Raw genomic sequence first — 57,671 nt, forward strand, 5'->3', positions numbered from 1 at the left:
TATTCGATCCGAAATTCACTGCTCTTCAAATCAGTCTTCCGGGATCAAACCCCATCTCTGGCAGCAACTCAATCAATGGTAAACTGACCCGGCCCCTTTCAGCCCCGAACTCCCACCGCGCCACACCGTGCGCTCGCCTTGCTTCGTTTCTTTGCGGAGCGGGCCCAAATCGTAGAGCAATGAGCAACAGCAAATTAAGTTTCTCCAGTAGTTAACTCCTCGGTCATGCCATACCCTGCAAGCGAGAACGTCCAGCCATTGTCGGCCCAAAAGAGATCCGAAGGCCCACGGCGCTGGCGAAGATCTCTCCCGTGGCTTGCGGTGCTGATATCCTGCGCGGTCTATGCTGCACACTTCCTCTTCGGAGGCGGAGAGAGCCGCCGAATACAAGACAGTTGGGCCTACTTGCAGCTGGCGAATGGTGCACAAGCAGCTGTTCCTTTTAACACGCGCATCACAACGCCGTTCCTTGCGTCGGGCATTGCGGCTGCTACCGGCTTACCAACGTCCGCCGCCTTCAAGCTACTTACCCCGGCTGCACTCCTGGCGTCGCTACTAATCTTGCGAGGAATCATTCGCAGACGCGGCGGCTTCGGAGAGTGGCAAGCCGCGGCGCTCCTCGCTTTCGGCTGTTCGCTTGCGGTGACCTTCGGCTATATACCGATCCTCGTCGATCCAACCTTACTCCTGCTCACTTGCCTCACGATTGCGGCGCTGGATGCCGGCCACCTGCGAGCCGCCCTCGCGCTAGCATGTATCGCTGCGCTGACAAAAGAGTTCGGTCTTTTTCTTGGTCCCATCTGGGCTTTTTCCGCTTATCGCCAAGGCTTTCGGAAGATGGCATATGCTGGATTGATTGTCCCGATTGCAGCTCTTCTCATTGTGCTATTCGCCCGTCAGTCTAGCGCAGGCATCGGATTCCCCGGTTGGCCGTCGTTTGCTTCACACCTAATGTTCGATTGGCAGTTGTCTGTTTTTCGTGTGAGAGGACCCGGCGATTACGCGAAACTGGTATATATGTGGGCTTGGTGTGGGCTTTGGCCAGTGTTCTTGATTTCAATGTTTAGCCTTCCTTCTAGCCTTATTAAGCGAACCAGGCTTAGCGCTGACCAACTGGGATTTGCGCTTTTGCTTGCGAGTTTGCCTGTTCTGTTGTTAGGTGACTGGAGTCGCAATCTTATTATCCTGGTTCCGTTTGCGTGCATCGTCGCCACGGCACATCCGTTAGCCAGGGATCGTTACTTCGGCTTGCTTCTGGCACTAGGCGGACTATCCACGGCGCTGGCGCGTCCGCTTCACGGTGAACCACTGCCGCGTGCGCTCTCGCTGACGATGGCGGTTATCAGCGTAGTCTCATCCTTACTGATCGGGATAAAGATCCTGCAATTTGCGCTGTCGAGTTCCGGCCCGCAGCTCGACCGAGGATTGGAACATCCCGCACCCGCAGTAGCAGATCGATAGTCGAAAGTTATTCCCCTTGCGGCGGGGGCAATTGTTCCCTCTCGTCAGCCCCCGAACAATGTCGCGATTAGTGCTCGCCCTTTACGTAACTTCACTCGCCCTGCTGCCTTGGACGTGGTTTCCTCCATTTCCCTGGCTTCACGAACACGCCCAGTGGAGTGATGCGGTCTTCGGCGGGACGGCAGTTTTGTGGGCCATCGAGCGATGCCAACTCGGCAAGTGGCCTCGTTTGCGCCCCGCTCACGCCGCCCTCGCGCTTTATTTCTTATTGGCTTGCCTTTCTCTGCTGATCGCCTCACCGAATCCTCGGTCCGGCGCGCCCAAGCTGTTGGGCGTCGCCGAACTCTGTACGCTCGCCTTCATTACGTCTGATCTTGCATCGCGGCCTGCTGGCTCGCGCGCCATCGCCCGAGTCATCGCGATAACTTCCCTCCTCACCGCCGCAGCGGCCATTGCCGGCCTTCTCCTCTTCTACGCAGGCATCGGCTCGCGGCTGATTGGCATTTACGGCGAGCTTGAACCCGCGCCGTGGTACGCCCGCATACAAGCCGGGACACACAACCCAAACCTGCTCGCCAGCTTTTGTATCTTTGCGTCGGCGGTAGTTGCGCGGCGCGACGGAGAATTGCCCGTTTGGTTGCGGCGTCTCACGTTCGTTGCCCTGTCGATCACGGTATGTCTTACTTTCTCTCGCGGAATACTGGGCTTCATGCTGGCAGCGGTTATCCGAGGAGCGCATACCAGGCGCCGCAGGATTTTCGCCGTGGTCTGCGCTGCGAGCCTCAGTGTGCTGATCCTGACATTGACTCTTTGGAAGCCGTCGATTAATCCGATTCACCCTCTCAAAATCCATTTTGAAACCACTTCCTCGAGCCGCTATCAAGCGGCGGCGTCATCTCTGATCACCCTGGTAACCCACCCTCTGTTTGGAAGCGGGCTGGACACTAGTCCGGGACTCTTCCGTGGTGTCCCTTTCGACGCTCATTTCACGGCTCTCAACATAGCCGCTACTTTGGGGCTGCCTGCTCTCAGCGTTATTTCATTCCTGATCACGGTGCTCTGGCGAAAGCGGCGACGTCCCACCGATCTCGCAATCTGGGGAGGGCTTGCCGGACTTGCTCTCGACAGCCTCGCGCAGGATGTCGAAGACTTTCGCCACATCTGGGTGATGATCGGCCTCGCAGACGCATGCTCACGCGCCCCCAACACGTCAGCGGTGAGCGACAGCCAGCATGCTAATCGTTAGAAGATCGGAACGGAGGGTAAACCTAAAGGGAATTCTTTTCATACCTGACTTATATACTTCGGCCGCGAGGACCACCGAAGTGACCCTACTCATTCTGCTTTCTGCTCGCAACTGCCAACCCCGCCCGACTGAGTAGTTCCGGTGACTTCATGCGATGGCATTGTTCTTCAAAGCTTGGATGGGGTCCCGTCCAACGAAGATCTGCCACCGTGTCAAAGACAGGCACATCCAATCGCAGGGTAGCGAGTGTGCGAAATAAAAGAGCATCGTTCCAGCAACTAAACAGCGACGTGGACAGTCGCAGAGCGCTACGAATCGAGGGATGCCAATCTCGCCAATCCTTCGGAATGCCTTCAAGGTGGACATACCGAGATAAGCTCAGCGACGCGGCTTTTTGGCCCCACCCTGGCACACCTGGAAACCCGTCAGCGCTGTCGCCGACGACGGCGAGGTAGTCCGGTATTGAATGCGGCTTAACGCCGAATTTGGCCACGACGCCGGGTTCGTCGCGTAAGATTTCGCGCCTGCGATCCAGTTGAACGACCCGTGTGCCCACAACGCACTGACTGAGGTCTTTGTCTGGCGTGCAGATAATCACCTGCCTCACCCGCTCGTCCAACGCCGCCTTAGCCGCGGCTGCCGCCAGAGCATCATCCGCTTCATAGTAGACCATCGGCCATACCACGACGCCCATCGCTTCCAGCGCTTCCTCGAGGACAGGGAACTGCGAGAGCAATTCCGGCGGAACGCCCGCGCTCGTCTTGTATCCGGGGTACAGGTCATTACGAAAAGACTCGACCACATGATCGGTTGCAACGCCGATGTGCGTGGCGCCGCGTTCGAGCATGGACAATACGGAATGGAGGACGCCGCGCACTGCGCCGATTTCCCGTCCGTTCGAATCCGCGGCGGACGGTACGGCGAAAAAGTGGCGAAAGAGCTCATATGTCCCGTCAACCAAGTGTACGTCCATACGCCTCCGTCCTCGATCTGGCCCTTCTGATGTGTGTCCTCAAGCTTAACAGAATTCTCTCCTCCTAATTCTGTTTGATCAACATCGGTTGCAGACCCCCGTTGCTCGGGCCGCATAGTTATCCGAACGCAATGATTTCTTAATACTCTCCTTTACAACGAATGATTGCCGCGAGCATCATAATCAAGAATCCACACCACAACTGAATAGGTTTTCCGAAGTCTAGTTCGAGCAAGGAGGTCTGGGATGCGCGTGAACCGAAATTTCTCTCGTACTTTTGCGGTGGCTACATTGAGCGCAGCAGCATTGGCTCTTCTAACCATGGCACAAGCCGCGCAACGCAACTCTTCATCAAAAACGAGGATTTCAAACTTCGGCTGCATCAATGAGAATCTCTTTCGCGGCGCCCAGCCGAATGGAAGCGACTACAGAGACCTTGCCGCGATGGGCGTGAAGACAGTCATCGATCTCCAAAACGATGGCGATCGCAATGAGCCGCAGATGGTCGAAGCGGCCGGAATGAAGTACTACAAGATCGGGCTGAGCGACAGTTCGTGGCCGTCACCCGAGAAGACTGAACAGTTCTTGAGGATAGTCAACGACCCTGCAAATCAGCCGGTGTTCATTCACTGTCACGGCGGAAGGCATCGCGCCGGCATCATGACCGCAGTCTATCGTATGTACCACGACGGCTGGAATGCTGACCGCGCATACGCGGAGATGAAGCAGTACGACTTCGAGAGCGGGTTCGGTCACGGCGGGCTGAAAGACTACGTTTACGATTACTACAATCATATGGATCAGAAGAATGTTGTGGTAACCGTGAACAAATAGTCTCAGGACAGGGCATTGAGCTTGTGGGAGACCTTAGAAGCAGTCCATTGCAGAGTCTCTCTGCTTCGCCGCCAACGTCGATCGAACTGCTGAAGGGCGGCGCATCAATACCGCAGGCTGAGCAACCTGCGGTTCGTTTTGGAATTATGCCTTTGCTGATGGTTTGGTGGAGCTGAGGGGATTCGAACCCCTGGCCTCGTGAATGCGAGCCACGCGCTCTGCCAACTGAGCTACAGCCCCTCGTCGATTTGCTTTGAAATGGTACGAGATCAACTTTCGCCCTGTCAAGGAATCCGACCAATCTAGGACTGCATTCCGTCTGCGAATTCCCTCCTATCGACTAGAAGCGCGCCCGGCGCATCATACCAACCGAGAGCAATGCCCGCCTCGTTTTTGATTCCATCGTAACCGGCAGTTGTTCTCGAATTCCTTTTTTGCTATGTTGAAAAGTTGCTGTCACAGTAAAAAAGCTGACAATGGGCGCGTTGGCTAACTTTCGCTGCGTGCGAAGACTAGCGGGGGGACTTTGAATAGGTGCGCCGATAATTAAGCGGGCAGGAGAAGAACCAGCGAGAGGAACAGAGAGCATGAGTGCAGAACACGTGGGCGAGATTGCTTACAAGCCTCTGGCGGATGCGCCGGGGGCGGTCGAGATCGAGAAACAACTCGAGTGGTACAGACTGATTCATCTCGGTCGATTGCTTGACGACAAGGCTCGGAACTATCTGAGGCAGGCGAAGGGCTGGTCATATCATGCCTCGCACGCGGGTCACGACGGGATCCAGGTAGCCGTCGGGGCCGCGTTCAGGCCTAATAAGGATTATCTGTTTCCTTACTACCGGGACATGCTCATGTGCCTGGCGGCGGGAATCACACCTCATGAGATCATCTTGAACGGCCTATCGAAAGCTGCGGATGTCGCTTCTGGCGGGCGCCACATGAGCAATCACTTTGCGAAAATTTCGATCGGCATATGGAACGTCTCATCGGCTACCGGCAATCACGCCCAGCATGCAGCCGGGTTGGGACGCGCGGTGAAGTATTACGATGCGGACTCGATTGTGTTTTCCAGCCAGGGCGAATCGTCTTGCTCAGAGGGCTACGTCTTCGAGGCCCTGAACGGCGCCAGCCGCGAGCGGCTGCCGGTGATCTTCGTCGTGCAAAACAACGGTTACGGCATCTCGGTCCCTGTAGCCGAGCAGACGGCGAACCCGATTGTGTCCGAGAATTTCCGCGGCCTTCGCAACCTGACAATCATCAACTGCGACGGGACCAATCCATTTGACTCGGTGAAGGCGATACGCCGCGCAACCGATACCGTGCACAATGGCGACGGGCCGGTGCTCGTACATGCGTTCTGCGAGCGCATAAACGCTCACTCGAATTCCGATCGCCACGAGTTATATCGAAGCGAGGAAGAACTCGCCGAGATGCGCACATACGATCCATACGAGCGGCTGCGGCTGCATCTGCTCAACGTCGAGGACGTGGAAGAGGTGACGCTTCTCGCGATCGAGGAGGAGAACAAAGCTCAGGTCTCTGAGGCCGCCGAAAAAGCCGAAGCCTCTCCCGACGCCGATCCGAAAACGGCCACTCTGTTTGTGCTGCCCGAGGAGCCGAAGGTCGGGCCCGAAGGAGCAATTCCTGCCGAGGGAGGCGCGCCCATTACATTGCGCGAAGCGATCAACGAGACACTGAAGCACGAGTTTCGCGGCAATCCAAACACCTTCTTCTGGGGTCAGGATGTGGCGTCGAAGAAAAAGGGTGGCGTGTTCAACGTAACCAAAGGTATGCAGCAGGAGTTCGGGCCCAGCCGCGTCTTCAACGCGCCCATCGCGGAGGATCACATAGTCGGAACCGCGAACGGCTTCTCTCGTTTTCGCGAGGATATTTGGGTTGTGATTGAAGCAGCGCAGTTCGCGGATTACCTCTGGCCGGCGATGGAGCAGGTCGTCGAGAATTCGCACGACTACTACCGTTCGAACGGGCAGTTCGCACCCAACATCGTTGCGCGATTGGCTTCGGGCGGCTACATCAACGGCGGACTCTATCATTCTCAGAACCTCGAATCCGTCTTCGCCACACTCCCCGGTTTGCGCGTCGTGATCCCGGCGTTTGCCGATGACGCTGTTGGTCTGCTGCGTCATGCTATGCGAACCCGGGGCATGACCTTTTTCCTCGAGCCCAAGTATCTCTACAATCAGGTGTTCGCCAAGGCGCCAAACCCCGGCGATAAATACGAGATTGAGTTCGGGAAAGCACGAGTGCGCCGCGAAGGCAGCGACCTGACAATCGTCACCTACGGGACGACAGTGCATTGGTGCTTGCGTGCGGCGACTCAGTTGATGGATGAGCACGGCATCGAAGCTGAGGTCATCGATTTGCGATCATTAGTCCCGCTCGACATGGACAGCGTTGTCATCTCTGTGCGCAAGACAGCAAAAGCGCTTGTCGTGCACGAAGACAAAGTGTTCGGCGGTTTCGGCGGCGAGATTGCCGCGCAGATAACCGAGAAGTGTTTTGATTGTCTCGATGGCCCGGTGTTGCGCGTGGGATCTGAGTACACACCGGTGCCTTTCGCGAAGGTACTCGAGCGCGAAGTGCTGCCTCAGGTGGAAGACGTCGTCAGGAAGGCTCTTGAACTCGCGCGCTATTAGCAACCTGTTCATATCGAAGACGATTCGTTAGTGGATTATTCCCCGTGATCCGCTATAATCGAATCGTTGCTTGTGGGCGCAGGAGATACCGCACAAACGAACACGAGGATTTCCTGGGCTGTGAAAAAATTCATAATTCTTCCCCTTCTCATTTTCCTGCTTCCGATACAAGTCCGAGAGCGGGGAGCTTCAGCAGACATCACCCGCTCTAACGGCGCCCGCGTTCTGGAACCAGTATCGCTTCAAGCGCTTTCGGACTACCTCGAGGTTATCAAGGGTCGAGGCCAGAGTCCGGATGACCAGGGAGTGCTGATAGAAACGCTCGACCGCGGTCAGCTACTCGCCTCACACAATGCTGACGTAACATTCAATCCAGCCTCGGTCATGAAGCTCGCCACTTCGCTAGTGGCGCTGGTGAAGCTCGGTCCCGACTATCGCTATCGAACGAATATTCTTGCCGACGGGAAGATCAACCCCGCGTCGCGTACGCTCGAGGGCGATCTGGTGGTCGATGGGGGGGCCGATCCGATGTTCTCGTTGTACGATGCTCAGGAAGTAGCCGTTCAACTATCGCGGCTTGGCATTTCGCACATTGACGGGGCGCTGAGAATCGCGGGGCCATTCTATTATTTCGCGACAGGCTATCACTCGAATCTCTCGCCTGAGAGTTCGGCGGCCAGGCTGCGAACGGCGCTACAGCGGGCAGGGATCAAGATAGACGGCGAAACCATTTTTGGCGAAAAGTCAGGGACCCTTCTGCTCTCGCACTATTCGGACCCCCTGGTATCGATCCTTCTTTATCAAAACGCCCACAGCAGCAATGCCGTCGCCGAAGTGCTGGGAGTATCACTTGGCGGGCCGCGGGCGATTCAGGATTATCTGGTCAAGCAGTGTGGTCTATCCGAAAGCGAGATCTTCGTTGGCCGCGCATCCGGTTTGGACTTCAATCGCATCACCCCCAGGGCGACGCTACAGATACTTCGCGCGCTGATCAAAGTTCTAGCCGGTCACTCGCTCAAACCTGAAGACGTAATGGCAGTCGCCGGAATCGATTCAGGGACTTTGCGAAGCAGGCTCGGTGGCGAAGAGGTTCGAGGGGCGGTTGTGGCCAAGACGGGCACGCTGGTTTCAATCGACAACGGAGTCAGCACGCTGGTAGGCATCGCTTACACCAGGGCGCACGGGCCATTGTTGTTTGCCGTGTTTAACTCCGGCGGCAGCGTTAACGCTTACCGCCGGCTCCAGGATCAGTTCATCCAAAAAATGATCGCGGAGGAAGGCGGTGCGGTTGCGGCTACGCGAAATGAGGACGGGTTGGCCGACGCCACGCGGCACTCGATTGTTCAGGTGTTCTACAGAGCAGGGATCGATTCAGGAGAAACATCTGCCGAGTAAGTCTACGTCAGATCGGGTTTGAAGTTTGAAGGAGGCGTTTTCTCCCACCGGCCTGGAATAAGCGTCTCACACTCAGGACAGGCGCCCGCCTTGATCCGATTGCTCAACACGCGGAAGCCGTACCTCTCAATCAATGTAGCTTTGCAGTTAGGGCAAAACGTGTTCTCATACTTTCCTACCCGCCCCGGCAGGTTCCCCGCGTAAACGTAGTTGAGTCCCGCGCCGTAGCCTTTTTCAGCCGCGCGAATCAGCGTCTCGATAGGAGTGTTGTCTGGACCGGTCATCTTGTAGTCCCGATGGAACGCCGTAACGTGCCAGGGAATGTCCGGCGAGACGCTCGCGATGAAATCGGCCGCTGCTTTTATCTCGTCGTCTGAATCATTGAAGCCGGGAATCAGAAGCGTGACGATCTCGAGCCAGAATCCGCGTTCGTGAACCATCTTGATGGTGTCGAGCACGTTCGATAACAATCCTCCAAGCTTTCGATAGCTTCGATCGTCGAAGCCCTTAAGGTCAATCTTGTAGAGATCGACCCACGGCCTTATGTAATCCAACACCTCGGGAGTCGCGTTGCCGTTTGAAACGTAGCCACACACAAAGCCCGCCGGTTTTGCCTGCTTGAAGATCTCTACTGCCCACTCGCTGGTTATGAGCGGCTCGTTGTAGCTTGATACGACCAGTCGCGCGCCCGCCCGGCGCGCCAACTCGACCATCTCGCCCGGTGTCACTTCAAGCGGAGGTGAGACCGCGTTCGGATCGCGCAACGCCTGCGACGTAACCCAGTTCTGACAGTAGCTGCAATGATAATCGCAGCCGAGCATTCCAAACGTCAGAGCGAGCGATCCGGGATAAGCGTGGAAGAAGGGTTTCTTCTCGGTCGGGTCACACTGAATCGCGCCGGCGTAGCCCCTGGGGACCATCAGCTTCCCGTCCTGGTTGTAGCGCACACGGCAAATGCCGTCCAGCCCGGGCAGTATCACGCACCGATGCCCGCAGGCGTAGCAGCGCACCCGCCCGCCTTCGAGCTTCTCTCCCAGCTCGCCTTCAGTCGTGTACGTTTTGAGAATCTGTTTTAGAGTTTGTGCTGCCATTGCGTGAACCACCGTCAATTGCGATGAACGATTGCAATACTACCATGAGTAACCCCCGGTCATAGAAACGCCCTTCACGATTCGGCGTCTCAGATGCTAAATTGATTGGCTAAATAGAGCCGCCAACAGGAAAGACCAGTCCTTAAGAATGAAACTTAGAATCCTGCATCACGATCATTGTTTCGATGGCTTCGCATCCGCCGCGGTTTTTTCGCGCTTCTTCGCGGAGAAAATTAGGGCCGACGCCGAGATCTCATACACGGGACTCGCACACAAGCCGAACCAGAAGCTCATCGAGGAAGAGTTATTTGACGGCGACGACAACGCCATCGTCGATTTCAAGTACAGCCCGTCGCCGAGGCTCACCTGGTGGTTTGATCATCATCAGAGCGCGTTTCTATCGCCTGAAGACGAACAACACTTTCGTACCGGGACATGGCCGGCAAAGTTTTACGACCCGAACTACAAATCATGCACGAAGTTCATCGCGGACACGATCGCCGCTAAGTACGGCTTTGACCAACCCGGCTTGAGCGACTTGATTCGCTGGGCCGACATCATCGACGGCGCTCAATACGAAGACGCGAAAACGGCAGTGGAGCTGAACGCTCCGGCGTTGAAGTTGATGCTGGTCATCGAAGCGAGCCACGACCGCGCGGTGATGCAAAGAATTATTCAGGGCATGCAATCGGAGACGCTGGACAATATCATCTCCGACCCGGTGATCAGCCGGGAGTTTCTCCCGCTGTACGAGCGTCACCTCAAGACGATCGATATGATTCGCGAGGCGGCGCGATGCGAAGGAGGCGTGATCTACTTTGATCTCAGCGATCACGATGCCGAAGGCTACAGCAAGTTCATCCCGTATTACTTGTTCCCGGAGTGCGTCTATTCTGTAAGTGTGAGCTTGTCTTCAAGCAGGTCGAAGATATCGGTGGGATTCAATCCGTGGAGCCCTCGGCCGCGCCGGCACAACCTGGCTTCGATCTGCGAGCGATACAATGGTGGCGGTCACGCCGTGGTCGGAGCGATCTCATTGCGCCCGGATCAGATCGAGCTGGCGCGCGAGACTGCCAAAGCAATCGCTGCCGAGCTTCGCGCGTAGAGCAGTCAGTCAAACACCCACCGAGTCGCAGTGCCGGTGAACTCGCCGCCAGCAGAGGTAAACCCGAACACCACTCTGGGATGAACCTCGTAGAACGGTTCGTCGAAGCCTTCCATGCCCCACTCGTATTTCGGGCCGTATGCATCCCCGAATCGTTGGCGCAGCTCAGAGTTGTCCATTAACTCAGCGACACCTTCCAGGATGATCTGGTCCTCGCCGAGTTCGCAGCAAATGACGCAGCGTGGATTCTCGACGAGGTTACGAGCCTTGCGCGATTGATTCCCGGTGCTGAAGTAGAAGGCATCTTCGAGCCACACGCCCCACACCGGCATCGCGTGCGGGTTTCCATCCGGCCGCGTCGTCGCTACCCAGTAGTTCCGCGCTTTCGCTAAGCGCTCGGTGGCCCAGCTCCAGGGTAGCAAGCCTTTGCCTTTATGAGCTTCGAGAATTCCATAGCCCGGCATGTGCGGGCGGCTCGCTTTCGGTTGTGGCATTGTCTACTCCCCGTTCGGCAGCAGTACCTTGCTTAAATGCGTTATTAATACCATTTCCTTCCGGACTATCACCGATGATTTTCATTTCTTATGACAAATCGCCAACCAGTCCCAGGGATACGGGTCTTTCATCCATCTAGGTGGGTTGTCGAATATCGCGATCCAGGGATACTCGACCCTATCCACGTGGCTGACTTCGAAGCCCACATCTTCCAACGAAACGAACAGTTCCTCCCTCAAATAGTGCTTTGCCAGAACGCCGTCAAGATTCAGTATCCCGTTGATGACGTCAGCGCCGCGCGATTTCTTTCGAGGCAACTTGATCGCAGATCTTTCGTCTTGGCGATGGCCTGATCTATCGTTCCATTGAGACAATCTCAGATTTGAGTAAAGAGCTGACTCCAACGAAGGTACAACTACCAGGATATGTCCTTTGTTCGCGATATGCCGAAACATGTTATCCAATACACGCCGCCGTTTTTGGGGAGCGGGCTCCAGAAGCACGTTTACGCTTATCCCGAAATCGAACTTCCCGAGCTTTAATCGGGAACTATAGAGATCAGCCCTCACATAGACGACGTTGTCGAAACCACGGCAAGTATCTCGCGCCAGTGTCAGGCAGTTTCTTGAGACGTCAGTAGCACAGACGGTCTTAAACCTCTCTGCTAGTAGTGGGACGTATCTTCCAACCCCACAGCCAAAATCGCAGGCCGTTGACTCTGCGGAGCTGAACCGATCAATGTGACTTAGCAGAGTACGATTCCGGTCATTTGCCAGAGTATCAAAAACTTCGTTGTCGAAATTGCTCGCGATCCGGTCCCAGAATCTTGTATTCATCACTCTACTTATCTTAAATCGCAACGATGAATCCCAGGCGATTCGCTACTCGTCTTCGCGTGTTCCGCCCAGTCGTGCCTCGGTATCGAGTTAGTCGCGCGCGTTCCCGAAGAAGCCCGCTGCACGCTATTACAGAAGATGTGGCGATGTCAATATCAACGTGACGTGTCTCACGACGCTCCCAGCCACTGAGTGGCGAAAGCCGATGGCCACATCGTGAGCTGTGGGAGTTAGTGGACGCGATCATCATCCAACCGCAAGCCACGGGAGTGGCGAAAGACCTTGCGCCAACTGCAAAGTGGAACAATGTACGGGACCACTTCAGGATATGTGCCTTCTCTGCGATGCTCGGCGTTGTATTCGCTTCGTTTTCCGCCACTCCGGGGCCCGGACAAGCGGTGCCACCACACTCCAAATCGGGAGGCCGTGCGAATCAATGGCTGAAGTCCGACGCTACAAGAGGCTCATCGGTTTCGGATTGTTCGGATCGCTGTAGTCGTAAAACCCGCGGCCGCTCTTTCGTCCGTACAACCCCGCCATCACCATCCGCTTCAACAACGGCGGCGGAGCGAACCGCTTCTCTTTGAACTCGTCGAACATGATGTTCGCTATATAAAACGTCGTGTCGAGTCCGACAAAATCACCAAGCGTGAGCGGTCCCATCGGATACCCGCAGCCTAGCTTCATCGCGTTGTCTATGTCCACGATCGATGCTACGCCTTCCTCGAGCGCGCGAATTGAATCGAGCATGTAAGGCACAAGCAGACGGTTCACGATGAAGCCGGTTCGGTCCGAGGTCTGCACGGGAACCTTGCCGATCTCGCGAGCGAACGCAGTTGCGGCGCTGAAAGCTTCCGGGTCAGTGAGAATCGTGCGGACTACTTCGACCAGCTTCATCACCGGCACCGGGTTGAAGAAGTGCATTCCGAGGAAGCGTCGCTGCCGTTCCGGGCCGGTCGCCGTCATCATCTGCGTTATCGACAGGCTCGAGGTGTTCGAGGCGAAGATCGTTTCGGGAGGGCAGATCCTATCGAGCCGTGAGTAGGTCTTATTCTTCTCCTCCATGTTCTCTATGATTGCTTCTATGACGATCTGGGCGCCTGCCGCGTCCTCAAGCCGAGTAGCCCCGTGCAGTCGAGCGAGCGTCGCGTCGCGGCCCTCAGCAGTCAGCTTGCCTTTCTCGACCATCTTTCCGAGTTGCTTCGTTATGCTGCCGAGACCTTTGTTCAAGTATTCTTCCGAAACTTCGATGACGGTTACCTCGCGCCCCGCTTGAGCGCACACCTGGGCGATGCCCGAGCCCATCAACCCGCATCCGAGCACTGCGACCTTATCTATTGCCATTAGTATTGCCTCCATTCATTCGCCGAAGACTGGGGTGGAAATTCCACCTTTCATTCCGTCAGTTCAGGAGAGGTAGGTTATTACGTCGAGCGGGATTGTTCAACCAAGCCTAAGGAGACTGTGTCAAAACCCCCAACTTCAGTTGGGGGGTGACACAGTCTCTAAGCGGCTGGGGTAGTCCCCTGTTCTTTGCGGCCTTTGCCGCCGGTGATTGCCTGTAGCGAATCCTGCCGCCTGGGACAAGCGGCAAGGTGCGGAACAAAATCCTGTTGCCGGACCTGGACAAAGACGTGCTGACGGTAGGACATTAATCTCCTACTGTAATACAGCGACGGGGGCTGGGGAGATCCATTGCCTTGCGTTTCATGCTGGACTAAGAAGTCCTACCTCAATAGTTCCGCGGCGCGTGGGTTCAACGATTAAGTACCGCGCACGGGAATTGCAATTGTGGCTACCTGGGAGCGAAGGAGTGGCTGTGAACTCTGGCGGGCAAACGACGGATGAACCTGATACGGATTATCAAATACTCGCTTACTTGCATGCCAACCCAGAGGCGCAGGACACACTTGAAGGGATCGTTGAATGGTGGCTGCTGGACCAGAAGATCAGCCGGCAGACCGAGCGCGTAAAACAAGCGCTCGCCCAGTTGATTGAGCGAGGGCTGATAGTCACGCGAATTGGAACTGATTCGCGAGTTCATTACGGAATCGATCGCAACAGACGAGATGAAATCGAGTCATGTCTCAAAAATTGGCCGGGAACTATTTGATTGCCCCGGGGTTGTAATCCTGAAACTCGGCTAACCGCGAACGGTTCGAGTATCCTCACCGAATGAACTGGTTACATAGGCAGCGAGCCCGACTATTTGATCAAGGAGAAGTTAAACTATGCCAATTGCACCGACCTATCCTGGCGTTTACATCGAGGAGATACCGAGCGGCGTCCGCACGATCACTGGAGTGGCGACCTCAATTACTGCATTCATCGGTCGAGCCATGCGCGGGCCGACCGGTGATCCGGTGACAATCAACAGTCTTGCTGACTTCGAGCGCACGTTCGGCGGCTTGCAGGTGAGTTACCCTATGAGTTATGCCGTCAAGGATTTCTATATCAACGGCGGAAGCCAGGCGATTATCGTGCGTTTGCAGAAAGGCGCGGCCACTTCCAAGAACGCCGATCTGAAACTGGATGCGGCCAATCCAGGCAACTGGGGTGACAAATTGGTGGTGACGGTTGATGAAAAGGGCATCACCGACGATGTCGCTAATCGCTATGGCATCGCCAAAGCCGATCTCTTCAACCTGACGATCTTCGAGGACCCGCCCAACGGCAGAGTCGAGAAATTCCTGAACGTCGCGGTGGCAGCGGGTTCCGGTTCGCGGCGGCTTGATCGGGTTTTGAACGAAGAATCCAATCTCGTGCGCGTCAGCCTGAAAGTCGATAAGACGCCGGATTTACCGGCGACCCGTCCGGCCAACAGCAAAGACGAGGAAGACCCGGCCAATGCCAAAGCTGACAAAACCAAGTTTGTTAGACTGTCCGACGGCAAGGACAGCGCTCCGTTGACGACGGCGGCTGATTTCGAGGGCGTGAGAGCTGATAAGACTGGCCTCTACATGCTCGAGAAGGTCGATCTGTTCAACCTGCTCTGCATTCCACCGGATACGCGCGATGGCGACGCGCCAAGCGATGTCTATGGAGCGGCCATGATCTATTGTGCCGAACGCCGTGCCATGCTCATCGTTGATCCTCCGAAAGCCTGGTCGAGCAACAAAGATACCGCCGCCGCGACGGCGCTCGCCGGCTTGGGCGCTCTCAATTTGTCAGGTCCCGCCGCGCGCAACGCTGCGCTTTATTTCCCGCGCGTGCTGGAAGCCGACCCAAAACGCGATGGACAGATTGATACGTTCGTTCCCTGCGGCCTCGTCGCCGGCGTGATGGCGCGCACGGACGCGCAGCGTGGCGTCTGGAAGGCGCCTGCGGGATTAGACGCAGCTATGACCGGTATTCAAGGTCTGGAAGTCAACCTCAACGATCCCGAAAACGGTATGCTCAATCCGCTCGGCATCAACTGCCTGCGCTCGTTTGCGGTCTTTGGCCGCGTTGTCTGGGGTGCGCGCACCTTGCGGGGTGCTGACCAGCTAGGCGACGAATACAAATACGTCCCTGTGCGCCGTACGGCTTTGTATATCGAAGAGAGCCTGTATCGTGCCTTGAAGTGGGTGGTCTTCGAGCCCAACGACGAACCGCTGTGGGCTCAGATTCGGCTCAACGTGGGCGCGTTCATGCACGACCTGTTTCGCCAGGGGGCGTTCCAGGGCCGCACGCCCCGCGACGCCTACTTCGTGAAGTGCGACAAAGAGACCACGACGCAAAGCGACATCAATCGCGGCATCGTCAACATCATCGTGGGATTCGCGCCGCTCAAGCCCGCCGAGTTTGTGATCATCAAGCTGCAACAGATGGCCGGTCAAATCGAGGTGTAACGCCCGGGAGGAAAACGTATGGCTCAGTTTACCGTTAATGCTCAGCGTTTCGATCCGTACAAGAACTTCAAATTCCGCGTGAAGTGGGATGGCAGGTACGTGGCCGGCATCAGCAAGGTCAGCGCGTTGAAGCGCACCACGGAAGTTGTCAAGCATCGCGACGGCGGCGACCCCTCCAGTAGCCGCAAATCGCCCGGCCGCACCGAGTACGAGGCCATAACGCTCGATCGTGGCGTTACGCACGACAAAGAGTTCGAGCAATGGGCCAACAAGGTTTGGAATTTCGGCTCGGGTCTGGGCGCCGAAGTGTCCCTCAAAGACTTCCGCAAAGACGTCATCATCGAGGTCTACAACGAAGCGGGCCAGCTTTCCCTCGCCTACAAGGTCTTCCGCTGCTGGGTCTCGGAATTTCAGGCGCAGGCCGATCTCGACGCCAACGCCAACGCGGTCCTGATACAACACATCAAGCTTGAAAACGAAGGCTGGGAGCGCGACGTCGAGGTGCCTGAGCCCAAGGAACCTACTTTCACTGAGCCTCAGTGATGCGAACTCCTTCTGCTTCAGAGTTGCTGGCAGTCTGGGAGCATGCGCGAGCACAACCGATCGCAAGACAGGCTTTGATATTGCTCGCAACCGCTTCGCTGGACTCCTCCGGGGAAGACCTGGCCAAACTGAGCATCGGCCGGCGCGATGCCCGTTTGCTCGCTTTGCGCGAAGGTCTTTTTGGCTCGCGGCTGACCGGGCTGGTCGCCTGCCCGCAATGCGGCCAGCAGCTCGAACTGAGCGTTGAGGCGGCAGATCTTCGAACGGCCGTCGATCAGCCGGTCCCCGAAACGCTCACCGCGACCAGCGAAGGCTACCGCGCGCAGTTCAGGCTGCCCAATAGCGAAGACCTGGCTGCACTCGACGCTGATGATGGCCAGGAGCGCGATGAGACTACAACCATTCGGAGGCTGCTCTGGCGTTGTCTGGTTGAGGTTCGACGCAACGGCCGCAGGCAAAGGCTCGATTCATCGCGCAGCCTGCCGGCGGCATTGATAGAAGTCATCGCGTCCGAGATGGAGAAAGCGGACCCACAAGCGAATGTTCAACTCGACTTCCAATGCGCCGACTGTGGTCATCGGTGGCTGTCCGCCTTTGACATCGTCTCGTTCCTTTGGAAGGAAATCGACAATTGGGCCAACCGCGTTTTGCGCGAAGTTTGTGTGTTGGCGTCTGCTTTCGGTTGGCGCGAGGCCGACATTCTGGCGATGAGTGCTCAACGGCGACAACTTTACCTGCAGATGATCGGCGATGCGACCTGATGCAGGTGGTGCAACTCGATTGTGAATAACTATCTGGCAAGTATCGCAGCGCGGACCCTGAATCCTGACCCCCCGGTGCGCCCACGGCTCGGCGGCCGGTTCGAGCCCGCGTCCCCGACACGCGAACTCTCAATCGATAATTCTGAGTACAATCGTCCGGCTGCGGCAAAACCTTCGCAACCCGATTCCCAAACAGATCGAGCCGCTATCCAGCACGCTCCGCGGCAACGCGCAACCGGGGGCGAGACAAGGGAATCACCCAATGTCGCGCCTGAGCCGGACCGAGCGCCGTCGCAACAAATGAACCTGCCGCCGGTCTCGCGGGGTGCAGCCGACGGGGCCGGGCTCTCGCCGTCCTTACTTGGTCGAGAGCCGAACCAACAGACACCTCCGAAAGCGGAGTCCGCGCAACAGAGTGTGCACATTGAAGTGCGGCCGGTTGAAAGGCTCACGGATGATCCCGAGCAGGTCAGAGGCGGAAGCTCAACCTCGCGCAAGCCGCGCGATGAAGATTCGGCCAGGTCGCGTTCTACTGATGAGCCCGCTCTGAAAACCTTTCCTTACCGCCGCGAAGCTGTTGGAGAAGAACGACCGCCAACCGGTACAGGACGATCGTCCGAGACCATTCAACCTTCGTTGAGCAGACACGACGAGGAAGATAGTGCGCGGCCCTCGTTCAAGCGTACGCAGCCTGGCATAGAACGCGAGATCCACACGGTTGTCATCCGCGAGAAATCGATGCTCGAAGAATCGCGTCTAACCCAGCCGGCCGCGAATCTGCTGCCTGTTTCGGTTACTGCGGCTCCATCAGACGCTCGCGAACAGAGCAGCTCAAAAGGGTTTCCGATCGTCGTTCAATCCCGCATTGCGCCGCTGGCTGAGGTTGGACCCGAACGCCTGACGCTCAATCGGCTCGGCGCTTACTCTCAACCGACGGTTCACGTAACCATCGGGCGCATCGAGGTACGAGCGGTGCAGTCAACGCAATCACCCGCGAAGCCGCGAGCAACAACGCCGGTCATGAACCTGGACGACTATCTGCGGCGGCGCAATCAAGGAAGTGCGCGATGAGCAACCGCCTGGCAATCGCCGCCGTCACCGCCACGTTGCGCAGCTTACTGGCCACTGGCGTAGGCATTTCCGAAGTCACCGCGCGTCCGCTGGATCTCGCGCGTGGCAACAATGGCAATGGTGATCAGCTCAACCTGTTTCTGTACCAGGCACTCCCCGATGCTGCGTGGCGAAACCGCGATATGCCGCGCCAGACCAAACCCAATGAAACCGGTCTGCCGCCGCTGCCGCTGACGCTCTACTACTTGCTGACCGCCTACAGCGGCGACGACAACGACACCAGCGCGCACAAGCTGCTGGGTAACGCGATGGGAGTACTTCACGATCATCCGCTGTTGAGCGCGGCCGAAATCAAAAACGCGACATCCGCCGGCTCGGGGCTGGAAGACAGCGATCTGCACGAGCAGTTGGAGCGCGTGCGAATAACCCTCCAGCCTCTGACCTTCGAGGAAATCTCGAAGCTGTGGACGACGTTTCAGACGCACTATCGCACGTCGGCTGCCTATCAAGTTTCGCTGGTGCTGATCGAGAGCAAACGTCCGTCGAAGACGCCGCTTCCGGTCTTGAAGCGCGGCGAGGACGATCGTGGCGTAACCTCGCAGCCCGATATGATTCCCCCGTTCCCGGTGCTGACTTCGCTCAAACTGCCGCCGCGCCGGTTGAGCGCGCAACCCGGGGACACCATCAGTGTAATCGGTAGCCGGCTGGCAGGCGGGACTGTCCGGCTGCGGTCATTGCGTCTGGCGAGCCCTCCGCCATCAGTGACCTTGGGTGTGAGTGACGCGCAACTCGACGTGACGCTTCACAACGACCTCGCGCCCGGGTTCTACACGATCGCCGTTGAACTTCCGTCGCCACACGGAACGATTACCAGCAACGAGCTGGCGCTCGCGGTCGCGCCGGTCATTGACCCGCCGCTTCCGCTCACCCGTCCGCGCGAGCCTGACGGCACTGCGATGATAGATCTCTCATGCAGCGTTGCGGTCCTGGCCGAGCAACGTGTTGCGTTGCTGGTTGGGGACTTCGAGGTGCGCCGTGAGCCCCCTCCCGTGGCTCCGACAAAACTTTTCAAGTTCATCATCCTTAAGTCACCCGACGGAGACCTCCCAGTGCCGATAGGCGTGCCGCTGCTGGCCCGACTGCGTGTTGATGGAGTGGACAGCGAGATACTGGCGCCTCTCCAACCAGGCGAGCCCGAGAGCACACCGCCCGAGTTCGACGCCAGCAAGAGGATAACGATTACCTAAGGAAGTTATGAGCACCGATTCGAACAACTGGCAGGAGAACAACCAGCGCTATCTCACAGCCGCGCTCAACTGGCTGCGACTGAAGCTGAACAGATTGTCGCCGCATTTCCCGGGTCCCTCTACGGGAGTCAGCGCGGAGTTACCTCCGCAGCGGAACGTTTCAGGCGGCAAATGGCGCTTCCGGGGCAAGCCTGAGCCCAACGCCAGCCAGCCGCGAGCCTTGCTTCCGCCCGCGCCGGATTACTCGGTGGTCACCGAAGAGATGCTGGCGCAGGCTGCCGACGAACTGGCAGCAGCCGAAGCCGCGATGCCGCCGCCGGCTATGGTTATGCTCAGCCGTAGTTTCGGTTTCTCTCGTTTCGAAAAGGAGATACTGCTGCTGTGCGCGGCGATGGAGCTGGACACTGGCGTTGCCTCACTATGCGCGGAAGCGCAAGGCAACGCGCTGCGGCCTTACCCCACGTTCGCGTTGGCGATGACGTTGTTTGATGAACCCGAATGGAGCGCGCTGTCGCCGGAGGGGCCGCTGCGTCACTGGCGGTTGCTCGAGATAAATCAACCGGGGGCGCAGCCTCTCACCACCAGCGCCCTTCGCGCCGACGAGCGAATCGTAAATTTTCTAAAAGGCCTGAACTATCTTGACGACCGGCTGTCGCCGCTGCTGCTGCCGATGACAACGGTGTTGACGATGGCGGCTTCTGGGGATGACGCCGCCGACGGGTTGCCGCCGTCGCATCGGCGCGCGGTCGAAACGATTATGCAGCGCCTGCGGCAGACCATCGCGCCGCAGCAGTTACCGGTGATCCAGCTTGTGGGTCCCGACTCCGCGAGCAAACAAATGATCGCCCAGCGGGTTGTCGAGGAGCTTGGCCTTCGGCTCTATCGTCTGCCGGCTGAGCTAATCCCGGCTCAGGCCGTGGATCTCGAAACGCTGGCCAGACTGGCTGAACGCGAGACCGCGCTCTGGCCGCTGGCGATCTACCTGGATGCGCGCGAGGCTGGCCGCGAGGCGGCCGCGGAGTCGCAATCGCCACCGATCAGCCGTTTCCTGACGCGTGGCAACGGTGTCATCTTCCTGGACGTGAGAGAGGCGCGGCGCGAGTTGAGCCGCCCGGTGATCACCGTCGACGTAGCCAAGCCTTCATCCGCCGAGCAGAGGTCTTCGTGGATCGCCGCGCTCGGGCCCGAGTCGGATCAGACGGCCGCGACGCTGGCGGGGCAGTTCAATCTCAACCTTACGACGATTCAGCAAATCTCCCAGGCCGCGCTGCAGCAACCTGACGAGGAGGCAAAAGCCCGATCTGATCGGTTGTGGAATGCGTGTCTTGCAGCGACGCGCCCCGGGCTCGATGGGTTGGCCGAACGCATCGAGCCGAAATCGACATGGCGAGACATCGTGCTCCCCGAATCGGATATGAAGCTGCTTGCGCAGATCGCATCCCAGGTCAGGCATCGCGGCGCGGTCTACGAGACTGGGGGCTTTGCAGCGAGCCGGTCGCGCGGGCTGAGCATCAACGCGTTGTTCGCCGGAGAGAGCGGCACCGGTAAAACGATGGCGGCTGAAGTCCTGGCCAACGAGTTGCGCCTGAGCCTTTACCGCATCGACCTGTCGGCGGTGGTCAACAAGTACATCGGCGAGACGGAGAAGAATCTGCGGCGGCTTTTTGACGCGGCCGAGGACGGCGGAGTGATTTTATTCTTCGACGAAGCCGACGCGCTGTTCGGCAAACGCAGCGAAGTCAAAGACAGTCATGACCGCTACGCCAACATCGAGATCAACTACTTGCTGCAACGCCTCGAGTCGTTCAGCGGGCTTGCGATCATGGCAACGAATATGAAAGCCGCGTTGGACACGGCGTTTCTGAGGCGCATTCGGTTTATCCTGGAGTTTCGGGCGCACGACGCAGCAGAGCGCGCGGCAATCTGGCGAAGGATTTTTCCGCGAGAAACCGAAACGCGCGGTCTGGACTTCGAGCGGCTGGCCAAGCTCACCCTCAACGGCGGCAGCATCAATAACGTTGCGATCAACGCTGCGTTCCTGGCTGCGCAAGCCGGAACCCCGGTCACGATGCCGCTGGTGCTGGAAGCCGCGCGAACGGATTTCTTAAAGCTGAAGCGGCCGATGAACGAAGCCGATTTTCAATGGCAAGAACCTGCGGGGTTGGCGGAAGGAACGGCTGCGTGAACATAGAGCTTCACATTGAGCGTTTGATTTTGGACGGCCTTGCGATTGAGCCGCGCCAGCACGCACACGTACAAGCCGCCGTCGAAGCGGAGCTGACTCGATTGCTGGCGGTCGATGGATTGTCGTCACGTCTGTTGAGCGGCGGCACTATGCCACACCTGCCTGCAACCTCGATCCAGTTGAGCGGTCAAGCCAACCCGATCGACCTGGGGCAGCAGATCGCAGGAGCGGTACATGGGCGGATCGGCAACCCCGAGTGAAGATCGAACACTGAAGAAAGGAGCGTAACCATTATGCCAAGCAAGCCTACATCGGCTTCAACCTCACAGCCCTCGACGCGCGTCGTCAGCCCTGAAGTCTTCAGACAGGTCTATGATTCGCCGCAATCTTTGCCGGGAAAAGAACGGTGGGTGACAAGCGACGAAGACGTACGAAAGATTGAGCAGCTCCTCGGGATGGAGCCGAAAACGATTGGCGCTCCCCTGTGGGTGAGCGGGGACACGCGCCGCTGCCCGAAGTGTGATCGCGAAACCAATTGGCTCGACATCGTCGCTTCGGGTTTGTCCAAGACGCATAACAAAGAACTGCTTGTTAAGGTGATTCTTGGCGATAAGAAGTATGTCAACACTGAGACGCCGCGGGCCATTGCCGATCTGATCTGTTTCAAGTGTCAGAGCCCAATTCGAGACCTGCGCAGCTTCAAGTGTCACAACTGGGCCTATGCCAGAGGCGCCTTGTTAAAGGTCTTAGACCGCGTGGCTAGCACCAGCACTCGTTGATCGGAAGATTGAGGACTATATGAGCACGCTAGCGGTCAAGGATTTAGGGAGGTGCGATGAAGCGACCGAAACGAACGGAGTGCCCGAACAAGACTCCGACTTTTTTCCTGGTGAAGCATGGTCGCAGCCCGCACAGGATGGGTAGAGTGCTGAGAAACTAATCCCATGCGGAATCGAGGAGAATCTTAATGCCGATGCCTTTGCGCTTGTGTCCTAACGCGGTCCAAGCCCAGAGGAATATGTGGAGGGAACAGCATGCCTGAATCGCAAGAGACTTACACTTATCGCGCGGGCCGCAAGGTCCTTTTGACGAAGGCTACCGATCAGTTCGTCGTGCGGGCATTGCCCGACGCGGTGGAAGATCGCCTCGGGATCGCCGACGCCGAACGAGTTTCGTCGGCCTCCTCGCGGGTGACCACGCGCGCCCCGGACCTCGAGCCGCTCATGAGCGTCAGCAAGAACTCGGCGCCGGGGCTCAACGTCCCCGACAACAATCCGGCCGGCGTTCGCGACGCGATCAACCTCACCGACGTCGCAAGCGTGTCGTCAGTGAAGGTGAAGGTTGACATCACCCACACCTTCATAGGCGATTTGAGAGTCACGTTGATCGCGCCCTCCGGCAGCGCCGTCGTGCTCCACGATCGCAACGGCGGAAATGCACACAACCTCCAGCGCACGTTCGATCTGAGTTCGACGCCGGCGTTGAGCGCGCTGGCCGGCCAGCCGGTTCAGGGGAATTGGACTTTGCTCGTGCAAGACCTGGCAGCGGTCGACACAGGGCGTTTGAACAGTTGGGAGATCGAGATTCAAGCGGGCGCCCTCTCGACGATCGAGCTCCAGGAGAGTCCGGGCACATCGATTCCGGACAACAACCCGGCTGGCATCGAACGCGCCTTGACGACTGCCGAATCCGGCACGGTGAAAGGAGTCACGGTATCTGTAGACATCACTCACACATTCATCGGCGACCTGTTGGTGAGACTGGTCTCGCCGGCCGGCGCCGAGGTTACGCTGCACAACCGGAGCGGCGCCGGCGCGGATAACCTGATCCAGACCTACACGCCGCCCTCGCTGCCGGCACTCGCATCACTCACCGGGCAGCAGATTCAAGGCGCTTGGAAGCTGAAAGTGGCGGACCTGGAGGCGCAGGACATCGGCAAGCTGAATCGGTGGGGATTGAAGATTGCTCGGGAAGGTTGAAATGAATGTAGAGCTTTCACATCTTGCAGAGATGAGTTGAACGCGATTGCTGGTCCCTAACGGATTGAGAGCCAAAACCACTCGCAGCCAAGCAGAATATGAACAAGCGAGCACAACAAAGCCCCGGGGGAAGCGACACCGCAGCCGCTCACGTTTCAGTCGGTGCGCTACGACGTAACTGTGGCTGCGGTAATCGCACAATGGGCGGAACCGGGTGTCAAGCATGCCAAGGAAAGGGTGGCATCCTTCGGCGCAGTACGTCACTCAACGGTCATGTGCCCGGACTGCCAGATGCGCACGACGGATGGCCCTCGCAAGGCCGAGGGCCGAGCCTCGCTGGGGAAGCCTCGTCGTCGCCTTCCTTAAGTTTGGACTTCAGTCAGGTAAGCGCATCGGGCCGCAGGCGACCAGGCGAGCCGAAGCCAATCAGCCAATTCAGAGAGAGCCGGACCAGCGCCGGACTGCTGAGTAGAGGCTTCATCCAACCGAAGCTGGCCGTTGCTGCCGAGCACGATGTACACGAAGAAATGGCCGACAAGGCTGCGGAGTGGGCAGTGCGCCGATCGAGCGAATCACCCACGGCTGCGCCGTTGAGGCCGGGTCGACTAGGGCTGTCGACATTGCCGACAGCACGGGCGGCAAGGTCCGTGCCTGAATTACCTGTGGACGACGGCCGACCGTTGACCGCTTCGACGCGAGAATTTGCGGAGCCGGCATTTGGGCAAGACTTCAGCCGGGTCAGACTGCATACGAGTTCAACTGCTCGACTGGTCGCTGAGGGATTGGGAGCCCGCGCGTTCACCCATGGACATGACATCTGGATGGGCCCCGGTGAGTCCGAGTCGGACAGACTATTGATTGCTCATGAACTTGCCCACGTTGTCCAGCAGAAACCGGGTGTCATATATCGAAGAGCGGCAACGTGGCTGGAAAGGCGCGCCTGGTTGAGCTTCTTCTCGGATCCCGTCCCGAGAATGCTTCTCAACAACTACATGAATGACACCGGCACAGCAGTCACACTGTCCCAAGCAGAAATGGTGGGCTGCAATCCAATCGTAGACTTGAAGCGCAGTGCAGTTTTCTTGCAGCACGTGGCGAACCTGCGCTCAGGCGGAGGCGGGACACAACTCATCACGTTCTCTGGCTGGGGTGGCGCCCTCACCAATGGCACGCTGGGTAACTTCACAATTAACTACAGGGGACGACTCACCGTCAGCCCGGCAGGCGGTTGGAATTTCGTTGGCACAATGGACTTCTACGATTACTGGGACTTTGACACGAAGCCATTTTCCTCAGGATCAGGTCGCCCAGTATCGGCTGAGATTAAGGTCAGGACTGCGGCCGCTTTTCTTCCCGGTCGCCCTTTTCCGGTAACAAGCGTGCAGGTGCCGGTGTGGCAAACCAACGCAAACACGCGAGCCACTTGGTCGGGCGCTACTCCCTCCGCGGCGAGCGGCCCTGCGACGAGGACGGCCGTCGATATCGAAGCCGGCGCGGCCGGAGGGGAAGCGGTGGGGGGGCCACCCGGGGAAGTTGGGGGCGGCGAAATTGGGGCACAATCTTCCGAGGATCTCAATCGCTGAACCGCGTGAGGCGCGGCGTGCGAGTTGATTACCTAGCGTGCCTAGTCTGCCCGCGGAGTTGACGTCGATCGGGAAAGAGGATTGAAGGTAATGACCGGTTTCAACACACGTTGCAGTATCGAGACGTCATTGGGGGTTGATCTGCCAGAGGGGGCAGCGAACCTGCACTACTATAAGCTGGAGCCGGGATCCGAGATCGCTTATTACACGAAGTATTTGAAGTTTAGTACTTCACTTAGCGAATTCCTCGAACTTATGGGTCGGATGCAAATGACCCTATTCGGTAGAGGCGGAGCTGCCTATATGTATCTACCCGGGGCTTGGGAGGCCGAGCCTGGCGTGCAACTTGGTTGGTGGGATCCGACTCCTGAGACGCCGGACAACTCGGCGGCGCGGGGCCTTGGCGCGAACGGCTGGATCATAGCGAAGTATGAACGCGGCTGCGCGTACATCATAGCGACCGACACCGGCCGCTATGACGGCACCGGTCATCAGAGAGACTCGGAAGCAGACCAGTGAGATGAGAGAACCAAGGCGCGTGGAAGCTGGAGTGGCGGACCTGGGACGCGCAGGGCATCGGCAAGCTGAATCGGTGGGGATTGAAGTCAGCCGTCAGAGTTGAAAGAAAGTCGAACAGGAGTTGATATGAAGCGAACAGCCAGCGCCACGCGTCAAATGGGCGGCGACTTTGGACCATCGCATTCTCTTCTATTGCAGCGCAAGTGCGCCTGCGGCAGTCATACCGTCGCGGGTGGAGAGTGCGAAGGGTGTGGCAAGAACCGCGACGGCGCCTTGCAGCGTGCCGCGGCGAGTGCGGGGCCTGTGAGCAGTGTGCCGCCGATTGTGCATGAGGTGCTGCGCTCGCCTGGTCAACCCCTCGATGCGAGCACACGAGCATTCATGGAGCCGCGGTTCGGGCACGACTTCAGTCAGGTGAGAGTACATACCAATGCGAAGGCTGCAGAGTCGGCGCGGGCGGTGAACGCGCTCGCGTACACGGTGGGATCGGATGTGGTGCTGGGGGCGGGACAGTACGCTCCGGCGACGAGCGCCGGGCAACGATTGCTCGCGCACGAGTTGACACACGTTATACAGCAGGGTGGAAACGCGCGGGCCTTACAGCAAGATAGCAAGCTTGGTGAAGAAAATGATCGTTATGAGCAAGAGGCTGACAGAAGCGCGGCTCAGTGTATGAGCGGCGCTCAAGTTCAGGTTCCCTCCATGGTTTCGTCTAGTCTCATTCAGCGTACAAAGGTTTGTTCCAAGCGGTTAGATAATCCACTTGGCTGGTTCGGGATTAATCATTCGTACATTGATGATACCGGGCGCGATGACTGCTTAGGCAAAAACATGGCGGGCAATTATGCTATTCAGACCTTAGTTAGCGGAAACTTCCTGAAAGGTTGCGCGGCCAAGACAAGCACGTCAACTGATCCGCAGAGTTACTCGCCTAACGTTAAGCAGTGCGACCCCAAGCCTGGAGTTACAAATCTCTCAAAGTGTATGTCCGATGCCTATAGCAGTTATGCTGATCCGAGCGTCTACAAGAACCCCCGAGGGCCAAACAGCAACACGTTTGCTGCGACTCTAGCCAAAACTTGTTGCGCTGATGGCAGTAAAAAGGGGCTTGGCTGGGTTCCGGGATGGGATCATGCCCCCGCGCCACCCTGCCCGCCACAAATCTATGTTGCTGGTGGTGAGGAGTCACCCAAGGAGGAGACTGCAACTTGAGCTGGTTGGATGGGGGCTCTAATACTTAGCAATCCGTATTGACAGAGAAGAGATGGAAATGAACGCGGATATACAATTTTTGGGTTGGGGCGGGCTGGACATTCGATTAGGAAAGATTCTTTCGTCCGGTCAACAGGTCACGCCAATCACACTAGACTGGCAGCCAGGTGATATTCGCAATTGTTCATATGCGCCGAAGCAGGGGTGGATCGGGATTACGGCTGAAGATCGTACGCACGGGAAGCAAGTGCTCGCAGTTTATGAGCCACAAACAAAGACCACACAATTCCTGTTACGGACGGACTATATTTTGCACCATTCGTTCAACCGGGCTGGCACTGAAATTTGCTACGCACAGCCCTCAAATCAAACAGGCGCCGCCGACCTGTACATCTATGACCTAGAGAGCGGCCAGTCGCGCAGAATTGCCGAAGGGGCAGTGGCTCACGGCGCCACGCCGGTATGGTTTCCTGATGATGCGCGGATCGCTTACCATTCGCCGCACGGTCAGATAGAAGCGCTGAATGTCTTGCAGGAGCAACGCGAGATCTTGGTCGAAGGCTCTGCGCCAGCCGTCCATCCCGATGGAAACCGCATCGCCATTCAACGAGATGGTGGGCTTTTCATTTTTGACCGGGTCAATCGAACCACTGGCCCTCTTCGAATCCAAGCCGGATGGTTAGAGCACAGTCTAACAAATGGTCTTAGTTGGTCTCCTGATGGCCGCTATTTAAGCTTTGGGCTAACAACTGGGCTGACAGGTAAAGAGACGGTTTTCTATTTACTAGACCACGTCACTGAGCAACGGCAAAGAATTGAGGTCGAGTACTTGCGTGGCTTGATCATGATTGAGAGAGCCACAGCGGCATGAGAGGCATAGAGTTCCTGAGGTGGTGCGCTGAATTGGCGGATCGCTCTGAGAGAGTGCGAACCGGAGAGCCAGCCGTGAACATACAGCGGCGACGCCCGGCCCTCACTACCGTGAAGTGTAACGCTCCCAGAGTCAACCTGATCGTTGTCAAAGCTCCATCGCCGGCAGTGAGTACGAAGAATGTAGCAAACTGATGCTCCAACGAAGCAGCGCCTGATTCAATGAAATACTGAGGAGGAATCGCGATACAACATTTTGAGGCAGAAGGGATAACAGCGAGCAAGGAGAACATCCGCAATGAGCACATTTCCAGGTTCACCACGCCTGCTCAAGGGCGCATTAATCGGAGTCGATCCGTTGAATCCGCTCGGCAGGGTCGTCGTGTTCCAATACAACCCGGACACCATGACTCGAAAGCTCGACCCGCGCTCAGTCTCCGCCGAAGGCGATCGCGGCGAAGCTTTCCGCCTGACCGGAGCGCCCAAAGAGACGATCACGCTCAGCATCGAGATCGACGCGACCGATCAGCTCGAACAGGCCAATCCGATCGCTCTGGCTACCGGCATCTATCCCACGCTTTCCGCGCTGGAGCTGATGCTTTACCCGCCGAGCGCGACGGTGATCGGCAACCTGGTGGCTGAGCTGTTCGGGACGATTGAAATCATCCCTGTCGAAGCGCCGATGACACTCTTCGTGTGGGGGCCGCAACGCGTAATTCCGGTGCGTCTCACCAGCCTTAGCATTACCGAGGAAGCTCACGATCAGCTCTTGAATCCGATCCGTGCCAAGGTCGATTTGTCGCTTGCAGTGCTCAGCTATCAGGACCTGTCCAGAGTGGGGCGGGTTTTCTTCCTGACCCATCAGATTCTGAAAGAGGTTATGGCGACAACCAACCTCTTTAACAGCGTCCAGAACGCCGGCGCAGGCTTGAGGTTCTAGCGACGTCCAGAGGGGCGAACAATGACGTTTCCACCGACCAGCCGCTACTTCGGCATCGAGACTACGACGATCGAGGCTCGCGACGGCAAGCCCTACGCTTATCTCAGACGCCGGTTCGTGCCGCAGCCCGAACGCTTTTCGACCTTGCTCGAACACGTTGTGGTGCAGGGCGATCGACTGGACAACGTAACCGCGCGCTACCTGGGCGACCCACTGCAGTTCTGGCGCGTGTGCGACGCGAACCGCGCGATGCGGCCCGAGGAGTTGACTGAAGAAATTGGCCGGCGGCTTCGAATAACGCTGCCGGAAGGAATCCCGGGGACACCGAATGCTTAAGGGGGTTTATCTCACTCTGATGATCGGACCAACCGTGCCCGTACTCGCGCCGCAGCCGGTGATGGAAGCGCTCAAGAGCGTTCAGGTGAACAGCTCGAAAGGCCGCAGCGGATTTCAGCTCACGTTTACAGTGGGCAAGTTGTCGCCTCTGCAGACGGCGATGCTGCCGGCTGGGTACTTTGACCCGATCATCACGAGGGTGGTGATAATCGCGACGATGAACGGGCTGCCACGCGTGCTCATGGACGGGATCATAACGCGACACGAGGTCACGCCGAGTAATGAACCCGGCCAGTCCACGCTTACTGTGACCGGCGAGGATTTGAGCGTGCTGATGGATGTAGTCGAGATCAAGATTCCTTATCCGGGGATGCCGGTGGCTGCCCGGGTCGCGTTGATCTTAGCCAAGTATGCGGTCTTCGGAATTGTGCCGGTGATCGTGCCTCCGCCGGGGGACGCGCCTCCGAATCTTACCGAGAAGATACCGGTTCAAACCGAAAGCGATCGGGAGTACGTCAGGGGCCTCGCTTCGGAATGCGGGTACGTGTTCTATGTCGAGCCGGGCCCGGCGCCGCTGACCAGCACCGCTTACTTCGGGCCGGATGTGCCGGTTCCGCTGCCTCAGCCCGCGCTCAGCGTCAACATGGATTGGCAGACCAACGTCGAGTCGCTCACTTTCTCGTTGGACGGTCTCGCCAAGAAGGTCGTGGTGATCACGATACTGGATCCGATAACCGGCAAGATCCCGATCCCGATTCCCGTTCCTAACGTCAGCTTCCTTCACCCGCCGCTGGGTGCGCGGCTGACTCCTCCGGCGAAGATACAGTTTTCAAAAAAAATGGCCAACCTCTCGGTGGCTGAGGCGCTGAAGAAGGCATTCGGACTGATGCTGGACAACGCCGATGCGATCACCGGGAACGGTTCGCTGAATACGACGAAGTACGGTGCAATTCTGAAAACACGAACGGTGGTGGGTGTGCGCGGCGCCGGCCTCGCTTACGATGGCTTTTATTACGTCAACAGTGTAACGCACAACATAAAGCAGGGAGAGTACAAGCAGTCATTCACGCTCTCAAGAGACGGACTGATTTCACAGACGCCAGTGGTTGGACCATGAGCTTATCGAGCCCAAACAAAGAGTACGTAGGCAAGTATCGCGGCACGGTCATCCAGAACGTGGATCCGCAGCAGCGCGGCCGATTGCAGTTGATGATCCCGGACGTTCTCGGGCCGATCCCCTCGAGCTGGGCGGAACCGTGTGTCCCGCTCGCGGGGCCGACCGGTCCGCCGATGGGGGTGTATATGGTTCCTCCGATCGGCACCGGCGTATGGGTAGAGTTTGAACATGGCGATCCGGATTATCCCATCTGGGTCGGGTGCCGCTGGGGCGCACAGTCCGACATCCCACTCGCGGTTCGCTCGGGCAATCCAGCTGACCCGAACATTGTCATTCAGTCGTTGCTGCAGAACGCGATCATCATCAGCGACTTGCCTCCGGCGCCGCCGCCTCCCGTAATGCCGCCGGCTGTCCCTACAGGAGGAGTCATCCTTAAAAGCACCACCGGCGCTTCGATTGTGGTCAATGACGCCGGGATTTTCATTTCAAACGGCAAGGGCGCAACGATAATGATGGTCGGCCCCACGGTCACGATAAACAACGGAGCGCTGGTTGTAATCTGAAATCAGGAGACGAGTATGCCAGGATTTCTAGTTCACGTTGGCGCACAGGTCCTTTGCTCACACGGGGGACAGGCGCAGCCCACCGTGCCCAATCCTCGTGTGACTGTTAGCGGCCAGCCGACGGTATTGATGACCGCGCCTTACGTAGTGGCCGGCTGCGCGTTGCCGCCTCCACCCGGCGCCAACGGGCCTTGCGTTACCGCGCAGTGGTTGAGTGGGACGACACGGGTGTTGTCCAACGGGCAACCGCTGCTGGTTCAGAGCAGTCAGGCCATCTGCGTGCCGACCGGCACGCCGCTTCTGATCGTAGTGACGCAAGTCCGAGCGAGCGCGCTCTAGCGAGAGGATGCGATGAACATCGATTACCCATTCCATTTCGACCAGCGCGGACGAACGTCAGCCACCGATGACGATGAGCACATCCGCGATATGATCGAGCAGTTTCTACTCACCAGCCCCGGCGAGCGCGTGAACCGGCCGGACTTCGGAAGCGGTCTCTTGCAGATGGTCTTCGCGCCTAATAGCCCCGAGCTAGCCGCGGCGCTCCAGTTTACGATTCAAGCCGGCTTGCAACAGTGGCTCGGCGATCTGATCGAAGTGAAGAAGCTGGAGGTCGAAAGCGAGGACGCGCAACTTCGCGTCGAAGTGCAATACGTTGTGCGGCGCACCCAACAGACAGTCACGAATACTTTCATCCGGAGCACCCAATGACCAGCCTGATATGCGATAGCGAACGCCGGCGCGAAACGGTGCGCCAACACGAGAAGCTGTGCGGACTCGACTATCTGGAAGTCGGCGCGAACCAGCGCAAGCTAACGGTCCATTTTCTGGGCAAGGCTCCGCACGGATCGCACAAGCTAAGCCAGAAAAATGTGCTGATCGAAGGCGGCCGCCGCATCCGCGATATCAAAGTCTTGAGCGCGGTAACGCACTCCTCGGGCGACCCGGAGTTTGATGATACGCTCGAAGTGGTCGTGGATCGCGCCGGCGATTTCTCGACCTACACTCTTCGTATCGTCGCTCGCGACGCGCAAGGCCACCCGCAACCGCATCCGTCATTCGACCCTCGATACGACTCGGTCGAGTTCAACTTCAAGGCCGATTGCCCGAGCGATCTGGATTGCCCGTCTGGTCCGCAATGCCCTCCCGAAGAGCGCAATCAGCCCGAGATCAATTATCTGGCGAAGGACTACACCAGCTTTCGGCAACTGATCCTTGACCGGCTTGCGCTGGTGATGCCGGGTTGGCAGGAGCGCCACGTGCCCGACATCGGAATCGCGCTCGTCGAATTGCTGGCCTACGCCGGCGATTATCTCAGTTACTACCAGGATGCAGTCGCGACAGAGGCTTATCTGGAGACCGCCCGGCAGCGCATTTCGGTGAGGCGCCACGCGAGACTGGTCGACTACCAGTTGCACGAGGGCTCGAACGCGCGCGCCTGGGTCACGCTTAAGTGGTCTGGCGACCTGAACCAACTCGACCCGCGCGACTTGTATTTCATCACTCGACCCAAGGACGCACCGTCCCTGGCTGGCCCCACTCTGAAGGAGAACGACCTCGCAAAGCTCGGCGGGGGTTATGAAGTCTTCGAGCCGATGACCGACGAGACGATCAATCTCTATGAGTCGCACTACGAGATACAGTTCTATACCTGGGGAGATGAGGAGTGTTGTCTGGATCGCGGCGCTACGTCTGCTACGTTGATCGGAGAATTGATCAGTGACCGCGAAGACACGCAGACGCCGAACGGCAATCAATACGATCGCGCAGACCAGCATCAAGAGTCGTCGCAATCCAACACCGGTCAGACGGAAATCCATAAGCTGCGCTTGAAACCCGGTGATGTCTTGATCTTCGAGGAAGTCATAGGCCCGAAAACCGGAAATCGTTTCGATGCCGACCCCGCGCATCGACACGCGGTGCGATTGACTCGCGTTGAAGCGGGAGTGGATCAACTCAACCGACAGCCGGTGGTCGAGATCGGCTGGGCGCTGGAAGACGCGCTTCCGTTTACGCTTTGCATCTCGGTGCTGGGACCGCCGCCCAAATGCAAGATCATTCATGACGTAAGCGTCGCGCGCGGCAACGTGATTCTGGTCGATCATGGAAAAACGATTGATGAAGACGCGGGAGCCGCGCCCGTAAAGGAGACGCTTGAGCTTTGTGATTGCGAAGGCCTTCCAGCTGACAGGGCGGTAATCGCTGGACGATATCGGCCGGCGTTGAAGCAGGCGCCGCTGACGTTCCGACAGCCGCTGGCAGCAAAGACGCCCGCGACCCACACGCTCGATCAAGACGTCAGAAAAGCCGTGCCGCAGGTTCGCTTGATGAGCGATCCCGCGCCGAGTGGTGATCGGCGGTGGCTTCCGCAGCCCGATCTGCTGGGCAGTTCTTACGGCGATCAGCATTTCGTCGCTGAGATCGATAATGACGGACGCGCCCACTTGCGATTTGGCGACGGTGAACTGGGTCGCGGCCCCGAGCCCGGGGTGAAGTTTCACGCAGTCTATCGCGTCGGAACCGGCACGGCAGGCAATGTCGGCGCTGATGCGATCGCTTACATAGTCTTCCGTCGAAACCCAGTCAGCGGTGGAATCACAGAAGTGCGCAACCCGTTGCCGGCCTCGGGCGGGAGAGACCCCGAGCCGATCGCCGAAGCCAAGTTATTTGCGCCTCATGCGTTTCGTCAGGAGTTGCAGCGCGCGATCATCGCCGACGATTACCGCGCTCTGGTCGAGCGCGACTTCAAATCGCAAGTGCAGCGCGCGGCGGCAACGCTTCGTTGGAACGGGGGGCGTTACGAGGCGCTGGTGGCAGTGGATGAGTTTGGAAAAGAGGAGGCAGACGCTTCGCTGCTCGCAGCGATCCACCGGCGGCTGCATCGCTATCGTAGGATCGGCCATGATGTCCATGTGAAATCAGCGCGCCTTGTGCCGCTGCTCATCGAAATGCATGTTTGTGTCGATTCGCATTACCTGCGCGGCCACGTCAAGGGAGAGCTGTTGGACTTGTTCAGCAATCGAGTGCTCGCTGACGGGCGAAAGGGATTCTTTCATCCCGACAATTTGAGTTTTGGCGAAGGGATCTATCTTAGCCGTCTGGTCGCCGCGGCGCAGGCGGTAGAAGGCGTCGAGAACGTCGAAGTCACGCATCTCGAGCGTCTGGGAGAAGGGCCAAATCACGAGATCGAGTTCGGCGTGCTCCCGCTCGGGCCGCTCGAGATCGCGCAGGCGGATAACGATCCGAGCTTACCCGAGAACGGCGCCATCACATTGAAGATGGGAGGCGGCAGATGAGCCAACATTCGCAGTGTGGGTGTGGATCCAGTAAAGCGCCTTGCGGCTGCTGCGAGGGCGTCGAGGCATTGACCCCGGTGTCGGTCGCGAATCGTCCGGGCCTCGGCTCGCTAGCCTATCGAGCGGGTACGCACGCGACGTTTCTGGAAACGATGCTGGCGCGGCTGTCGACAATCGAAGTTGAGCACGAAGGCCAGAAGTTCCGCCCCCTGCTCAAGCTTACCACCCGTGAGCGGGATGACCCGTCAATTGCGTTGCTCGACGCGTGGGCGATGGTCGGCGACGTGCTGACGTTTTACCAGGAACGGATCGCGAACGAAGGCTACCTTCGCACGGCGACCGAGCGCCGAACGATAATCGAGTTGGCGCGGCTGGTCGGGTACCGGCTGCGGCCCGGTGTCGCCGCAAGCGTTTATCTCGCGCTTACGATTGAAGACTCGCAGAAAGTGGTCATCGAGCCGTTTGAAGTGCGCGCGCAAAGCATGCCGGGTCCGGGTGAGCTGCCGCAGGCCTTCGAGAACATCGAGAAGATCGAAGCGCGCGGGCGATGGAACAAGCTTGGCCCGCGCATGACTCAGCCGCAGAATGCTTTGACGCTGTCGACGAGCAAGGTCGAAGGCGCCAGCGTTTATGTGAAAGGTATCTCGACCGGGTTGAACACCAACGACCCGCTGCTTGTCAGGGAGGGGCCGCAGCGACCGGTTTTGTTCCGAGTGGTCGAAGTGAATGCGGACCCGGCTGCCGATCGGACTGAGGTGGTTGTCAAACCCTGGATCCTTCCCGGCCGCACTGTTTCAACGGGACCAACGCCCAGCGTGGTGCTTGCCGCTTTCGGGGAGAAGGGCGCAGCCAAATCCCACTTGAATGCACTCTCGACCGAAATCGCCGCCGGAAGAACCGATGCGGAACTTGCGGACTTCATCGAGCGCGAAACACTCCCCGGCCTCGAGCGCGTGGCCGCGAGGAGAAACATAAGCAATGAGTTCAGACAGCGAGTGCGTGATCTGTCCCAAGAGTTAGGTGAATCGGCCGAGGCACTACGCGAGCGCGCAGCAGAGCTCGCCGCGGGAAACGGGGCGGGGAACGGACAGTCCCTAACGACGATGGCGGCCTTACCAGCCGGGGCGGCAATGGAACGCGAGAATATCGTGATGAGAGCAGTGGTCGATGGTCTTGTCAAGAAGGGTTCGGCGCCGCCTCCGAACGCGCTGCGCTTCACCCGCGATGCCCAGTCTGCCTTCAGTCTGCATTCGGATCTTGGCGTTCAGGCGCTTGGCGTATTTCAACCCGCGCTGGTCTCTTCGCTAACGGTGGCGCTTGCGAATACTCCGGTGACGACCCCAGTTCCGATCGAGGTCTACGCCTTTCGAGTCAAAGCCGCGCCTTTCGGCAGCAACGCCCCCCTTCATTCCGAGATCCTCGAGACCCAGGACAACGCAGGCAAACATACGAATGTGCGATCCAGCGAATGGACGGAAACGGACGTGGCGAATGCCGAGGATTTTTTTCCGGACGGAGACGACAAACTCGCCAACGTGATTTATCTAGACGGCAGCTACGACAAAATCGCACCGGACAGTTGGGTTGTTGTGGACACAGCCGCGGTCGAGCCAACCGTCAGGTCGGACGTCAAGGCGGGCCATCCGACGTTGCTGATCGCGCAGGCAGCGCAAGTACAGGCCAGCATTTGCAGAGGGTTCTATGGCATCACCGGCAAATCAACTCTAGTTAAGCTTGTAGTTCCGGGCGGCGGGCCGAAAGAGGCTGCGTGGATAAAGATAGTCGGAACTCCTCCCCCTCCCGTCGTGGCGGCAGCCGCGATTGGCGGTATCACAAGAAGCGATGACTTCCAGGTAATCAGGCGCACGGTCGTGTACGCCCAGGCCGAGTTGCTGCCGCTCACCGAAGAGCCTATCGAAGAAGACATATGCAGGTCGAAGGAAAACGGCGGATGGATCGTGCTCGACGGCGTCTACAGCGAGCTGAAGTCGGGCCGGTGGGTGATCGTTGCGGGCGAACGATCGGATGTGCTCGACGGCTTTGACAACTCGGTCAGCGGAGTCACCGGAAGCGAACTGGCGATGCTGGCCGAGGTTGCTCATGACTTCAGCGACATCCCCGGCGACCCCGCGCACACGCGCATCAAGTTCGCGGCGGATCTCGAATACTGCTATGCGCGCGACAGAGTAACGATCTATGCGAACGTTGTAAAGGCGACGCACGGAGAGACTCGAAAGGAAGTCCTCGGCAGCGGCGACGGCAGCCAATCGCTCCAGCAATTCGCGCTCAAGCAACCGCCGCTGACGTATGTATCCGCTCCGACTCCGGCGGGCGTCGAGAGCACGCTCAAGATCTTCGTCAACGATGTCGAGTGGCACGAGGCGGAATCGATCTTCGGACTGGAGCCGACCGCCCGGCGATTCGTCACCACGCGGAACGATGCAGAAGTCACTACGGGCATCTTTGGCAACGGAAAACAAGGCGCGCGGCTGCCGACGGGCGTCGAAAACGTTCGCGCTCAGTATCGTCAGGGCATCGGCAAGGCGGCTAACGTGGCCGAAGGAAAAATCACGCTTCTTGCTTCGCGGCCGCTCAGCGTAAAGGAAGTGATCAACCCGCGTCGAGCCAGCGGCGGCGGCGATCCGGAAACCCGCGACCAGGCGCGCAAGAACACGCCGCTGGCAGTGCTGGCACTGGACCGTCTCGTTTCCACCCGGGACTATGGCGACTTCGCGCGGACCTTTGGAGGAGTGGGTAAGGCGTTTTCGATGCGGCTTTCGGACGGACAGCGGGAACTTGTGCACGTCACGATCGCCGGCGCCGGCGACGCCCCGATTGACGAGAGCTCCGACCTGTTGCGCAATCTGCGGCAGGCGCTCACTCAATTCGGTGATCCTGCAATGCCTGTCAGCGTGGCAGTACGCGAGTTGATGCTGCTGGTCATTAGCGCAGGCGTGCAGCTGCTCCCGGATTACGTCTGGGAAAAAGTCGCCCCCAAGATTCGAGTGAAGATGCTCGAGGCGTTCAGCTTCGAAAATCGCGAGCTGGGCCAGGACGCATTCCTCAGCGAAGTGATCAGCGCAATGCAATCGGTCCCGGGCGTGGCCTACGTTGACGTGGATGCGTTTGGCGGCGTGGCTGAAAAGAATGCCGACGGCAGCGTGCGAACGCCCAACGGACTGATCGCAGCGGCACAGGAAATAGTCACAAAAGGCAAACCTGACCAGCGTGTGAAGGTGAATCAGCCTGAGCTGCCGAAAATCAGCTCTGGGGAGATTCGGCCGGCGCAGTTGGCTTATCTCGTACCGGAAGTCCCGGACACTCTGATCCTGAACGTGATTGAAACACCATGAACACTGATCATCTATACAACCTGCTGCCCTCGATCTACCGGCTGCGTGACGCCGAGCGAGGGTATCCGCTGCAAGCGCTGCTGCGTGTCGTCGAAGAGCAAGTCAACGTTGTCGAAGACGACATCAGCCAGCTCTATGAGAACTGGTTCATTGAAACTTGCGACGACTGGGTCGTGCCCTACATCGGCGATCTGATCGGATGGCAACAGGTGCACGAGGCGGGCGAGCCCGGCGACGCCGCCAACCGGCGCGGCCGGGAGCGCAATAAGATTCTCATCCCTCGTCGCGAGCTTGCCAATACGATTCGTTACCGGCGACGCAAAGGCACGCTGGCGCTGCTTGAATTGCTGGCAAACGATGTAGCCGGTTGGCCCGCCCGCGCGGTTGAGTTCTTCGGGCTGCTCGGCTGTACACAGAATATCAATTTCCCCCACTCGCGAAGAGGCGGAACGACGGATGTGCGCGAGCTAACGAAGCTCAGCCTGATTGATGGGCCTTTTGATGACCTGGGCCATACCGTCGACGTTCGCCGCATAACCTCAAATCGGACGGCTGGCCGCTACAATGTCACGAGCGCCGGGGTGTTCGTTTGCAGGCTGAAATCATATCCGGTAGCGCTCAGCCGCGCGCACTGCGCGGAAGACGTCGGGCCGGATTGTTTCACTTTCAGTGTGCTCGGAAATGACGCTCCCCTGTTTACCGAGGCTGTGCGTGAGACCGAGCCGACCAGTATCGCCCGCGAGATCAATTTGCCGGTTGCAATTCAGCGGCGGGCGTTCGAGTCACGCAAGGTTGCGAATCATGTCGCCAAGACTCGTGCTTCAGAGGTGTACTACGGCGACGGGAAGAGCCTGAGCATCTGGGTTCGGAGGCGAAAGAAAGATCGTAACGACGCACCAGACCGCGAGCTCATCCCGGCCAATAGGATAATCCCCGCTGACCTGAGCGGCTGGCGCTATCGGCCGCGCCACGACCGCGTCGCCGTAGATCCGGTGCTCGGGCGCATAGTCTTTCCCGCGGGACACTGCCCGAAGGACGGCGTTTGGGTCTCGTATCACTACGGCTTCAGCGCGGACATCGGCGGTGGCCAGTATGATCGCGTTCTCTCCCAGCCGGACCCGTATAAGCTCTATCGAGTCGGCCCGGACGAGAAGTTTCATACAGTCAACGCCGCGCTTCGACAATGGCGCAAACACGACGCGGCGAGTAATCCGAACGCCGTCATCGAGATTGCCGACAGCGGAGTCTACGTCGAGCAGATCAGTATCACCTTGAGAGAGCATCAGAGCCTGCAATTGAGAGCGGCCAATGGCAAGCGTCCGGTCATTCGGTTGCTGGACTGGCACACAGACCGACCGGATGCGCTGAGCGTCTCGGGTGAACACGGCAGCCGCTTCACACTCGACGGGCTGATGGTAACCGGGCGGAGCATGATGATCGAAGGGGAGATCTCGCAGGTCAAGATTCGGCATTGCACGCTTGTGCCGGGCTGGACGATTGACAGCCACTGCGAGCCGAATCGACCGGCCGAACCGAGCCTTGAATTGCACTGCCTCCACGCCCGAGTCGAAATCGAAAAGAGCATAATCGGTTCGATTCAAGTTCATCCGCTGATGAACACTGCCAGTGCGGAGTACTCGCATGGACCGAAAGCGAAGACGAAGTCGCCCGCGGCCGAGTCGGGATGCCACGGGATCGGTTACGGCTTCCGAGTTGATCCGATCTGCCTTTACTTGAGCGACAGCATACTGGACGGGACCAATGCCGCGAGCGAGGCGATCGGGGCGCCGGGCTGCGCGGTGGCTCATGCGCGTTTGACGATCGAGCGTTGCACGGTCTTCGGCCAGGTCCAGGTTCACTCGATCGATCTCGCCGAAAACTCGATCTTCGATGGAAGGATCACCGTCGCCCGTAGCCAGGAAGGGTGCATGCGGTTCTGCTACGTGACGCCGGAATCGAGAACGCCTCGCCGCTACCAGTGCCAGCCCGATCTGGCGATAAAAGGAAAAGACGGCGCGGCGAAGGCGCAGGAGCAAACGCGGGTCATGCCGCGGTTCAACACCAAGCGCTACGGGCTTTCGGACTATTGCCAACTTGCTGATGATTGTGCGGAAGAGATCACGCGCGGCGCCGACGACGAGTCGGAGATGGGCGTCTTCCACGATCTGTATCAGCCGCAGCGGCTTGCCAATCTGCGCGCGCGGCTCGATGAATACACCCCGGCGGGCATGGATGCCGCCATTATCTTCATGAACTGAGACAGGAGGCAGCGATGAAGGGCGATTTCACACGAATGACTTTCGATCCGACCAAACACTACAGCCGCGTGCTGGAACAGCAGGGGCGCGTGCAGGTGGATTCCGACTTCAACGAGATGAACGCGATTCACCGCCATTTTTTGCGCAGGCTGGCGGCGGATTTGATCGGGCCGCACGGCGGTCCGGGCGACAGCTTCAATATCGATGCTGTGAAGGACAAGGACAATAAGGACGTGTTGCGGGATTTCGGAGTCGCACTCGGGCGTTACTACGTCGATGGGGCGCTTTGTGAGAACGAAGGTCAAATGCTCTATACGAAGCAACCCAGTTTCCCGCTCGGCTCCGGCAATCTGGAGAACGGAAAGACGTACCTTGCTTACCTGGATGTATGGGAGCGCCACGTCACTGCTTACGAGGACGAGGATGAAAACAGGATCGGCATTCGCGAGGTTGCGCTGCGGGGCCCGGATACGGCTACGCGCGCGCAGGTCGTCTGGCAGGTGAAGTGCAGGTTGATCAATGAGGCCGGCGCCAACAACGTGAGTGTTGCCGACCAGGAAAAAGCGTACGCAAATTTTCTCGACCTACTCGGTGAAACGACGCTAGGCATCGGCAAACTGCGCGCGAGAGCGATCAAACCCGAGGCCGACGACGAACCCTGCCTCATCTCGCCGGACGCACGCTATCGCGGAGCCGAAAACCAGCTCTATCGCGTAGAGATCCACCGTGGCGGAACGGCCATGCCGGGAGGCGATCTCTCGAATGTCAGGATTGATGCGACCAAGATCGCGACCTTCAAATGGTCGCGTGAAAATGGCTCGGTGATCTTCCCGATCACGAAGCGCCAGGACAAGGTTGTGACGCTGCGGCACCTTGGCCGAGAAAGCCGTTTTGGTCTCCGCCCGGACGACTGGGTCGAGATCATCGATGATGATTATGCGCTTCAAAATCGCGCGGAGCCGTTGCTTCAAGTCAAGGAGATTGACCGCGACGGTATGCGGGTGACGCTCAAGACAGCGCCCGCTTCGGCCGTTGGGACCGACCCGGCGAAGCACCCACTCCTGCGGCGCTGGGACCTGCACTCAGACAACCTGCAACTGGGCGCGCTTCCGGTTGTTGAGGGTGCCGGCGATGATGACGCGAGTTGGATCACGCTTGAAGACGGAGTACAAATTCAGTTCCCACCCGCGAGCAGCGCTGACGCCTCGGCCGAAGCCAGACGACCCGGGGGCGGGGGTGGCGGAACCGCTTTGACCAGTGCGCCAGCTACCTACCGCACCGGCGATTACTGGCTGATACCCGCGCGTGTCGCAACCGGAGACGTGGAATGGCCTGGTACACCGGGTGATCCCCTGCCGAGACCACCGCACGGCGTTGAGCACGCCTTTGCGCCACTTGGGATAATCTCGATAGGCGCGGCGGGAAAGGTCACCGCGGAGAAGAATCTGCGCAGAACCATCAAACAGCTTTGGCTCCCGTAGCCGCGCCATCCACATGAACCGTTGATTGCTCTCAGTGAGGCGTACAACTGAGATCGAACAAGAGCTCGATGCGGAGCGAACCTTCCGGGAGAACCTCGCTGCGTGAGCAGCTCTCAAGCATGCACCTGATTTGAACGCGGCTTTCAGCGCGCCGTACCCTTGAACACGCTCACGTCGATTCTGTGCTTGCGAATGAGTTCCCAGAAAGCCCGGCGGTTCTTGTTGGCGGCCTTCGCTGCTCTCGTGATGTTGCCGTGGTGGGCGATCAACAGACCCTTAAGGTAATTGAGTTCGAACTGGGAGACTGCTCTTGCCTTCCCTTCTTGAAACGAGCAGTGCGAGGCTGTTTGCTGGAAGCCGGGCAACGTAATGTCGTCCTCCGTCAGCACCGCACCTTCGCAAAAAACCACCGCTCTCTCGATAACATGCTCGAGTTCGCGGATGTTTCCCGGCCAGTCGTAAAGCATCAGCTTTGACATGGCGCCAGTCGAAATATCGGTCACGCGCTTCTTGAGGACGCCCGCGTACTGGCTGAGAAAATGACTGGCCAGCAGCGGAATGTCGTCAGCCCGCTCGCGCAGTGGAAGCAGCGCAAGTGGTAGCACGTGCAGACGGTAGTAGAGATCTTGCCGCACGCGGCCCTGCCTGACCGACTCTTCGACATCCGTGTTGGTCGCCGCAATTACCCGAACGTCGGCGCGGCGAGTCCTTGAAGCACCCAAAGGCCTGTACTCCTTGTCTTGCAGGAACCGCAGCAGCTTTACTTGAGTGAGCAGCGACAAACAATCTATTTCATCCAGAAAGAGCGTTCCGCAATTCGCTTCTTCGATCAGTCCCGGTTGAGAGGAACCCGCGCCGGTGTATGCTCCGCGCTCGTGGCCGAACAGCTCATTCTCGGCAAGATCGGCGGGGATCGCACCGCAGTTTATCGGAATAAAAGGGCGCTTTGCCCTAGGACTAAGGTAGTGTATCGCTCTCGCGCAGAGCTCTTTTCCCGTGCCGGTCTCGCCGGTGATCAGAACTGTTGCATCGCATCGCGCAATCACCGGTATCTTGCTTATCGCTGCGATAAATGACTGATTCCGTCCAACCATATTTCGGAGCCCAAGCGCCGCCTTTATGTTATTGGCCGGGGCTTCAGGTTCGATTTCCAGGAGCCTTCTGATGCGCGGGATCATATCGACTGCCCTGATTGGAGGAGTGATGAAGTCTGCTGCGCCTTCTTTGAGGAGCGCAAGGATGTCGTCGGGATGGTCAGCGTCGCCCACGATGATGATGGGCAGCCCAGGTGAATGCGTGTGAATTGCGGAAACGACGCCGCTGGCGGTTTCACTTGCGCCTAGTCCGAGTGATATGAATACAAGGTCGGCCTTGAAGTCTTCCAGGAATCCAACGCAGTTTTTGGTGGCTTCCGCGCCGGCATCCGGGGCCGCCACCGTTCGCATTTCGCATGCGTTCCCTGGCAAGGACTGCTCAAGTATGCTCTGAAGGTTCTTCCCCGCGCCGTCGGATGGTTCGATTTCGAGGACCAAAATCTTCGGTTCAGTCATGTCGCCTCCTGAGGGCGCCCGTAGAGCCTGGTGACAAGACAGCAAGACGTGGGGAGTGTGAGGCAAATCAGAACCAAAACAGCGGTGGCCTTTCGGTTCGCCATAGGAGTGTGAAGAGCCCCACTCTCTCCGCCACCGCTCGGCCTCCCCATATGTACTCATCTTTCCATGACGCGATTAGGACAGGGTTTTATTCAGAAATCTATTTTACGGGCGTGGGCCTCGGATTTCGTCAGCCTTTGAGCAAGTAGCCCAGAAAGAGCGCCTTTTTGGAACGCAAGTTAAGGCAGAGGATTGTAGAAGTGGACGTCGACCAGCCCGGTGATTTCAGCAACTACACGCTGGTCATCAACAGCGCAAGCCTCGACCCGTTCTACGCGCAGGTGGAGTTCAACTTCAAGGCGAGCTGCCCAAACCGCTTCGACTGCAAACCGAGGAAAGAGTGCCCGCCCGATCCAGTTGAAGAACCGCTCATCGACTACATGGCGAAAGACTACGCGAGCTTTCGCCAGGCGCTCATCGACTTGATCTCGGCCAAGGTTGCAGGCTGGACGGAGCGGCACGAAGGCGACCTCGGCATGACGCTTCTGGAGATGCTGGCCTACGTGGGCGATCACCTGAGCTATTGCCAGGACTCGGTCGAAAATGAGGCCTATTTGGAGACCGCGCGCCAACGCATCAGTGTGCGCCGCCACGCACGGCTGGTGGATTACAGGATTCACGATGGAGCGAGCGCGCGGACTTTCGTCCACTTCCAGGTGAGCAACGCCCTGGCGCAGCCGGTGCCGGCGGCTACAACGATTCTTGCGCGGATCGACAAACGGTTGGGGGCCTCGATACTGCCGCTCGTCGTGAGCGGACAAACTTACGCCTTCGCTTTTCTGATCGTCGCGGCCGCGGTTGTTCTCTCCGGTTCGCTGATTCTAAGACGGCTCTACAGCCTCGATCTGGTTGAAGTCTTGAAGACCAGGGAGTGAACCTCCGGCACAGGGCCCCGGCTCTAGTTCCTCTGGATCGACTCTATGTACCTCATCAAGGACTGTGAGTTCCGTTTCGCCCACCTCTCCAGCGATCACAAGTCTGATTCGGACACCCGGAAACTTCCCGTCCTTCTTGCGAATGGTATAGTAACCTTTCTCTTTGTGCTGGTCATCGTCGCGCTGCTGGCGCTTGTGCTGATTCCTTCGCCAATCAAAGTGGAAACGGCCCGCGTCACGAGAGGGCCGCCTGGCGTCACGGTCGACGAAGAAGGCGAAGCGCGCGCCCACGATCAATAATATGATCAACGAATTCGATCTGACTACGTTCAGAGGGCTCTCAGAGAGCGAGGCCGACGAGAGGCTAAGAGCCGAAGGGTTCAACGAACTCCCATCCGCAAAACGCCGCAACGTTCTGGCGATCGCGCTTGAAGTCGTTCGTGAGCCGATGTTCTTGCTCCTGGCCGCATGCGGAACGATCTACTTGATACTCGGCGACGCGCAAGAAGCGTTCATGCTTTTGGGGTTTGTGTTCTTCATTATGGGCATCAGCCTCTATCAAGAGCGAAAAACAGAACGCACTCTTGAAGCGCTGAGGGATCTTTCCAGTCCTCGCGCGCTCGTAGTCCGAGACGGACGCCAAAGAAGAGTGGCCGGACGCGATGTGGTGCGAGGCGACATACTGCTCCTTGCCGAAGGCGATCGCATACCAGCCGACGCCGTCGTTCTATATTGCAGCCACCTGCTGGCAGACGAATCCATCCTCACCGGCGAGTCGGTTCCTGTTCGAAAGGTCACCTCCGATGGCGTCAGTGAGATGAGGCGGCCGGGCGGGGACAATCTTCCGTTCGTTTACTCGGGAACGTTGGTGATTCAAGGCCAGGGCATCGCGCAGGCGCTTGCTACGGGCCAGCAGACTGAGATCGGCAGGATCGGCAAAGCACTTGGGGAGCTCGAGACCGAGCAAACGCCGTTGCAGAGAGAGGTCGGCAGCCTTGTCGCCAGGCTCGCGGTACTGGGCGTTACGCTGTGTGCGATTGTCGTGGTCGTGTATGGACTCACGCGAGCGAATTGGTACGAGGGCTTTCTAGCCGGAATAACGCTGGCGATGGCCATTCTGCCGAATGAGTTTCCGGTTGTGCTGACGATCTTCCTCGCGCTTGGAGCGTGGCGAATCTCGCAAAAGAATGTGCTCACCAGGCGTATGCCGGCAGTTGAGACTCTCGGTTCGGCGACAGTGTTATGCGTAGACAAGACGGGCACGCTCACGCTCAATCACATGTCGGTCGCGATGCTGTTTGCCAATGATGAGTATTACGATATCCGCACTTCACCCGGCGAGGAGTTGCCAGAGATGTTTCACGAACTCTCGGAATTCGCGATACTCGCAAGTCATCGCGATCCATTCGACCCGATGGAAAAAGCGCTCAGGGAACTTGGCAACTACTACCTGAGCGGCACCGAACACCTTCACGATGACTGGACCTTGGTGCGCGAATATCCGTTGTCCAATAGTCTGCTTGCGTTGTCGCGAGTATGGAGATCGCGCGATGGCGAAGATTACGTCATCGCCGCGAAGGGAGCTCCTGAAGCCATGTTCGACCTTTGCCACTTCAACGAAGCGCAGCTCTCGGAACTCTCCAAGAGAGTAATCACTCTGGCGAACGAAGGGCTTCGCGTCCTGGGGGTTGCAAGGTCGCGCTTCAAACAGACGGATTTGCCTGTTGAACAACACGACTTCGATTTTGAGTTTCTCGGGCTTGTGGGGCTGGCTGATCCAGTCCGTCCAGCGGTTCCGGCAGCGATCAAGGAATGCTACGGGGCGGGCGTGAGAGTCGTAATGATAACCGGCGACTATCCGGGCACTGCTGAGAACGTCGCGCGTCAGATTGGGCTGACGCCTATGGATCAAATCATTACGGGCCCGGAGCTGGACAAGATGGACGATGCCCAACTTCGCGAGCGGATTGACTCGGTGAACATCTTTGCGCGAGTCGTGCCAGAGCAGAAGCTGAGACTGGTCAGCGCGCTCAAGGCTAGCGGCGAAATCGTTGCGATGACCGGCGATGGAGTGAACGACGCGCCTGCTTTGAAAGCCGCGCACATCGGCATCGCGATGGGTGAGCGTGGAACGGATGTCGCTCGCGAAGCGTCTTCGCTCGTCCTGCTCGACGATGACTTTTCATCAATTGTACAAGCAGTCAAACAGGGCCGGAGGATCTTCGACAATCTCAAGAAAGGCATGGCGTACATCCTGGCGATTCATGTGCCGATTGCCGGAATGACTCTCGTACCCGTGCTGCTGAGGTGGCCACTCGTGCTTCTCCCGGTGCACATCGCGTTTCTTCATTTGATCATCGATCCGGCGTGCTCAATAGTCTTCGAAGCCGAGCCTGAAGAGGCGGACCTCATGCAGCGCCCTCCACGCAAGCCAACCGAGCCGTTGTTTGGAAAGCGCACATGGTTGGTAAGCTCGCTTCAAGGACTGGGGGTCCTGCTGATACTGGCCGCGCTCTACGGTCTTGCGCTTCATCGAGGGCAAGCTGAACCGAAAGCGCGAGCTCTCGCGTTCACGACATTGATCATCGCGAACCTCGGTTTGATTCTGACCAACCGATCCTGGAAGCATTCGATCATCTCGACAATTCGTTCACCGAACGCCGCGCTGTGGTGGGTAACCGGCGGGGCGGTGTTGTTTCTGGGATTGGTTTTGTATGTTCCAATGCTGCGCGAGGTGTTCCGCTTTGCCGAGTTGGATCCTAGAGACGTTGGTGTGTGCCTGCTGGCTGGGGTTGGAAGCATTGCGTGGTTTGAACTGTTCAAATTTGTGAGCAAGCGGATTTAGCCTGCCTTGCGTTCGCTTGGGCGAGAAGCGGTCGTCGGTGTTTCCGAAAGCGAGCGCGCCCAAAACTGGCATCAGGACTGCCGTGGCGATTGAAGCGGGCCAACCCGATGTGATGAGTAAAATGAGGACACTCGCGCACTTCTCAACGCTATGATCTTGCCGTCGGGCTGCGTCAGCAGGGCATAAGCCAGATCAGCGCGGGAATAGAAATCGGCTGTTACCTTGCCATTCGCGCCAAAGCTTGTGTCGAGACTGCCATCCGTGTTGTAGCGTATCAGCGCAAATCAGCGTCCCGGTGAGTCAGAAAACGGTTGCGCAGCCAGGGCGCGAGGATGACTATCACTGAAGGAATCCACACCCACACAAGTTCATTCAGAATCGTTGTCGCCCCGGCAGAGCTGAAGAAAGCCAGGCCGATCGGCGACGAGACAATTGGCCGCCACGGCAGAAAAAACCGTGCTGGACTAAACGGCGCAAAAAAAGCCACTCCCAAGGTGCCATCTACCATGGCATCGAGAACTGAATGGGAAGCAGTCGCCGCGAAGAAGAATGCGAACAGCCCCAGTCTACTTATCATCCCCTTAGCCGGTTTCCTGAAGGCCAGCAGCACCACTAGTCCGCTCAGCGCCATCGCGAAGAAAAGCGAGTGCGTGAGCCCGCGATGGCCGAGCATCGTCGTGTAGTCGAAGCCGAACCGGTTGGCCAAGACATCGATATCTGGCGCCACCGCACAAACGGAAGATAGTACCCAGAACCGGAGAGGGAGTGGACGCGTCGTGTACGCCCTCCCTAAAGCTATTGATGCGACGGCATGAGAAAACGCAGATGGCATTGCAAATACTCACTTCATAAAAATCTCTTGGTCACCTTCCGGCACGAGCCTGAAGACTACTGATTGATTCATTGTAATCTGTGGGAGCGGGCCACCGCCATTGGTTCTCCGGCCCACGTCGAGACATCTAAGACCAAAGGTCAGGTCCGTACGTGGCAAGGCGGACAGTAGACGGATTAGTTAGGGTGATTGAATTTCGAGTCATCCAGTCGCCATCGCGTTCTGATCGCAAAACTGTAGCAAAGCGCGGCGATGACAATGCCACCAAGATCTGCCGCGAGGTCCTGAACAGTATCGCGCGGCGTCCATATGCGTTGGCCGCCGAACAATCGCTCGTCGATCAATTCCGTGATTTCATAGTAGGCGGCCAGGCTAAAAGCAGTCGTGACTGAAAAGAAGGCTACAAAACCCAGGGGCAGCCGGTAGGCGAAGCGCCGGATCAGCGCCATCAGAAGCCACATAACAGGGACTAACGATAGTCCGCTCGCAGTGAAATGGGTGATGATGTCATAGGGGACTAAAGCAATCCTTCGGCTGAACAAGCCATATCGATTGCCGACGACGTCCAGCGCGATGGAGAGCACTAAACAAAGGAGCATTCCGGCGGGCATCCGGATGTTCAACCTGAATCTTAGATAGAAATAGAACGACGATAAGGCGAGCGTAGAAAGCAGAGTGTTGGTTACTGGCGATCGATAGGGCAGCCTGAGCAGCAGGACTGTGTATACTGCCAGGGCTAACATCCCGGCCACTACCACTTCTGATTTGCCAATCCTTTGAGACTCTGATCTTTCAGCCAGCACGGCGGGCTTGACCCTGTTCGAGAACTCGGCAGTGGCAACGGGCTTGTAGAACATACTCCTGTGCTCTTGAGCTCGAACAGCGTGAGCGTATAGCCAGGCGAGTTCAGCTCTACCGTTCACGACGAGCTCAACAGCTACCGTTGCTGCAACGCCTGTTCCGACAATTGGAAGCGCGTCGTAGTGCAGCACAGAGAGTGACTCCTCGAGTCGCCTGCGGAAATTCTCGCATCAACTTGCGTGAAAGCGCGCAAAGCCGGGGAGGGGCGCGCCGTGCGCACTACAATGAACTTGAAAGAGGATTGGTGTTGATGCTGTTTCTCGCTCTGTTTGAGCCGGGACTTCGCTTCAAGATCGCCAGCACGCCTTCCGCGCCCCTGGAATCCCAGGACTTCCTGCGAATGCTTGCGGCCCTCACCAACGCCACGATCCATACAAACAATCGGGTAGATGTGCTGACCAACGTTGAGGTCTTTTATGAAGCCGCGTTGGAGGCCATTCGCAACGCCAAACACAACATCAACATTGAGGTTTACATTTTTCAGAAGGGAAGAGTCGCCGGGCGGTTCATTGAAGCTCTGATCGAGCGCGCGGAGGCTGGCGTGAACGTGAATCTGGTCATTGACGCGATCGGCAGCTTCGCGACCTGGGACAGCTATCTCAAACTGCTGCCCGACGCCGGCGCCCGCGTCGAGCGGTATAATCCGATTCGCTGGTACACGCTGCCGCGAATCAACAATCGCACTCACCGCACGCTGATCATCGTCGATGGGCGGGTTGGCTTCGTCGGAGGCGACGGCGTCGCCGATCACTGGCTCTACGGAAGAGGAAAATCGAGCCGCTGGCGCGACACCATGTTTCGCGTCGAAGGCGGCGCGGTAACCGATCTTGCAGTCTACCTTTGTCGAAAACTGGCTGGAAGCGTCAGGCGAGATTCTGGCGGCGACCGAGTACTTCCCGGCTTGCACTGCAGCGGGCGCCACCAGGGTGATGGTCATCGACAGCTCGCCTTCGATTGGCCAGTCGACTCGCGCACGCGTTCTCTTTCAGACGCTGTTGGCGTCGGCGCGCAAGACCATCTTCATAAACACGCCGTACTTCGGTTGCTGGCCTCTCATCTCACGAGTGCGGATATCCGAGCCCACCTTCAGCGCTCGAGAACTTACCCGGGGGTGTTGCCCTTCCTGCATTTGGATCACATCTACTTCGATGATTTGCTCGATCTTGAACGAATCACGCTGCATAAGAGCCGCGCCGCGCTGGTGGCTTCGGATCATCTGCCGTTGGTCGCGGACTTTCGAATTCAGAGGGAGTAAAGCAATCTCATCGAAGGAATAACCTGGTTCAGAAGTCGTCCAAATAAAAACGAAAGGGCCGGAACTTTTTCCGGCCCAACTTCCGACCCGATTTAGTGAGTGGTTGCGGGGGCGGGATTTGAACCCGCGACCTTTGGGTTATGAGCCCAACGAGCTACCAGACTGCTCCACCCCGCGCCAGAATATTACATTAATTCGAAGCGTCCGTATAGCCGCTGTTGGAGCGGGGACTCAAATTCGCCATCCGAACCGGGCGGACCTCCGTAGTGCTTTCGGCAGCCGAGCTCGGATCTTGCTGAAGTTTGATCACCACGTCCCCAGAGCGGACGAATCCGAACTTCTGTCGGGCGAATAGCTCGATTGCTCTCGAGTCGGTGCGTAGTTGTTGAACGTCGCGCTCGAGTTTCTGAACCCTTATCGTTAGATCCGTGACTCTCTCCCCGGCTGCTTCGTGCTTGAGCAGCGCCGCGTCAAGCTCCCCTCGAGCCCTGGAGTAAACCGAAAGGCAAGTGGCCGCTGCCGCCAGTATTATCGTTATTACTATGGCGTCTATCAGACGGCGGGCGCGAACCCTTCGTCTGACTACCGGGTTCACCTTTACCGCCGTTGCGGACCTCTCGACTCTTTCATCCCAAAATGTACTTGTGGCCTGACTCAAGTAGCACCTCCAATTCTTGCTCGTTTGAAGCTTCAGCGTAAATGCGCACCAGCGGCTCGGTCCCGGACGGACGTAGCAAAATCCAAGATCCGTCATCGAGAATAAACTTGGCTCCGTCGACTCGATTTACAGACACGACACGGTGGCCGGCGAACTGATTCGCGCCGGCGGACAGCTTACTCGGCAATGCTTGCTGCAGCTCAGGCGTCAACGGGACGCCTATTCTTCCGCTTGTTACGTGACCCACTTCTGAATAGACCTTTGCGAGCATCTCTCCGAGAGAAGCCCTTCGCGCGGCGACCATCTCAGCAACCAGCAAGCAGGCAAGTATCCCGTCCTTCTCCGGGAAGTGTCCTCTGATTGACAGTCCCGCGCTCTCTTCGCCGCCGAGCGAAATTTTGTCTTCGTCAATAAGCTGCCCGATGTACTTGAAGCCAACCGGCGTCTCAATCACTTCGATCCCGCGCCGCGCAGCTACTCGATCGACGAGATGAGTGGTCGCGACCGAGCGAGCAACCGCATCGGTCCACCCGCGAGACTCCGCCAGGTAGTCGACCAAGAGAGCTATTATCTGGTTCGGCGTGACGAACGCGCCATCCCGATCGATGATGCCGAAGCGGTCAGCGTCGCCATCGGTTGAGATCCCCAAATCATACCCGCCGGCCGTTACAGCGTCGCGAAGCTCATGCAGATACTCCGCCTCGGGAGATGGACTGTGGCCGCCGAAGTAAACATCGCGATAATCGTGAAGCATCAATACGTCCGAGCCGGCATCACCGAGCGTCTTGTCCAGATACCCCCGTCCTGTGCCCCAGAGCGGGTCGTAAGCGATGCGCAGTCCCGCGCCGGCGATCGCGCGAAGGTCGATCTTGGTGGCGATGTCGTTCAAGTAGTCATTCACCAGCGACAAACTCTCGACCTGCCGACCCTGTGCGGGTTTTGCAATGTGCTTACCTTCGAGGCTCGAGATGTTGCGTTCTATCTCGTTTGTAACCTCGGGCAACGCGGGCGCGCCATCGGAAGCTGAGAACTTGATACCGGAATACTCGGGCGGGTTATGGCTGGCGGTGAAGTTGATGGCGCCACTCGCACGTCTTGAGCGAACCGCGAATGCAATCGCAGGAGTTGGAGTAGCTCGATCGCACAAAAGCGGGTGAAGACCGTTAGCGGCGATTATTGCAGCCCCTTCGGATGCAAAGACTTCAGCCATGAATCTGGTATCGTAACCGACGATAACCTGGGACCCGGGTGCGCGCTTAGCGATCCAGTCTGATATCGCTTGCGTGACGCGACGCACGGCGTCGAATGTGAATTCGTCGGCGATAATGGCGCGCCAGCCGGAAGTCCCGAACTTTATCATTCCTTGAATTGTGCTCGGTCTGTGAGGAGACCGCCGGAAAATCCTGCAAGCGAATGGGAGCGTCCAAGCCCAAGTGGGGGACGGGCCGTGGCAGCAGGAACGGACTGTACCATCTTTCCCAGTCCGGCGCAACAATTTTCTTCTTGAAGTTTAAGATTGTTTGCTTGAGACGATACATCAACAGTGAGCTGAGATCGAACGGTGATCTGGACGCGATTGTGACGGACGGGACTCAAGCGGACGTGCGGTTATAAGAAGTGAATTGCCAAGCATGGAACCATCTTCTTATCGCAAGGCGGGGCAGGTTCACGTTGCAGCGCCCGGTCCAACGTATTATTCTTTGGGACTATTCAACGGATCGCTTACGTGCTGAAATTCACCAAACCCCTTCATCTCGGCGAAACCAGGATAAGAATTGGAGGTCAATGCGTTGCCAGATTCTGTTAGCGCGATAGTAGCTCACCTGAAAGGCGAAGTAGCCAAAGCCATAGTCGGCCAGGATGAGGTGATCGAACAGGTGCTGATCGCGTTGCTGACCGAAGGGCACGCCTTGATCGAGGGTGTGCCCGGAACCGCCAAGACGCTTATGGTCAAGGTGCTCGCTCGCGCTATAGGCGCGGAATCCGGACGCATTCAGTTCACTCCCGATCTGATGCCCGCCGACGTCACCGGCACAAACATCTTCAACATGTCGACGTCGCTTTTCACGCTGCGGCGCGGGCCGATCTTCACCGACTTGCTGCTGGCCGACGAGATAAATCGCACTCCTCCCAAGACTCAGGCCGCGCTGCTGGAAGCAATGGAGGAGCGGCAGGTGACAATCGACGGTGAAGCGCACAAGCTCTCGCCACTGTTTACCGTTCTTGCAACACAGAACCCGATCGAATATGAAGGAACGTATCCACTGCCCGAGGCTCAACTGGACCGTTTCATGTTGAAGATAATCGTCAACTATCCAAACGCCGATGAAGAACTGCGAGTGGTAGCAAACTGGAATGCGGGCTTCAACGCTCGGCGTCTCGAAGACCTGGACATACAACCGATTCCCGATGCCGCAGCGGTGCTCAGTTGCCGATCACAGGTGCGCGGCGTAACGGTTGAGGAAGGCGTTCAGCGGTACATCGTCGCGATCATTCGGGGAACACGAACCGCGATCAACGTTTCCTGGGGAGCAAGCCCGCGCGCGGCGGTCGCTCTGCTGTTGTGCTCAAAAGCGCTGGCCGCGGTTCGAGGCCGCACCTTCGTAACGCCGGATGATGTGAAAGAGATCGCGAAGCCGGTGCTGCGCCATCGGATCGTGTTGCGCTCAGAAGCGGAGATTGAAGGTACGTTGCCCGACCAGGTGCTCGACGAAGTGATCGCTAGCATCGATGTGCCGAGGTGAAAGTGATGCGTGAAGCGTGATGACGTGATGCGTGATGCGTGATGCGTGACGCGTGACGGTCAGCATACAGTTGCCCGTGACGGTTCACGAATCACGCATCACGCATCACGCATCACGCATCTTGCCATTTGATATGAAAGAGCAAAAGAAACCAATACCGGCGGCGGCGGTTGCGTTTGTGAGAGATACCGAGCGCGGAATCGAGATCTATCTGAGCCGCCGGCCCGCGCACTTCCGGTATTACCCCGGCGCATTTGTTTTCCCTGGAGGCCGGTCGGACCCTGGTGACACCGACATCAAGGCTACCGCGCGTCGTGAGGTTCAGGAAGAAATCGGGATCGAAATCGACACCCAGCGTCTTGTACCGTTGAGGAACATCCACACCAGCGCGCATGCCGGTCCGGTCTATCACATGCTGACATTCGCTTATCCGGCGGAGAGCGAATTCAATACCAGTCTGAACCCCGAAGAGGTCGAAGAAGAAATGTGGATCATGGCTCGAGAGGCGCTCGCGCGTTTTGAACTGCCGTATCAGATTCGGGCGGCGGTCTACACCATCGCACGCTTCGCGAGCGTCGCGGACCTGCTAGGTGCTCTTGCTGAGGGAAGCATCGACGAGGATTACTGGATTTGAGATTTGTTTTCTCAACGCGATTCTTTGTTCTGCTCGCGGTCGGGCTTGCGCTGCTTTCGCTCGGATGGATCGGCCGGGGCGCGCTGTACCTGACGATTCTTTACGATGTCGGTTTGATGGTGACTGCCGTAGCGGACTATTTACTTTCGGAGAAGGCAGGTGCGTTTCGAGTCGAGCGCGAGATGGAAGAGCGCTTCGCAATGGGCGCAGAGAATGAAGTCACGATCAGAATTGCGAATCGCGGCCGGCGCAAAGTCACCTTCGTCGTCAAGGACGAGTACCCGCCGCAGATGGAGCTTGTAACTCCTCGCGAGGCACAGTTGACGGTTCCGCCGGGCCGCTCGCGAGTCTGGCGATACAGCTTGCTGCCGACCGCGCGCGGGAAATACGAATTCGGCAAGACTGTGCTTCGATTTCGAACTCCGCTTGGGCTGCTATGGCATCAATTGAGCTATCAGACCGCAACCGATGTGAAGGTCTATCCGGACATCCGCGAAGCGAGAAAGCATGAGATCTACGCTCATCGCAATCGACGCCCGGAACCCGGCTTACGCCGAATGCGCATTCGCGGTCAAGGACGCGAGTTTGAGTCGCTGCGCGAGTTCGTGATTGGCGACGAGATTCGACACATCTCCTGGCCGGCGACCGCGAGGCGGGGCAAGGTCATCACTCGACAGTACACGATCGAGCGCAGCCAGAATATTGTCGTGCTGCTGGACACGGGCCGGTTGATGACAGCACGGATCGGCAAGCTGACGAAGCTCGATCACGCGGTCAACGCTACGCTTTCGATCGCTTACGTAGCGGCGGCGGGGGGCGACAACGTCGGATTGGTCGCGTTCTCGCGTCGAGTGGTGAGCTACTTGCCGCCGCGCCGCGGCAGGGATCAGATCAACCGGTTGATGGAAGCGCTCTACAGTCTCGAGCCTCAGATGATCGAGCCGAGCTACAAGCGAGCGTTCAATTTCTTCGGCGCGAACTGTAAGCGCCGTTCGCTGGTCGTGATACTCACCGATCTGGTCGATCGCGATGCGTCTGCCGAGTTGCTCGCGCACACGTCGCAGCTTATGCCTCGCCATCTTCCTCTGATCATCACGATCGGCGATACCGACCTTCGAGAGATGGTGCGCGCGGCGCCGGCTTCTTCTGCCGACGTGTATCGTCAAGCAGTCGCCGAAGAGATTCTCCGCCAACGCGAAGAAGCATTGATGCGCATTCGTCACGCAGGCGGGCTCGCGCTGGATGTTCCTGCGGGAAGGCTGTCGCTCGAGTTGGTGAATAAGTATCTCGAGGTGAAGGAGCGAGGGTTGTTATGAAAAGAGCCCCGCGGAACTCATTTTGTTTCGAGGGTTGGTCTGTTCAGAAAGTACATGATCATCACCAAAGCGCTCATTGCGGAAATCAAAAACTTGTACGCAGGCGCAATATGCGCGGGCGAGATAAAGCCTTCAATCAAACCGGCAATCAACAGCATTGGTATGCAGCCGAGGATCAGCTTGATTGCTAACCTTCCATTCGTGACCAGAGCATCTATGCGCCTCAGATCCCCAGGCATCAACAGCGCTTTGCCGATCAAAAGGCCCGCGCCTCCCGCGATGAAGATTGCGGTCAGCTCGATCACCCCATGCGCTGAAACAAAGATCGGGATCTCCCAGAATCTATAGCGGACGCACAGGCTCATAACCATGCCGAGCAGCAATCCGTTTTGCGCCAGCACCAACAACGTGCCGATCCCGCCAAGCACGCCGCCGGCAAAAGCGTAGAACGTAACGGTGATATTGTTAGCTTGAATCGAAGTTGACGCGAGCGGGTTCGAATTGTTGACGGACTCAGTCCAGTTGTGATGCTCGGCGATTGACTGTCTCAACTGCGGCGCGATGCGATCGGCGAAGCCTTCGTCGAGGAGACAGGCGACAGCGGCAAATCCCGCAGCAAGCACAAAGGTCAGGAAGGCCGTCAGCGTGTAAGGGAGCGTTTTTCTGAAGACCGCGGGAAACTCGTAACGGAAGAACGAAACGAACACGCCGAAACCTGAAGATTCGCTGCGGTAGATGGCTCCGTGCGCGCGCGCGACCAGATGATTGAGGTAGTTCACCAGGCGTTGGTCGCGCACCTCTTCGCGGGCGATCGCCAGATCAGCAGCCGTGCGCCTATAGAGCTGCCCGAACTCTCGGACCTCGTCGCCGGTCAGACTCTTCAGCCGAAGTCGGGACGCCCGAGCAGTGAGATCTTCAAGCCGCTTCCATTTTCCCAACCGAGATTCGAGAAAGTTCTTCAGCACAGGATTCAGGATACAGGATTTGGGATCAGAAGTCAGAAGTCTGAAGTCCAGACAGCCGCAAGATCCACTTTGTTGGTGATCCCTTGTCCTGTATTCTGACTTCTGACCTCTGACCTCTGACTTCTGACTTCTGACCTCTGAGCCCTATGCCATTCTCGTCACTCATCGGAAACGAACGGATCAAGAAGCTGCTGCAACGCGCGGTAGCCGAGGGCCGCGTTGGGCAATCGCTGTTGATGGCGGGGCCTCGGGGTGTCGGCAAATATCAGTTCGCGATAGCCCTCGCTCAAGCGCTCAACTGCGAGCATGCAACACAAGGGGACGCGTGTGGAGAGTGTGTGCCTTGCGGCAAGATTGAACGCCGGGAGCACGGTGACGTGCGAATACTGATGCGTGAGAGCAAAGACCCTTCGATCAAGAAGGACCATAAGAGCCAGTTCATTAAGATCGAACAGACGCGCGCAATGTCCGAGCAAGCGCAGTTCCGTCCCTATGAAGGACGCCGCCGGGTCTTCATTATCGATGAAGCGGAATGCCTGCAGCACCAGGCGGCAAACTCCTTGCTGAAGACGCTCGAAGAGCCGCCCCCGACCTCCCTCGTCGTTCTTGTTACTTCAAAGCCTTATTCGTTGATCGAAACGATTCGCTCGCGGTGTCTGATGTTGAGCTTCGCGCCGCTCCGCGCGGAAGAAATTGAAGAGCACCTGCGGGTGAAAGCGAACAGACCGATCGACGAGGCGCGATTACTTGCACGCCTGGCGCGTGGTAGCATTGGCCACGCTCTTGAAATCGATATAGGCGAGTACCGCGAGATGCGGAATACTGTGCTGCAGATTATTGAGACTCTCAGCTTGGAGCGCGAGGTGACAGCTCTGCTGGGCGCGAGCGAGTATCTTGGCCGCAGGCTCGAGAAGGATGCGTTCGAAGAACACCTCGACACATTGATCCTGTTATTTGACGATCTCTTTCATTTGAAGCTGAACGGGTCAGATGAATCGCTGACGAACGCGGACATCGCCGACCGTTTGAGGCGAGTTGCCGAGAACATAACGATCGAGCAGATTATGGAATGGGTTGATCGGATTGAGGTGATCTTTCGCGCGCTTCCTCGAAACATCAACCGGCAGCTTGCGATGGACTCGATGCTGATAACTGGCTAGGGTGGCTCGAACTCGCAGCCCAGGCTAGAATCCCCGAAAAATTGGGCGGCAAATCTAACAAAGTGAGTTACAACCGAGCGTTTTGCGTCTATAATCACGGACGGGCGAGTAATCTGTCTGACTTCTGGGTTTCGGGCACAAGCAGATCAAGCTGAAATTGAATAGCTGAATCTGAATCTGTTCATGGGGCGAGCCGACAATCTCTTTCAGTTTGGTGCCTTCCGCCTGGATGCGGGCGAGCGGGTGCTCCTGCGCGATGGGCGACTCGTACCGCTACCTGCGAAGGTTTTGAGCACTCTTCTCCTCCTCGTTCGGAATAACGGCCATGTAGTTGAAAAAGACGTTCTGATGAAAGAAGTTTGGCCGGATGAGTATGTGGAGGAAGGAAATCTCGCCCAACACATCTTCATGCTGCGGAGGGCTCTGGGGGAAAGCACCGAGAATCCCAAGTACATCGAGACTGTTCCGCGTCGAGGCTATCGTTTTGTCGCCAAAATGATAGAGCCCGAGGAAAAGGCTCATGAGAAAGGGATCGATTCTCTTGCGGTGCTTCCTTTTATTAATGCGAGTAATGATCCCAACATGGAATACCTCTCGGATGGGATAACCGAGAGCATCATGAATAGCCTTTCGCACC

General features: G+C 57.9%; 51 protein-coding genes and 2 tRNA genes (1 of these 53 only partly in view). 39 read left to right on the forward strand and 14 right to left on the reverse strand.

The window, feature by feature from the left end; translation table 11 throughout:
- Positions 1 to 561 precede the first annotated feature (561 nt).
- Together AABO57_21345 and AABO57_21350 are read left to right on the forward strand one after the other, a co-directional pair.
- Positions 562 to 1,461, forward strand: coding sequence for a hypothetical protein (locus AABO57_21345; GenBank protein ID MEK6288272.1), 900 nt, complete (start codon positions 562 to 564; stop codon positions 1,459 to 1,461).
- Positions 1,462 to 1,519: 58 nt separating this feature from the next.
- Positions 1,520 to 2,707, forward strand: coding sequence for an O-antigen ligase family protein (locus tag AABO57_21350; protein ID MEK6288273.1), 1,188 nt, complete (start codon positions 1,520 to 1,522; stop codon positions 2,705 to 2,707).
- A gap of 85 nt (positions 2,708 to 2,792) precedes the next feature.
- On the opposite strand, the gene AABO57_21355 is transcribed toward AABO57_21350, so the two are convergent.
- Positions 2,793 to 3,680: a 5'-3' exonuclease H3TH domain-containing protein gene (locus tag AABO57_21355; GenBank protein ID MEK6288274.1), complete on the reverse strand. Its 888-nt coding sequence runs from the start codon at positions 3,678 to 3,680 to the stop codon at positions 2,793 to 2,795.
- Positions 3,681 to 3,926: 246 nt separating this feature from the next.
- Here AABO57_21355 and AABO57_21360 point away from each other — a divergent pair, with 246 nt between their 5' ends.
- The gene (locus tag AABO57_21360) at positions 3,927 to 4,514 is read left to right on the forward strand and encodes a tyrosine-protein phosphatase (GenBank protein MEK6288275.1); all 588 of its coding nucleotides are present in this window, start codon (positions 3,927 to 3,929) and stop codon (positions 4,512 to 4,514) included.
- Between the two features lie 164 nt (positions 4,515 to 4,678).
- Here AABO57_21360 and AABO57_21365 read toward each other — a convergent pair.
- Positions 4,679 to 4,754 (reverse strand) — tRNA-Ala (locus AABO57_21365).
- 347 nt (positions 4,755 to 5,101) lie between these two features.
- Here AABO57_21365 and AABO57_21370 point away from each other — a divergent pair.
- Both AABO57_21370 and AABO57_21375 read left to right on the forward strand, forming a co-directional pair.
- Positions 5,102 to 7,171, forward strand: a complete 2,070-nt coding sequence (locus tag AABO57_21370; GenBank protein MEK6288276.1) for a thiamine pyrophosphate-dependent enzyme — start codon at positions 5,102 to 5,104, stop codon at positions 7,169 to 7,171.
- Positions 7,172 to 7,291: 120 nt separating this feature from the next.
- Positions 7,292 to 8,566, forward strand: coding sequence for a D-alanyl-D-alanine carboxypeptidase (locus tag AABO57_21375; protein MEK6288277.1), 1,275 nt, complete (start codon positions 7,292 to 7,294; stop codon positions 8,564 to 8,566).
- A gap of 2 nt (positions 8,567 to 8,568) precedes the next feature.
- On the opposite strand, the gene amrS is transcribed toward AABO57_21375, so the two are convergent.
- Positions 8,569 to 9,657, reverse strand: a complete 1,089-nt coding sequence (amrS, locus tag AABO57_21380) for an AmmeMemoRadiSam system radical SAM enzyme (GenBank protein MEK6288278.1) — start codon at positions 9,655 to 9,657, stop codon at positions 8,569 to 8,571.
- A 148-nt stretch (positions 9,658 to 9,805) separates the two neighbouring features.
- Between amrS and AABO57_21385 the strand changes: the two genes are divergently transcribed.
- A complete protein-coding gene (locus tag AABO57_21385; protein ID MEK6288279.1) occupies positions 9,806 to 10,762 on the forward strand; it encodes a phosphoesterase in 957 nt (318 codons plus the stop codon).
- A 5-nt stretch (positions 10,763 to 10,767) separates the two neighbouring features.
- Here the strand turns inward: AABO57_21385 and AABO57_21390 are convergent, their stop codons facing one another.
- From AABO57_21390 to AABO57_21400, 3 genes are all read right to left on the reverse strand, one after another.
- A complete protein-coding gene (locus AABO57_21390) occupies positions 10,768 to 11,256 on the reverse strand; it encodes a pyridoxamine 5'-phosphate oxidase family protein (GenBank protein ID MEK6288280.1) in 489 nt (162 codons plus the stop codon).
- An 81-nt stretch (positions 11,257 to 11,337) separates the two neighbouring features.
- Positions 11,338 to 11,574: a hypothetical protein gene (locus tag AABO57_21395; protein MEK6288281.1), complete on the reverse strand. Its 237-nt coding sequence runs from the start codon at positions 11,572 to 11,574 to the stop codon at positions 11,338 to 11,340.
- A gap of 972 nt (positions 11,575 to 12,546) precedes the next feature.
- Complete coding sequence (locus AABO57_21400) at positions 12,547 to 13,437, reverse strand: 3-hydroxybutyryl-CoA dehydrogenase (protein MEK6288282.1); 891 nt, start codon at positions 13,435 to 13,437, stop codon at positions 12,547 to 12,549.
- Positions 13,438 to 13,906: 469 nt separating this feature from the next.
- On the opposite strand from AABO57_21400, the gene AABO57_21405 reads away from it, so the two are divergent.
- The 24 genes from AABO57_21405 to AABO57_21520 all read left to right on the forward strand — a co-directional run bounded on the left by AABO57_21405 (position 13,907) and on the right by AABO57_21520 (position 41,237).
- Positions 13,907 to 14,206: a hypothetical protein gene (locus AABO57_21405; GenBank protein MEK6288283.1), complete on the forward strand. Its 300-nt coding sequence runs from the start codon at positions 13,907 to 13,909 to the stop codon at positions 14,204 to 14,206.
- A 118-nt stretch (positions 14,207 to 14,324) separates the two neighbouring features.
- Positions 14,325 to 15,923, forward strand: a complete 1,599-nt coding sequence (locus AABO57_21410) for a phage tail sheath C-terminal domain-containing protein (GenBank protein ID MEK6288284.1) — start codon at positions 14,325 to 14,327, stop codon at positions 15,921 to 15,923.
- A gap of 18 nt (positions 15,924 to 15,941) precedes the next feature.
- Positions 15,942 to 16,466 (forward strand): phage tail protein, encoded by a 525-nt coding sequence (locus AABO57_21415; GenBank protein MEK6288285.1) that lies wholly within the window; start codon positions 15,942 to 15,944, stop codon positions 16,464 to 16,466.
- Positions 16,466 to 17,227 (forward strand): phage baseplate protein, encoded by a 762-nt coding sequence (locus AABO57_21420; protein ID MEK6288286.1) that lies wholly within the window; start codon positions 16,466 to 16,468, stop codon positions 17,225 to 17,227. Before AABO57_21415 ends, AABO57_21420 begins: the two co-directional genes overlap by 1 nt.
- Before the next feature lie 417 nt (positions 17,228 to 17,644).
- Positions 17,645 to 18,298 carry a hypothetical protein gene (locus AABO57_21425; protein ID MEK6288287.1) on the forward strand — a complete coding sequence of 218 codons (654 nt, stop codon included), beginning with the start codon at positions 17,645 to 17,647 and terminating at the stop codon, positions 18,296 to 18,298.
- A complete protein-coding gene (locus AABO57_21430) occupies positions 18,295 to 19,545 on the forward strand; it encodes a DUF4255 domain-containing protein (GenBank protein ID MEK6288288.1) in 1,251 nt (416 codons plus the stop codon). Before AABO57_21425 ends, AABO57_21430 begins: the two co-directional genes overlap by 4 nt.
- Positions 19,546 to 19,552: 7 nt before the next feature.
- Positions 19,553 to 21,730, forward strand: coding sequence for an ATP-binding protein (locus AABO57_21435; protein ID MEK6288289.1), 2,178 nt, complete (start codon positions 19,553 to 19,555; stop codon positions 21,728 to 21,730).
- Positions 21,727 to 21,990 (forward strand): hypothetical protein, encoded by a 264-nt coding sequence (locus AABO57_21440; GenBank protein ID MEK6288290.1) that lies wholly within the window; start codon positions 21,727 to 21,729, stop codon positions 21,988 to 21,990. Before AABO57_21435 ends, AABO57_21440 begins: the two co-directional genes overlap by 4 nt.
- Positions 21,991 to 22,023: 33 nt before the next feature.
- The gene (locus AABO57_21445; protein MEK6288291.1) at positions 22,024 to 22,509 is read left to right on the forward strand and encodes a hypothetical protein; all 486 of its coding nucleotides are present in this window, start codon (positions 22,024 to 22,026) and stop codon (positions 22,507 to 22,509) included.
- 255 nt (positions 22,510 to 22,764) lie between these two features.
- On the forward strand, positions 22,765 to 23,709 hold the full coding sequence (locus tag AABO57_21450) for a proprotein convertase P-domain-containing protein (GenBank protein ID MEK6288292.1): 945 nt from the start codon (positions 22,765 to 22,767) through the stop codon (positions 23,707 to 23,709).
- A 275-nt stretch (positions 23,710 to 23,984) separates the two neighbouring features.
- Positions 23,985 to 25,292 (forward strand): DUF4157 domain-containing protein, encoded by a 1,308-nt coding sequence (locus tag AABO57_21455; protein MEK6288293.1) that lies wholly within the window; start codon positions 23,985 to 23,987, stop codon positions 25,290 to 25,292.
- A 90-nt stretch (positions 25,293 to 25,382) separates the two neighbouring features.
- Positions 25,383 to 25,811, forward strand: a complete 429-nt coding sequence (locus AABO57_21460; GenBank protein MEK6288294.1) for a hypothetical protein — start codon at positions 25,383 to 25,385, stop codon at positions 25,809 to 25,811.
- A 126-nt stretch (positions 25,812 to 25,937) separates the two neighbouring features.
- Positions 25,938 to 27,023 (forward strand): DUF4157 domain-containing protein, encoded by a 1,086-nt coding sequence (locus AABO57_21465; protein ID MEK6288295.1) that lies wholly within the window; start codon positions 25,938 to 25,940, stop codon positions 27,021 to 27,023.
- 52 nt (positions 27,024 to 27,075) lie between these two features.
- Positions 27,076 to 27,894 (forward strand): hypothetical protein, encoded by an 819-nt coding sequence (locus AABO57_21470; protein ID MEK6288296.1) that lies wholly within the window; start codon positions 27,076 to 27,078, stop codon positions 27,892 to 27,894.
- A 297-nt stretch (positions 27,895 to 28,191) separates the two neighbouring features.
- Positions 28,192 to 28,833, forward strand: coding sequence for a hypothetical protein (locus AABO57_21475; GenBank protein MEK6288297.1), 642 nt, complete (start codon positions 28,192 to 28,194; stop codon positions 28,831 to 28,833).
- A gap of 21 nt (positions 28,834 to 28,854) precedes the next feature.
- Positions 28,855 to 29,169 carry a LysM domain-containing protein gene (locus tag AABO57_21480; GenBank protein ID MEK6288298.1) on the forward strand — a complete coding sequence of 105 codons (315 nt, stop codon included), beginning with the start codon at positions 28,855 to 28,857 and terminating at the stop codon, positions 29,167 to 29,169.
- The gene (locus AABO57_21485; protein MEK6288299.1) at positions 29,162 to 30,286 is read left to right on the forward strand and encodes a hypothetical protein; all 1,125 of its coding nucleotides are present in this window, start codon (positions 29,162 to 29,164) and stop codon (positions 30,284 to 30,286) included. The genes AABO57_21480 and AABO57_21485 overlap by 8 nt, the downstream gene beginning before the upstream one ends.
- Entirely contained in the window at positions 30,283 to 30,849 is a 567-nt protein-coding gene (locus AABO57_21490) for a phage baseplate assembly protein V (protein ID MEK6288300.1), read from the forward strand. The genes AABO57_21485 and AABO57_21490 overlap by 4 nt, the downstream gene beginning before the upstream one ends.
- A 15-nt stretch (positions 30,850 to 30,864) precedes the next feature.
- Positions 30,865 to 31,188 (forward strand): hypothetical protein, encoded by a 324-nt coding sequence (locus tag AABO57_21495; GenBank protein ID MEK6288301.1) that lies wholly within the window; start codon positions 30,865 to 30,867, stop codon positions 31,186 to 31,188.
- A gap of 12 nt (positions 31,189 to 31,200) precedes the next feature.
- The gene (locus tag AABO57_21500) at positions 31,201 to 31,560 is read left to right on the forward strand and encodes a GPW/gp25 family protein (protein ID MEK6288302.1); all 360 of its coding nucleotides are present in this window, start codon (positions 31,201 to 31,203) and stop codon (positions 31,558 to 31,560) included.
- Entirely contained in the window at positions 31,557 to 34,145 is a 2,589-nt protein-coding gene (locus AABO57_21505) for a putative baseplate assembly protein (protein MEK6288303.1), read from the forward strand. The genes AABO57_21500 and AABO57_21505 overlap by 4 nt, the downstream gene beginning before the upstream one ends.
- Entirely contained in the window at positions 34,142 to 37,498 is a 3,357-nt protein-coding gene (locus AABO57_21510; protein MEK6288304.1) for a putative baseplate assembly protein, read from the forward strand. The genes AABO57_21505 and AABO57_21510 overlap by 4 nt, the downstream gene beginning before the upstream one ends.
- Entirely contained in the window at positions 37,495 to 39,756 is a 2,262-nt protein-coding gene (locus AABO57_21515; GenBank protein MEK6288305.1) for a hypothetical protein, read from the forward strand. Before AABO57_21510 ends, AABO57_21515 begins: the two co-directional genes overlap by 4 nt.
- Positions 39,757 to 39,770: 14 nt before the next feature.
- On the forward strand, positions 39,771 to 41,237 hold the full coding sequence (locus AABO57_21520) for a DUF6519 domain-containing protein (GenBank protein ID MEK6288306.1): 1,467 nt from the start codon (positions 39,771 to 39,773) through the stop codon (positions 41,235 to 41,237).
- Between the two features lie 143 nt (positions 41,238 to 41,380).
- Here the strand turns inward: AABO57_21520 and AABO57_21525 are convergent, their stop codons facing one another.
- Positions 41,381 to 42,787, reverse strand: a complete 1,407-nt coding sequence (locus tag AABO57_21525) for a sigma-54 dependent transcriptional regulator (GenBank protein ID MEK6288307.1) — start codon at positions 42,785 to 42,787, stop codon at positions 41,381 to 41,383.
- 269 nt (positions 42,788 to 43,056) lie between these two features.
- Between AABO57_21525 and AABO57_21530 the strand changes: the two genes are divergently transcribed.
- The 3 genes from AABO57_21530 to AABO57_21540 are packed head-to-tail and all read left to right on the forward strand — an operon-like array spanning position 43,057 to position 46,609.
- Positions 43,057 to 43,764 carry a hypothetical protein gene (locus AABO57_21530; protein ID MEK6288308.1) on the forward strand — a complete coding sequence of 236 codons (708 nt, stop codon included), beginning with the start codon at positions 43,057 to 43,059 and terminating at the stop codon, positions 43,762 to 43,764.
- 45 nt (positions 43,765 to 43,809) lie between these two features.
- Positions 43,810 to 44,064: a hypothetical protein gene (locus AABO57_21535; GenBank protein MEK6288309.1), complete on the forward strand. Its 255-nt coding sequence runs from the start codon at positions 43,810 to 43,812 to the stop codon at positions 44,062 to 44,064.
- 1 nt (position 44,065) lies between these two features.
- Positions 44,066 to 46,609, forward strand: a complete 2,544-nt coding sequence (locus AABO57_21540) for a cation-translocating P-type ATPase (protein ID MEK6288310.1) — start codon at positions 44,066 to 44,068, stop codon at positions 46,607 to 46,609.
- A 71-nt stretch (positions 46,610 to 46,680) separates the two neighbouring features.
- Here the strand turns inward: AABO57_21540 and AABO57_21545 are convergent, their stop codons facing one another.
- From AABO57_21545 to AABO57_21555, 3 genes are all read right to left on the reverse strand, one after another.
- A complete protein-coding gene (locus AABO57_21545) occupies positions 46,681 to 46,887 on the reverse strand; it encodes a hypothetical protein (GenBank protein MEK6288311.1) in 207 nt (68 codons plus the stop codon).
- Positions 46,884 to 47,441: a metal-dependent hydrolase gene (locus AABO57_21550; GenBank protein ID MEK6288312.1), complete on the reverse strand. Its 558-nt coding sequence runs from the start codon at positions 47,439 to 47,441 to the stop codon at positions 46,884 to 46,886. The genes AABO57_21545 and AABO57_21550 overlap by 4 nt, the downstream gene beginning before the upstream one ends.
- A 176-nt stretch (positions 47,442 to 47,617) precedes the next feature.
- Complete coding sequence (locus tag AABO57_21555; protein ID MEK6288313.1) at positions 47,618 to 48,433, reverse strand: hypothetical protein; 816 nt, start codon at positions 48,431 to 48,433, stop codon at positions 47,618 to 47,620.
- Between the two features lie 119 nt (positions 48,434 to 48,552).
- Between AABO57_21555 and AABO57_21560 the strand changes: the two genes are divergently transcribed.
- A complete protein-coding gene (locus AABO57_21560; GenBank protein ID MEK6288314.1) occupies positions 48,553 to 49,557 on the forward strand; it encodes a phospholipase D-like domain-containing protein in 1,005 nt (334 codons plus the stop codon).
- 100 nt (positions 49,558 to 49,657) lie between these two features.
- Here AABO57_21560 and AABO57_21565 read toward each other — a convergent pair.
- The 3 genes from AABO57_21565 to AABO57_21575 form a co-directional block, all read right to left on the reverse strand.
- A tRNA-Met gene (locus tag AABO57_21565) sits at positions 49,658 to 49,734 on the reverse strand.
- Between the two features lie 13 nt (positions 49,735 to 49,747).
- Entirely contained in the window at positions 49,748 to 50,215 is a 468-nt protein-coding gene (locus tag AABO57_21570) for a septum formation initiator family protein (protein MEK6288315.1), read from the reverse strand.
- A complete protein-coding gene (locus AABO57_21575; GenBank protein ID MEK6288316.1) occupies positions 50,184 to 51,575 on the reverse strand; it encodes a phosphoglucomutase/phosphomannomutase family protein in 1,392 nt (463 codons plus the stop codon). Before AABO57_21575 ends, AABO57_21570 begins: the two co-directional genes overlap by 32 nt.
- A 430-nt stretch (positions 51,576 to 52,005) precedes the next feature.
- On the opposite strand from AABO57_21575, the gene AABO57_21580 reads away from it, so the two are divergent.
- From AABO57_21580 to AABO57_21590, 3 genes are read left to right on the forward strand one after another with little or no spacing between them, the layout of a single operon-like run.
- Positions 52,006 to 52,959: a MoxR family ATPase gene (locus AABO57_21580; protein ID MEK6288317.1), complete on the forward strand. Its 954-nt coding sequence runs from the start codon at positions 52,006 to 52,008 to the stop codon at positions 52,957 to 52,959.
- A 52-nt stretch (positions 52,960 to 53,011) separates the two neighbouring features.
- Positions 53,012 to 53,593, forward strand: coding sequence for an NUDIX domain-containing protein (locus AABO57_21585; GenBank protein MEK6288318.1), 582 nt, complete (start codon positions 53,012 to 53,014; stop codon positions 53,591 to 53,593).
- On the forward strand, positions 53,590 to 54,909 hold the full coding sequence (locus AABO57_21590) for a DUF58 domain-containing protein (protein ID MEK6288319.1): 1,320 nt from the start codon (positions 53,590 to 53,592) through the stop codon (positions 54,907 to 54,909). Before AABO57_21585 ends, AABO57_21590 begins: the two co-directional genes overlap by 4 nt.
- A 17-nt stretch (positions 54,910 to 54,926) precedes the next feature.
- Here the strand turns inward: AABO57_21590 and AABO57_21595 are convergent, their stop codons facing one another.
- Positions 54,927 to 55,847: a stage II sporulation protein M gene (locus tag AABO57_21595; protein ID MEK6288320.1), complete on the reverse strand. Its 921-nt coding sequence runs from the start codon at positions 55,845 to 55,847 to the stop codon at positions 54,927 to 54,929.
- Between the two features lie 173 nt (positions 55,848 to 56,020).
- On the opposite strand from AABO57_21595, the gene holB reads away from it, so the two are divergent.
- Both holB and AABO57_21605 read left to right on the forward strand, forming a co-directional pair.
- Positions 56,021 to 57,034, forward strand: coding sequence for a DNA polymerase III subunit delta' (gene holB, locus AABO57_21600; GenBank protein ID MEK6288321.1), 1,014 nt, complete (start codon positions 56,021 to 56,023; stop codon positions 57,032 to 57,034).
- Positions 57,035 to 57,217: 183 nt separating this feature from the next.
- Positions 57,218 to 57,671 carry the 5' end (the start) of a winged helix-turn-helix domain-containing protein gene (locus AABO57_21605; GenBank protein ID MEK6288322.1) on the forward strand. 1,286 nt of this gene lie beyond the right edge of the window, so only the first 454 of its 1,740 coding nucleotides appear in the window; the start codon lies at positions 57,218 to 57,220; its stop codon lies beyond the right edge, outside the window.

The sequence above is a fragment of the Acidobacteriota bacterium genome, from assembly GCA_038040445.1.
Taxonomy (GTDB): domain Bacteria; phylum Acidobacteriota; class Blastocatellia; order UBA7656; family UBA7656; genus Onstottus_A; species Onstottus_A frigus.

What these genes read in the sequence shown, in the direction of transcription:
- AABO57_21445 (MEK6288291.1), top strand. Translation starts at nt 22,024, where the DNA reads ATGCCAAGCAAGCCTACATCGGCTTCAACCTCACAGCCCTCGACGCGC.
- AABO57_21490 (MEK6288300.1), top strand. Translation starts at nt 30,283, where the DNA reads ATGAGCTTATCGAGCCCAAACAAAGAGTACGTAGGCAAGTATCGCGGC.
- holB (MEK6288321.1), top strand. Translation starts at nt 56,021, where the DNA reads ATGCCATTCTCGTCACTCATCGGAAACGAACGGATCAAGAAGCTGCTG.
- AABO57_21515 (MEK6288305.1), top strand. Translation starts at nt 37,495, where the DNA reads ATGAACACTGATCATCTATACAACCTGCTGCCCTCGATCTACCGGCTG.
- AABO57_21525 (MEK6288307.1), bottom strand. Translation starts at nt 42,787, where the DNA reads ATGACTGAACCGAAGATTTTGGTCCTCGAAATCGAACCATCCGACGGC.
- AABO57_21450 (MEK6288292.1), top strand. Translation starts at nt 22,765, where the DNA reads ATGCCTGAATCGCAAGAGACTTACACTTATCGCGCGGGCCGCAAGGTC.
- AABO57_21505 (MEK6288303.1), top strand. Translation starts at nt 31,557, where the DNA reads ATGACCAGCCTGATATGCGATAGCGAACGCCGGCGCGAAACGGTGCGC.
- AABO57_21495 (MEK6288301.1), top strand. Translation starts at nt 30,865, where the DNA reads ATGCCAGGATTTCTAGTTCACGTTGGCGCACAGGTCCTTTGCTCACAC.
- AABO57_21385 (MEK6288279.1), top strand. Translation starts at nt 9,806, where the DNA reads ATGAAACTTAGAATCCTGCATCACGATCATTGTTTCGATGGCTTCGCA.
- AABO57_21485 (MEK6288299.1), top strand. Translation starts at nt 29,162, where the DNA reads ATGCTTAAGGGGGTTTATCTCACTCTGATGATCGGACCAACCGTGCCC.
- AABO57_21350 (MEK6288273.1), top strand. Translation starts at nt 1,520, where the DNA reads ATGTCGCGATTAGTGCTCGCCCTTTACGTAACTTCACTCGCCCTGCTG.
- AABO57_21460 (MEK6288294.1), top strand. Translation starts at nt 25,383, where the DNA reads ATGACCGGTTTCAACACACGTTGCAGTATCGAGACGTCATTGGGGGTT.
- amrS (MEK6288278.1), bottom strand. Translation starts at nt 9,657, where the DNA reads ATGGCAGCACAAACTCTAAAACAGATTCTCAAAACGTACACGACTGAA.
- AABO57_21510 (MEK6288304.1), top strand. Translation starts at nt 34,142, where the DNA reads ATGAGCCAACATTCGCAGTGTGGGTGTGGATCCAGTAAAGCGCCTTGC.
- AABO57_21355 (MEK6288274.1), bottom strand. Translation starts at nt 3,680, where the DNA reads ATGGACGTACACTTGGTTGACGGGACATATGAGCTCTTTCGCCACTTT.
- AABO57_21520 (MEK6288306.1), top strand. Translation starts at nt 39,771, where the DNA reads ATGAAGGGCGATTTCACACGAATGACTTTCGATCCGACCAAACACTAC.
- AABO57_21435 (MEK6288289.1), top strand. Translation starts at nt 19,553, where the DNA reads ATGAGCACCGATTCGAACAACTGGCAGGAGAACAACCAGCGCTATCTC.
- AABO57_21400 (MEK6288282.1), bottom strand. Translation starts at nt 13,437, where the DNA reads ATGGCAATAGATAAGGTCGCAGTGCTCGGATGCGGGTTGATGGGCTCG.
- AABO57_21535 (MEK6288309.1), top strand. Translation starts at nt 43,810, where the DNA reads ATGTACCTCATCAAGGACTGTGAGTTCCGTTTCGCCCACCTCTCCAGC.
- AABO57_21550 (MEK6288312.1), bottom strand. Translation starts at nt 47,441, where the DNA reads ATGCCATCTGCGTTTTCTCATGCCGTCGCATCAATAGCTTTAGGGAGG.
- AABO57_21360 (MEK6288275.1), top strand. Translation starts at nt 3,927, where the DNA reads ATGCGCGTGAACCGAAATTTCTCTCGTACTTTTGCGGTGGCTACATTG.
- AABO57_21415 (MEK6288285.1), top strand. Translation starts at nt 15,942, where the DNA reads ATGGCTCAGTTTACCGTTAATGCTCAGCGTTTCGATCCGTACAAGAAC.
- AABO57_21540 (MEK6288310.1), top strand. Translation starts at nt 44,066, where the DNA reads ATGATCAACGAATTCGATCTGACTACGTTCAGAGGGCTCTCAGAGAGC.
- AABO57_21430 (MEK6288288.1), top strand. Translation starts at nt 18,295, where the DNA reads ATGAGCAACCGCCTGGCAATCGCCGCCGTCACCGCCACGTTGCGCAGC.
- AABO57_21470 (MEK6288296.1), top strand. Translation starts at nt 27,076, where the DNA reads ATGGAAATGAACGCGGATATACAATTTTTGGGTTGGGGCGGGCTGGAC.
- AABO57_21480 (MEK6288298.1), top strand. Translation starts at nt 28,855, where the DNA reads ATGACGTTTCCACCGACCAGCCGCTACTTCGGCATCGAGACTACGACG.
- AABO57_21575 (MEK6288316.1), bottom strand. Translation starts at nt 51,575, where the DNA reads ATGATAAAGTTCGGGACTTCCGGCTGGCGCGCCATTATCGCCGACGAA.
- AABO57_21420 (MEK6288286.1), top strand. Translation starts at nt 16,466, where the DNA reads ATGCGAACTCCTTCTGCTTCAGAGTTGCTGGCAGTCTGGGAGCATGCG.
- AABO57_21465 (MEK6288295.1), top strand. Translation starts at nt 25,938, where the DNA reads ATGAAGCGAACAGCCAGCGCCACGCGTCAAATGGGCGGCGACTTTGGA.
- AABO57_21560 (MEK6288314.1), top strand. Translation starts at nt 48,553, where the DNA reads ATGCTGTTTCTCGCTCTGTTTGAGCCGGGACTTCGCTTCAAGATCGCC.
- AABO57_21390 (MEK6288280.1), bottom strand. Translation starts at nt 11,256, where the DNA reads ATGCCACAACCGAAAGCGAGCCGCCCGCACATGCCGGGCTATGGAATT.
- AABO57_21500 (MEK6288302.1), top strand. Translation starts at nt 31,201, where the DNA reads ATGAACATCGATTACCCATTCCATTTCGACCAGCGCGGACGAACGTCA.
- AABO57_21410 (MEK6288284.1), top strand. Translation starts at nt 14,325, where the DNA reads ATGCCAATTGCACCGACCTATCCTGGCGTTTACATCGAGGAGATACCG.
- AABO57_21475 (MEK6288297.1), top strand. Translation starts at nt 28,192, where the DNA reads ATGAGCACATTTCCAGGTTCACCACGCCTGCTCAAGGGCGCATTAATC.
- AABO57_21370 (MEK6288276.1), top strand. Translation starts at nt 5,102, where the DNA reads ATGAGTGCAGAACACGTGGGCGAGATTGCTTACAAGCCTCTGGCGGAT.